Here is a 57,671-nt window from a genome sequence, read left to right on the forward strand (position 1 = left end):
GTTCAGAATACACCAATTTCAGGCTTTTGAGACAGCCCTTTCTTATTCTAGACATGCAAACCGCACTCACTCTTTTCCTGACCTTGCCAGCGTCCCTCTCTTCCTTTTCCCTTTTTGGTGCAATGCACACATCCTATGGACCCATAGCCTTCGTACTGAAGTGGATGAGTTGGCAACTCATAAATGGTGCGGTACAAGTTGAGATCTTCGGGTCCCATGTCGATGATTGGATGAAATTTCAATAGCTCATTTGATCGCTCAAAAAGCTTCTTGTCGGCTCTATTGGCATTCTGAAATCGGAGTAAGCCCGAGATCCAAATATCCTTTCCTTTCTTCAGCTCATTCATCGGCTCCACCTTGTTGATAAAGCAGCAGAAATCTGAATGACCTTCCCAAACTCGATACTTATTGGTAAACTCATGTGAGCTTCTTCTAGGCTTCACATCCACAATGTTTAGGTCGAATTGGCTAATGAGTTGTTCTTTGTAGCGATGCGTTTCTTTGAACAAATACCCAGTGTCTATCAAATGGATAGGGTGTCTGGGTGCTACCTTGTTGATCAGGTGCAACAGTACGACCGAGCTGCCACCAAAAGATGTGGTGACGAGAATCTTCTCCGGATCAAACTCTTCGAAAAGTGCTTTGAGACGGTCCAGATAAGTGAGGTTTTCGTACTTATCGTTTAGTTCACTTAACTGTGGTTTCATTATCCTCATTCTTTTCTACAAGTACGGAAGTGATTTCATTGAGCTTTTGCACCTTGGATTCAAAGTCTCCTTTCAAGCGATCTCTGATGGATTTGAGCTGATCCAGGAGCTCCTGGGTATTCTCAGGCAATACTTCTTCGAGTATTTGTCGGAACCGCTTGGCAAAAGTGGGCGACTTACCATTGGTGCTAATACCAATTTTTAAATCACCTTTTTTGACGGTAGATCCTAAATAAAAATCGCAAAGATCCGGAGTATCCGCCACGTTGGTGAGCAGCCTTAGTTTTTCTGCCTTCTTTTTCAAGCGAACATGCAAAGCATAATTATCAGTAGCCAGTATCAAGATATCAGCTGTTCTAAGGTCTCTACCCCGCACCTTGCGATTAATCAATTGAATATTTTCAGCCTGATTGGATAAATCCACCAATTCGGACTTGATCTCTGGAGCAATCACAGTAATCCTGGCATTGGGATCATTTTTCAGCAATGCTTCCACTTTTTCCAAGCCCACGTTACCTCCTCCCACCACCAGCGTTTGTACCTGGTGTAGTTTGATGAAAACAGGGAAAAGTACATTACCGTCTGATTGTATCATATTCAAGCAACTTCTGTTTTGGCAGCTTCCCACCACTGGTTGAGCTGCTGTTCGTTGGTGGCTAATGCTGCACCTTCACCAAATACCAAGAGCGCTGGAGCAGCAGGTTTCTTTTCTTTAGCTATTGCCACTATGTCTGAGACTTTTCCTTTGATCACATCACCGTCAGCATGAGAGCCCTTACTAATGATAGCTACAGGTAAGTCACCGCGTCCATTGGCTGTATAAGCATCTGCAATAAGTTCAAGCTTACCCAAACCCATGAAATAAAGCGTAGTAGGTGACCAGGCAGCGGCATTCAAGACCTCTTCACTCAAGCTACCTTCTTTGGTAGTAGCTGTCACCACGCTAAAACTCTGATTGATCCCCCGACACGTCAATGGAACTCCAAAATAGCCCGGCAGCATGATACTGCTGATCCCCAGTACCACATCTACCTGTAGTCCGTGCTTCTCCGCATAGGTCTTCTCTTCAAAACCCCGACCAAATACAAAAGAATCTCCACCTTTCAACCGAACCACGTGTCCCATTTCCTTAGCATACTGCACGATCAAGTGATTGATAGTGTCTTGCGATACGGATGACTTGCCGGCACGCTTGCCTACCGGGATGTGCAGCGCTTCTGGAGCATATTTCAACAACTCTGGATCCACCAGTGCATCGTAGAGCACCACATCTGCACTTTCAAGTGCCTTTACTCCCTTGAGCGTGATTAGCTCTGGATCCCCAGGGCCTGCACCAACTAATGTAACTTTTGAAAAACCAGACATCCTTAAGCTTTGTAAAATTCGTTGATCACTAATTTATCTGCCTCACCATTTCGTAGGGAGTTGATAGCCGCAAAGAAGGCCTCTGCCTGACCCAAGTAGGACTTGGCAAAATCTTCTGTCGGTTCATATTTGTTAATCTGAAGGACTAGTTCGGCAAAATCACCAATCGCTGACAATTCTCCTTTGTTGATCACTTCATTTTGAAAATCCTCGATAATACCTGCATGGGTATTGCACTGAATGTCTTTGTGTAGCAAGATCGCCTTGGCACCAATCACTAACGTATTGTAGGCATAGTAGATGGCATTGGCCCATTTTTGCTCTTCCAGAGCTTTTTGTCCACTGGTCAGTCGATCATTAGCATCGTTGATGATGGTCCCTACCAGATCCAGCATCACTCCTGCACACTCACCAACGCCGATTTCCGGCACAAAATCATCTACCTTTCCCCAATCCTGATAGTCTTTATCTGCGAGGGTTTTCACATCTCCAAGATGCTTGAGCACATCATAGAAGTATCGCTTGCCCTGACGTCTGAAGTAGGCATTGAAGTACTCCCCATCAAAGCTGTTTTCTTCATAGTTATTCAGGATCTCTCGCACCGTTTCTGGAATCCGTTTGGTCGGGATTTTGATCACCTTCTCTGCAATATTGCCTTGCCCGTCCGGGTCTACACCACCGCCAAGCACCACTTGCATAGCCGGAGCTACTTTGTCTCCATTTTTGATACTGGAACCATGAAAACCGATATTGGCCACCATATGCTGCCCACAGGAGTTCATGCAACCACTGATTTTGATCTTAATCAATTCCTCATCAATCAAATGCGGAAACTCATCACGAACCAGGTTTTCCAACTCCAATGCAAGAGCCGTACTATTCGTCACACCCAAATTACAGGTATCAGTACCTGGGCAAGCAGTTACATCAGCCAGCGTATCAAATCCAGCTGCAGCAAAGCCTAATTCCTTCAATCCTGCGTAAATCGCCGGGATATTTTCCAGACGCACATACTTCAGCAACAGCCCCTGATTCAAAGTAAACCGGATGTCATCAGCTGCATACGAGCGGACAAGGTCTGCCAGTTTTCTAGCCTCTGGTGACTTGATGTCTCCAAGAGGAATGCGCACCTTCACAGCAAAAAACCCTTCTTGTTTTTGTTCAAATACGTTGGTTTTAAACCAGGTATCATAGTTCTCATCAGTAGCTATGTCTTCTACCGTAAGAATAGAATTGTCCTCCGGCACCCGGGTGATTACTTTCTTCGTGTTGATTTTATAGGTATGATATGGCAGGGACTTGCGCTCCTCTTCGATCAGCTTCATGAACCCATCCAAACCAATACCTTTTTTGGGATCAATCAAGAACTTTAGTCGAGCTTTGTGTCTGCGCTCTCTTTCACCATAGCGATCAAACACCCGGAGACCAGCTTCAATGAACGGAATCAACTCATCCTGTGGCAGGAATTCATAGGCTAATTGACCCATGAAAGCTTGAGCACCCAAGCCTCCTCCAACGATAACTTCAAACCCAAATGCTCCATCCTTGATCTTAGGAATAAACCCAAAATCATGAATGTAAGTAAATGCCGAATCACTTGGAGATGATGAGAATGCAATTTTGATCTTGCGACCCATCTCCTGGCAAACCGGATTTCTTAAAAAGTATTCAAATACACCCTGAGCATAAGGCGAAACATCAAAAGGCTCCTCAGGATCTATTCCTGCAAATGGCGAGGCAGTTACGTTTCTCACGGTATTGCCACAAGCCTCCTTAGAGGTGACCCCTACCGTCTCTAACGCCTCCCATATGGCCGGTGAGTCATCTAGTTTCACATAGTGTAGCTGTATGTTTTGCCTGGTGGTGAGGTGCAGGTTACCATTGGTGTACTGCTCCGAGAGGTTGGCCACTGTTTCCAGTTGGTCTGCAGTAATCTTTCCAAATGGCAGTTTCAAGCGAAACATTTGTACACCCTGCTGACGCTGACCGTAAACTCCTCTAGCCAATCGAAAGGCTTTGAAGCGCTCTTCAGGAATTTGTCCCAGCTTAAAACTTTGGATCTTATCCTTCAGCTCCTCAATGTCTGATTTGGCTTCTTTAGAAATGGTTTTAGTGCTCATTATTGTTGTTGGTTTGGCATAAAAAAACCCCAGAAATAATCTCCCGGGGTTTGTTATAGTTCTTTGATATTTTATTACTTATAACTGTATCCGGGATTGAATGGTACAAATACAACATGCACAGCACATACAGCATGCGCAGCAGATGGTTGTAATAAGAATTTGGAAATTTGGTCTAGTAGACATTGAGTAATTGTTTATTGCTTAAAAATGAAATAGATAAAGTGTCAGACTTATCTACAACAGCAACAACAACATACTGCACCTATCAGGTGGTGTTTGTCTTCTAGCTTTAAAATGTTTTGTTTTTTCATCTTTATTAATTCATATTCTCCAGGCAATATCACCCGAATCAGGACTTAGCACCTTGAATGTTGCTTTTAGGTTGCTAGCGCTTCTCAGAGCCTGTCTCTCCACGCTTCTTTATAAATCAATTACTCTGAATTGATGAGACAAAGGTGTGATGGATTTTTGAACTTTCAAAACCCATCACCCATGTTTAACTAAAATAATTCTGAAAATTATGATTTAACCAAATTAAAGGCAGTAAAATCAAATATTACCAAAATAATAAGAGGCAAATCGCTTATCCTTAAAGCGAGGCTAAAAATTCAGTGAGTGCCCCGGACTGTACGTGAATTGCCACCGATCGATTCTTCCTTCTGTTTTGCTCGGAGGTATTAGGAACGAGCGGCTGCTCCTCTCCAAGACTCTCTACTTCCAGATAATCAATATTCAAACCCTTATTCATCATCATTTCCATAACCTCGTAGGCACGCTGAGTCGCGAGCTGGTGATTGTAAGCTTTGGGTCCAAGGTCACATGTACGCCCGACTATTTTAATATTCAGTGGCTGATCGGCGAACTGTACCTTTAGTTCATCAATAAACTCCTTTACCTGTGTAGGTGCATCGGGAGCTTTTGCGTCCACCTCGAATTGAATGATTCGGGTGCTGATGTTATTGGTTTTTGGTGTGACTTTAGCTGGGTCTGTCCCTCCGTGTGAATACGCTGGAAACAGACTAACACAGCAAAGGATGAAAAAGCTAAATAATAGCTGTTTCATCGAGTGATTTGAGTAGTTCATAGTAGTTGTGGTGTGTTTCGTCTAATATAAAGATAACATCAATTTCTTTATATTGTTATATATTAATCTTCTAATATTACCATTTAACAAACAGGTAATATTGCAATCCAGTCACACCGTACTGATTGTCATGCACTTAGCAAAAACGACTTAAAGTACCGGTAAAATCAATTTAATTGGTGAGTAATTTGCGAAGTGGAGTCACTAAAACGTAGATAAGCAAAATACCTGCAACAATAAAGGCGGTAAGAGAAACCCCTTGTGCCTCACCCAGTTGCTTTACTCCAATAGCTGATATTCCCCAGACGCCCACCAATGTAGAGACCACTTGATTGAGTTGGTTGGTTTGGAACACGTACACAGCCATAGCAATGACCAAAACCAAAATAGCCCATAGCTCTGGAGTGAGCAGAAAATTAAAGCCGGTGCTTTTAAAAAAAGCGGAGAAGTTGGCCACCAGCGCTACAATAATCCAGCCCTGATAAAGTGATATTGGAAAGTGCACTAAAAATAAGTCGGATTTGACTTGTGTATCCCAATGGGCTAGTCGAGTATTTAATCGTGTGAGGGTCACTAACAGCCCTATCATCACCAGCACGCTGACTGCCAGGTAATCATAAAGCCAAACAACTACCCATATGCTATTTAAGAAGTTAGCGATTATGAGTAAAGCCCCTACTTTCTGCACGGGCACTGGACGTTTACGAGCCACTATCCACTGATAGATAACAAGAGCAATGAGTGAGAGGTAGATAATACCCCAGATGGAAAAAGCATATCCAGCGGGAGTAAGCAAATTATTGTACTTGCTACTCACATCGGCAATCGTCCGGTCATTAAAGAAGCCGGTATTGGACCAGTAGTTAACCACCAGCGTAATCGCTAAAACAACCGAATTGAATATCGGGTATTGATATTGTCTCATACCCCCTTCAACCAGTTAATTATGAGAATGTTGGGCTAGTATGCTCTGACAGTGACTCCTTTCATGAAGTTCACAAACGCCTTGTTGACCACACGATTTCCTCCAGGAGTAGGATAATCACCTGTAAAGTACCAGTCACCCAGGTGATTAGGACAAGCTTTGTGCAAATTCTCTACAGTCTGATAAACTACTTCCAGCTCAGCCTTCATGTTTTTAGGCCGTACGATCTCCGTGATCTTTTGTGACACCTGTTCATACGTGAAAGGCTCATAAAGCTCTTTCACATAGTTGGGCTGGTTCTTATCGCCGCTAGCAGCCAGACACTTTTCAAATACTTCATCCAGCAGATATTCCTTATTGTGGTCCTTGAGCAAAGCAAGTACAGCCCTGAAGGCTACAAACTCCTTCATTTTGCTCATGTCTATTCCATAACAATCCGGGAATCTAATCTGTGGTGCAGAAGAAACGATGACTATTTTCTTAGGCTCCAATCGATCCAGAAGTGTAAGAATACTCTTCTCCAGGGTAGTTCCACGCACGATCGAATCATCAATGATTACCAGAGTATCAGTTTTCTTTTTGATCACTTCAAACGTGGTGTCATAAACGTGAGCCACCAGATCATCGCGATGCTGATCGTCAGTAATGAAGGTGCGGAGTTTAGCGTCTTTGAGCACTAGCTTCTCCACTCTAGGCCTAAAAGATAGGAGCTCCTCCATGGACTCTACACTTGGTTTATTGTCCAGAATGATATCCTTCCGCTTATCGATGAGGTAATTATCTACCCCTCTGAGCAATCCAAGAAACGAGGTTTCTGCTGTATTGGGGATGTAGCTAAATACCGTGTTTTTTAAGTCAAAGTTGACAGCCTTTAGCACATTTGGTATCAGCAACTCACCGAGCTTTCGGCGTTCGTTGTAGATATCCGGATCTGTTCCTCTAGAAAAATAGATCCGCTCAAACGAACATGATTTCTTTTCTTTTGGCTGGATGTATTGTTCTTCTCTGTAGCTGCCGTCCTTATCGATAATTAGAGCATGACCAGGCTTAACTTCCTGTATATCATCGTAGTTGCAATCAAAAGCCGTCTTGATGGCAGGCTTTTCTGATGCCACTACCACTACATCATCATCTGCATAGAAGTACGCCGGACGGATGCCATTAGGATCACGGGCCACGAACGAAGCTCCGTACCCGACCATTCCGGTCATGGTGTAGCCACCATCAAAATCCCGGCAGGACTTTTCTAATACCCGCCTGAGATCGATCTCATCCTCAATGATATCTGTGATCTCCTGGTTGGTTTTCATCCCTCGATACTGATCGAAAATTGCCTGATTGGCCTCATCCAAAAAGTGACCGATCTTTTCCATCACGGTCACTGTATCTACTTTTTCCTTAGGATGCTGACCCAATGTTACCAACTTATCAAATAGCTCATCCACATTGGTCATGTTGAAGTTGCCGGCCATTACCAGGTTACGACTCCTCCAGTTATTTTGTCTCAGGAAAGGATGACAGCTCTCAATATTGTTTTTACCATGCGTACCGTACCTGAGGTGCCCCATCCACACCTCACCAGTGAACGCATAGTTTTCTTTCATCCACTGCGCGTTGTAGAAGTTTTCCTTGCCTTCTTTCTGAGCCTTATTGTATTTCTTACTGACCTTCCCAAAAATCTCCTCTATTGGTTGCTGTGCGGTAGTCCGGTAGCGGCTAATGTACCGTGTACCCGGAGGCATGTTGAGCTTGATATTGGCCAATCCAACGCCATCCTGCCCTCGATTGTGTTGCTTTTGCATGAGAATGTACATCCTCTTAGCTGCATAAGCTGGCGTGCCGTACTTATCAATATAATATTGGAGAGGTTTTCTCAGTCGAAGTAAGGCTACTCCACATTCATGTTTAATAGGATCGCTCATGAGTCAGTTTACCAGTCAAGGAATTTAATATTATTTGCAATGTTATTCAATATTTCCGGGCTAAAGAATAACCATAACACCAAGAGTGTGAAAATAGTTGCTATGATCCGCTGACTGAGTGATGACCGGGAATAATTTAGATTTTTGCCTTCCTTAAAGAAGATGAAGTACGGCAACTTGAGATAGAAAAAGAGAGAAAATACGACACTACTTACAGCCACTATTAAGTAAGAGAGCACCCATGGATCGCCCACTGACTGGCACCACTCCCACATGATCGTGAACAGGTAGAATTTGATCGTAAAACCAGAGGTTGGTGGTAAACCGACCAGTGCGATCATGGCAACCACCACAATACCTCCCAAATAGCTTTCCTTGCTGCTCAATCCAGCAAATTGCTCGATGGTGGTTAACCCTTTGGATTCGAATAACGCCACGAGATAAAACACTGTGATATTCATCAGTGCATACACCACTGAATACCACACAAAAGCGCTCATTCCATTCTCGAAAGGAATGAGCAATGTAGCCAGTAGAAATCCCGAATGAGCAATGGCACCATAAGCAATCATTCGTTTCACATTGGTTTGCTGAAGTGCACCAAAAGTGCCTATGACAATGGTGGCCATACCCAAAATAGCAACCATGACCACCATCCAGGGCTGATCCATCATATGCAAACTATCCAACACATTATTGAGAAGTACCAAGCCAGCCACCTTCGGCACTATGGATAGTACCGCCACAGCCCCTGTTGGAGCAGCCTCGTAAGTAGTTGGCACCCAGATATGGAAAGGAACAATGCTGATCTTGAAAAGCAAACCACCAACAAATAAGGTGATCCCGAGATTTAGAAAGTGGTCATTCTCTACCACCCCGAAATCCATCAACGAAAGGTCAAGGGTTCCAGAATAGCCGAATAAAATAGACGCTCCATAAAGTGCCAAGGCGGAGCTCACTCCTCCAAAAAGTAGGTATTTAATACTTGCTTCGAACGACTTTTTTTCAAAATTAAAATTGGTCAGGAGGTAGCTGGCAAAAGAAGTCAGCTCTACAACCAGATAAATAACTAGCAGGTTATTTGCTGAAAGCATAAAGGTGCTGCCCACCACTACAGACAGTAGTAAAAAATAAAATTCACTACGATGCTTTCCTGCCGTGGGGTAAAACACGATCCAGATACCTGAAAAAACAAATAGGGCTTTCAGAAATGCATGTAGGTCGTTGATAGCCAAATTTTGATTAACAATCAGCTCTGACTCTATTCCAAAATCAACCAGGAATAATCCTACCAATAGGACCAAAACGTAAACCACTTTGTAAGCGACTCTGGATGAAGTGACCATTCCTACTATGAGTAATAGGAAAGAGCCAATGACAAGTCCAAGTTCGAAGGACAAAGCACTCAGGCTACTCAGGATCTGCTGTAATTGATCTCCTAGCATATCAGAGACTCAAGTAAGATTGTCCCTGACTCATCAGGCTTTGCACAAAGAATTGCATGGTGTTTTCGATTGGGTCCAGTAATAGTGACGGAAAGACACCAAAAAGAACTGTAAGCAGAGCCAGTGGTAACAACATCAACCACTCTCTGGTGGTGAGATCCAGCATTTTGGCATCCCAGTCAGCTTGCTTGGTCCAGTACTTACCAAAGAACATTCGCTGGAGTGTCCAGAGATAATAACCCGCAGATATGATGATCCCCAACACAGAAACCATCCCAATCCAACGAGGAAACAAACCATTGGCGTGCTGTGCGCCAATTGCTCCAATCAGGACCAACACCTCCCCTACAAAACCAGACAACCCCGGCAACCCAAGAGAGGCAAAGAAAAACAACACCACAAAAAAGGTGTATTTAGGCATCTTAGAAGCCAACCCGCTCAGCCCCTCTATTTGTCTGTCATGCGTACGGTCATAAACAACTCCTACCACCAGGAATAACGCTCCGGAAATGAATCCGTGTGACACCATCTGGAATAGCGAGCCAGTAACTCCTTCGCTCGTCAGCGCTGCAAGACCGAGAAGTACAAATCCCATGTGTGATACAGAGGAGTAAGCAATCAGCTTTTTGACGTCATTCTGTGCCATGGCTACCATTCCTCCATAGACGATTGATAACATCCCGACAATTGCAACTGGCTGAGCCAACTGGATGGCTATATCTGGGAAAATAGTATAGCAAATCCTGAACAGACCATATCCTCCTACCTTCAGCAATACTCCTGCAAGTAGAACCGAAATAGCTGTGGGTGCTTCTACATGTGCGTCTGGCAGCCAGGTATGAAAAGGCACTGCCGGCAGCTTAATCAAAAAGCCAATCAACAAGAATAAAAATGCCCAATACCTCAAAGAAGAACCCCAGAGTAAAAAGCCACTCCCTGGTGCGAGTAATGAATTTTCAAGAAAATTTCCGTCCATCATCTGGATGAGACTGAAGGTATTTATCTGATTGCCTGAAGCATCAATTGAGCCAGTGGAAAGATATAAACCAATCATGACCACCAATATCAAAAGAGAACCCAATAGCGTATACAGAAAGAATTTGATGGAAGCATAAGATCTTCTTGGCCCGCCCCAGATTCCAATGAGGAAAAACATAGGAAGCAGCATGAATTCAAAAAACACATAGAACAAGAAAAAATCCAGCGCCACAAAACAGCCAATCAAACTTCCGCTAAGAATGAGATACAGCATGAAATATCCTTTGACCTTTTTGGTGAGGTTCCATGAGGAAATGACACCAATAACCAGAAGCAATGCACTCAACACTACCAGTGGCATGCTTATACCATCTACACCAACGAAATAGTCTACTTGCAGTGTGCCTATAGTCCCAACCTTGAGCTGTATCCAGGGTAAAAGCTCAGTGAATTGAAATGCTTCATTCCAGCTAGCTGGAGCTACGCTACCATCGAACTGGAAAAACAGAACCAATCCAAGAACCAACTGGATACAAGTGACTACCAGCGCCACCAATTTCATCAGGTACGTTTTACCTCCAGGAAGCACTCCAATGATGAACGCTCCCAAAAAGGGTAAGAATATAAGCCAACTAAGCAGGTTATTCATTCTTTAATTTTCTACTTAAAACTGAAACCAGAGCACAATACTCAACAGTAAAACCAGCAGCCAAACCAGTTGATTTTGGATTTTCCCCGATTGGATACCCGTGAGCATTCCACCAATTGTTTTGGAAAACCAGGCCATAAAATTAACAATACCATCGATGATTTCTCGATCGATAATCGCCAGCACCTTACTAGATACGACCGTCCATACGCCTATACCATTGACAATTCCATCAAGTACCTTTTTATCTATTCTGCCAAAGGTTCTAGCCAATCTCAGATAAACTCTGGATACCAAGTCATAAAAAGGCTCTATGTACCAACTCTTAAATGATAGCTGACCTAGGAAAGACTGTGGCTGCTGAGCTGATTGGAATGTAAGTGTTCGATTCGATCTTGGACCGAAAAACACCAGGCTTATCGCCAAACCGGCAACAGCCAGAGCTATGGACAAGATCATGGTAAACAAAGGAATACTCGAATCAATGGATTCATGGGCGCCGAATAGTGGATTGCTGAAATACCAACCATGTGCATTAAGTGGGTTGAAGGCATGTCCAATCCACAAAGCTCCCACTGCCAATAGCATCAAAGGAATTTTGAACTGAAGAACGGGCTCAGCAAGTGAAACAGGTTTCAACTCGCTTCTGGCCTGCCCAAAAAACACCAACCATATTTGCCGGCCAACATAAATGGGAGTAAGTAAAGCGGTAATAAATCCGAGATCTGAGACTAGGTACACCCACCAACCATAGGACTCTGAAGTAGCGGCAGCCCACAGCCAGGCTCCTGTTAAAATGCCTTCTTTGGATAAGAATCCAGAAAAAAGCGGTAACCCGGATAAAGCTAAACCACAAATCAAAAAGGAAATGAAAGTGACAGGAAGGTGTTTTTTGAGCCCGCCCATCAACCGCATGTCTTGCGCATCAAATCCATGATCGTCATGATGGACCGCATGCAGATAATGAATCACCGCTCCGGCACCTAAAAATAATCCAGCCTTAAAGAATGCATGTGTCCACAAATGAAAGAGAGAGGCTTCTCCAGCTCCTACGCCTATGCCCATGACCATATAGCCGAGCTGCGAGATGGTAGAAAAAGCCAACACCTTTTTAATATCAAACTGAGTCAGTGCTGCCACAGCTGCCATAAACGCGGTAAAAGCACCCAGTACCGCTGTGGTGGTCAGTACCACCGGAGTAAGTACTGGCTGCACTCGAATCAATAAATACACTCCGGCTGCCACCATGGTAGCCGCGTGGATGAGTGCTGATACCGGTGTGGGACCGGCCATCGCTTTCGGCAACCAGCCAAAGAACGGAAACTGCGCAGACTTACCCAGTGCACCCAGTAAAAGACCAAATCCAGCAAGCGTCAATAACGACGAATTTTCCAAAGGGGAGAATTCTGAAATAAATGGCTGATCAAATACACTGATCATTAAAATCACTCCAACTAACAAGCCGGCATCTGCCACTCGATTGATCATGAATGCTTCTCTTGCCGCTTTAGCTTTCTGCTGATCCTGAAACCAAAAACCGATTAGCAGGAAGGAAGAGAAGCCAACCAACTCCCAGAAAACGAACAACAACAACAAATGATCAGCTGCCAGGAGGCATAGCATGGAGGTGGTGAAAAAGCCTAGCTTGGCATAATACCTTTTGATACCCGGATCACCTTTTAAATAGGCTGCTGAAAATAAGTGTACCAATAGCGAAATGAAACAGACCAGGGCAATCAATAAAGCTGGCATACCATCAACGTACCATCCCAGCCGATATCCTGGCATCCACTCCCACCGATATAGGATTGGCTCGTTGAAGGCTTCAAATACTAAGACACTACTCAGTAAGAATGCCGGCACTATACCTACCAATACCACCTTAGGAGCCATTCGATTGCCAGAAGCATAAGCTCCAATACCCCCAATGAGGGGTAGCAGTAGAACCAGTGTCATATAGAATAAGTGTGCTGGCATCTAGTATTCCATGGTGTTGAGGTCATCCAAATCTGACGAACTGAAGTTCCGATAAATATTTAATAAAATAGCCAATGCGATGGCCGCTTCTGCTGCTGCCACCACCACAGAGAATATAGCAAAGAGTTGCCCATCCAGATTCGGATTGAACTTCGAGAAAGCCACCAAATTCAGGTTGGCAGCATTGAGCATCAGCTCAATACCGAGCAAAACGAACAGGGCGTTCTTCTTTATCAAGACCATAAGTAATCCTGCACAGAGTAGGAATGCAGCCAGTAGCAAATAATATGTCAAAGGAATGGCCATCATATGTTTCCAGATCGTTTGGCAAGGTAAGAAGCACCTACCAGCGCCACCAGTAAGACAAAGGCAATCAGTTCAAAGCTCAATATATAATCAGTCATGAAGCTAACCCCAATTTTTCTTACCTGATTGGTCATGACTGGTTCTCCCTGCCAGGATAAGCCTGAATTCAGAATAAACCAACTTAGTAGTCCCATCATCAGAACGACCAAAGCACCACTGATAAAAACATTGCGATGCTCCGTAAGCACCCCTTCATCGGATATTCTCCTAGTGAGCATGATCCCAAAGAGCAATAGCACAACGATACCACCGGCGTAAATCAAGATCTGCACCACAGCCATCAGCTCGGCATGAAGCAATACGTAAATGGCTGCCACACCCAGTAGGGCTATCACCAATGCAAATGCCGCGCGAATGATGTTTTTGGTTACTAACATGTAGATCACCGGGACAACCACCATCACTGCAAAGAAGGCAAACAAAGTATTAGCTATTGTCATCTCCATCTTTAGGTTTCTTACGAATCACTGGTCTTGGGCGATATTTGGGTTTTGGCTTATCCTCTTTATTTTCATCCGCCTTTTGCTCACTCTTGGGCTTGATTTTTGGCTTCATCACGGGCCTTGGTTTGGCAGCCTTCTTTTCTTCCTCGCTCTCACTCTTCGGCTTGACTTTAGGCTTCATCACAGGCTTCGGCTTACTGGCTTTCTGCTCAGAGCTTTCAGCTTCTGTTTTTGGCTTCATTACCGGTTTTGGGCGTGCCGCTGATTTGCTTTCGTTTGCTTCGGACGCATCGGTCTTCGGTTTCATCACAGGCTTGCTCACTTTAGGCTTCATCGCAGGTTTTGCACCTGATGCAGGTTTTACCGGTTTTGGCCTCACCGCAGGTTTGGGTTTAGCTGAAGTCACCTCACCTTGAGCACTCGCTTTGGCTTCTTTTTCTGCCGCTTTTTTCGCTTCAAACGCTTCTAATTCCTTACGCTTCTGCGCAATGTCGGCCAATGACATATCTGCAAACGAGTACACATGATCGTTGATGTCAAATTCACTGAAATCATACACCTTGGTCATGGTCAGGCATTCCGTTGGGCATACGGTAGTACACAGTCCACAAAAGCAGCACTTACCCATATCTATATCAAACTTAGCTGCATGGATTCTTTTAGGTGTACCGTCAGATGTGACCCCAAACGTCTCCGGTGATCGGATGGCCTCTATATCAATACAATCAACCGGACAAACCTTGGCACATTTGTCACAAACGATGCAATCATCAATCTCATTGTGCAATCGGTAGCGAGCATTATCGGGCACTGGTAGCGACTCATAGGGATACTCCAAAGTCACAATTCCTTTATCAACCTCAAAATAGCTCTCATCTTCTATTCCGATTGGTTTTCTGGAAAAACGAGCTTCGGTCAAATACCGAAGGGTCAACTTCAATCCAGAACTCAATGTGCTTACTGCTTCTTTTATGTTTTTGAAATAGCTGCTCATATCACCCACAATTTCCAAATCCCAACGATGAACAACAAAAGAATGGCTGCTGGTGTGAGGTATTTCCATGAAAGAGCCATCAATTGATCCACTCTCAGTCGCGGATAAGTCCAACGAATCACCATCTGCAGAAAAATAAAAAACGTTGCTTTGCTAAACAACCAAATCACGCCCCAGATAGGTCCAGTAGTCCATTCAGCCAGAGCTAACCCACCGATATTCGGAAAGGGCGTGTTCCAACCCCCAAAGAACAAAATGGCTGCCAGGAAAGAAACTAAGAGCATCATGGCATATTCGGCAAGCATAAATAGCCCCCAACGAAAACCACTATACTCCGTGAAGTATCCCCCAATCAATTCGGACTCCGACTCTGGTAAATCAAATGGTACTCTATTAGACTCTGCCAAACTAGAAATAAAGAAAATGATAAAAACTACCCACAAAAAAGGCATGGTAAACACACTCCAACTTAAAAACCCACCATTTTGGCTTACTTCCAAAGCTTGAATACCTAAAAAATACTGCGGCGTATCTGAAAGAATTCCCTGATCGTTGCTAATGATCTGGAGGTCAAGTGACTGGTAATACATCACTACCGCCAATACAGAAAGTCCGAGAGGAATCTCATAGGAAACGATCTGAGCTGCAGCCCGCATAGCACCATACAACGAATACTTGTTGTTAGAGCCCCAACCGGCCATTAGTATTCCCAACACGTCGATGGATACGATCGCCAATAAAAAGAACACCCCAACGGTAAATCCAGCACCCTCTACCTCTGTAGTGAGTGGCAGTGCTGCATATCCAGCAAAAATGGATGCAAACACAATAATTGGAGCCACCAAAAAAAGTGCTTTATCAACTGCTTTTGGACGTATGTCTTCCTTCTGAAGCATTTTTAGCAAATCCGCAATGGTCTGAAACAAGCCAATGGGACCCACCTCCATCGGCCCGAGCCGATTTTGGATGAAGCCAGCAATCTTCCGCTCGCCGTATACGCCGATAACCACGAATCCTAATAAGAAAGGAAGAAAGACTAAAAATGTGATCATTCTATGGACAACCTGCTGGTGTAAAAAAAGTTGACGCTAAGTTAAATGAAGGAGGCTACAACGGAAAAGAATATCTGGAAGTAATCAAAAGAATCATAGGCACAAACCAGAAAAGACCAAATGGATACATTACTTTTCCCATTCTAATTGATAAATAGTTTGAATATCTTTTGCTCATGAGTAAGCCAATAATTGTGATGGGAGTCTCGGGATGTGGTAAATCAACCATCGGTGAGATGCTCGCGAGCCAACTGGATTACACATTCTTTGATGCAGACGATTTTCACCCGGATAGTAACAAGAAAAAGATGGCTGCCGGCACCCCACTGAATGACGATGACCGTAAACCCTGGCTACTTCGGCTAGCCACTGTGCTACAGTCCAATCAAAATTCTGTATTGGCTTGCTCCGCATTAAAAGAATCGTATCGCAGGCTCATGGACCCCAATAAGCAGTATTATTGGGTGTATCTCAATGGAAGTCGGGAGCTGATTTTTGATCGAATGCAACAGCGAAAAGGACACTTCATGAAGCCTGAGATGCTGGACAGCCAATTGGCTACCCTGGAAGAGCCCGAAGATGCCATTACGGTATCAATAGAACTCCATCCACAAGAAATGATCGATCAAATCTTGAGCCGTCTTACCAATGACTAAATGATTTTTTAGGAATCCTCCACAATGGTTATTTTGCATCCAAACAGCAAGACCATGAAGCAATATTCCTTTATTACTCTATTTTGTCTGACACTGATTGCATCCGCACAACCAGACACCCAAGTACTAGACGAATACCTCTCAAAAGCCCGAAAAGACTGGGAAGTACCAGGGATGGCTGTAGCCATTGTCAAGGACGGAGAGATCGTTTTGGCCAAAGGCTATGGCACAAAAGCACTCACCTCTAAAGAACCTGTAAATGGAGAGACCTTGTTTGCCATTGCGTCCAACACCAAAGCGTTCATCGCTTCTTCTCTTGCCAAACTGGTGGCTGAAGGAAAAATCAAATGGACTGATCGTGTGATTGACTATCTACCCTATTTCGAGCTCTACGACTCTTATACCACCACTCATACGACCATCGAAGACCTCCTAAGCCATCGTGTGGGTTTAGGGACTTTTAGTGGTGACCTCATGTGGTACAAAAGTGAACTCACAGCCGAGGAAGTAATCAAAAAAGTTAGATATGTACCTCAAGCCTATGACTTCAGGGCTGGATATGGATACTCTAACCTGATGTTCATCACCGCTGGTGAAGTGATTAAAAAAGTGACCGGTAAAGAGTGGAGTGACTATGTAAAGGAGTCTTTTTTTAAACCTCTCGGAATGTCTCGTACGATTACCTCTACTGATGACCTATCAGACAACTATGCTATGCCACATAAGCCAATGCAGGAAAAGCAAGAGGTGATCGACTGGGTGAACTGGGACAACATGGGAGCAGCCGGGGGCATCATCAGCAGTGCCAATGACATGGCTCAGTGGATGATTCTAAACCTCAACCGGGGAGTGATCAATGAAGATACCCTGATCGACCCTTCAGCACACAATATCTTATGGACACCTCACAATAACCATGTAGTGTCACTCAGTGCGCAGGACAATCTGATCGGGCGGCACTTCTCAGGCTACGGACTGGGGTGGGGACTCAGCGACTATGATGGCAACCTGATGGTCACGCATGGTGGTGGATATGATGGCATGTACTCCTATCAAATGCTCATTCCTGACCAAAAACTCGGGGTAATGGTACTTACCAACACTATGAAAGGATTGAGTAGCGCGGTTGCTCTTTGGGTTGTTGATCGGTTCCTGGAAAATCCTGATAGAGACTATTCCAGTGAGCGACTGAAGGCGTCCAAGGAGAATGCAAGTCAGGCAGATGCTATTGATGAGCGACTCGCCGAGCGCAATAAGAAAGTGGGTCCAACTCTTGGTAAAAGGGAATATGTCGGCACCTATGAGTCTGGAATGCATGGCCAAGTAACCATCACATTGCGAGATGACGGCACCTACAACATGAACTTTGCTGACGCCCCCAAGCTCTCCGCTACACTCACTCACTGGCACTACAACATCTGGCAGATCAACTGGGATGAGACTCATGCATGGTTTGATTTTGGGACGGTACAGTTCCTGCTAGATAATAACCTAAAAGTCTCAGGCCTGCAATTTGATGTGCCGAATCATGACATTTTCTTTGATGAAGTAAATCTGAGGAAAATAGACTGAGCTAAGGAGTAACTACCTGCTCGGCAATGTGATCAAAAAGTGGAAGGTAAACGGTAAAAGTGGTCCCGATTCCTTCTTTGCTTTCCACTTCCACTCGTCCATTGTTCATCTCCACAAATTCATATACGAGCTGCAATCCCAAACCTAAACCTCTCTCACCAGCTGTACCATACGAGCTTTTCACATCCCGCATGTGTCCAAGCAGTTTCAACTTATCTTTCGGCATGCCCAGTCCCGTATCGTAGATTTTGATAGCTGCATAGTCACCGTCTGGCGCAGCTGTGATACCCACTTTGCCTCCTGACATGGTAAACTTGAGTCCATTATTTACCAGATTTCTGAGGATCGTCATCGTAGTATTTCTATCTGCCCACAGATAGATTTCCTCGTCTATACGATAGTCCAGCTCAATGTGCTTGCCTCGTGCCATGTTTTCCAATGTATCTACCAGCTCACAAGCCATTTCATTCAGGTGAATTTTTTCGGGCACATTCGGGAAATGCCCCTGCTGCTGCATAGCCCAGTTGAGTAGATTGTCCAATAAATTGGTGAGCCGATCTACTGACTGATCTACATCATCAGCCACCTCCAAAAGCTGATCCATGTCTTTGGCATCTACAAAAAACTTGATCAGGTTGCTAACACCGTGAAATGAATTGATCGGTCCGCGCAGGTCATGAGAGATAATGGAAAAAAACTTATCCTTGGTTTTGTTCAGGGCTTCCAGTTTCCGCTTTTGCTCCTCCAATACTGCATTGGTCCGAGCCTTGGATCGATAGTACATCAGCACCACAATAGCCAAAATGGTAAGAATCACAGCTATGATGATGGTGGTGATGATAATCGTCTGCTGATTTTTTTGACGGGCCGTGAGCAGATCTACTTCTGATTGTTTTTTAGCCAATTCGAAAGCACTCTCCAGATTTTCTATCTGATTGAGTATCTCGTCGTTGGAGATACTGTCCTTAATCTCTACATACTGCTGGTGGTATTTATAGGCTCGTTCATAATCAGAACTCATAGCATATATATCTGCAAGCCGCAGTGAGTTGTCACGAATTTCAGCTTTCAGCCCATAACGTTTTGAAATGCTCATACTAGAGTCAGCCAACACCTTGGCATTCTTGAGCAAGCCTTTCTGCTTGTAGATCTCTGCCATATAGCTTAAGAAAATGGCACTACCATAGTGATCTCCGAGCTGCTCTAGTGAGCTAATAGCTTCTGTCACTTTACGCTCGGCCTCCTGCAGATTACCAAGTTCAGCCTGCACCAGTCCAATATTTCCCAGGTTATAAGCCAGTCCTGATGGATCACTGCCCAGGGTCTGATATATGGCCATAGACTTCTCAAAACTAACCAGAGCGGAATCATACATGGCTGATAAGTAGTATTCATCACCCATATTCAGCAGGATGACTGCCAATAAGCTACTATCTTCCTCCGACAGCCATTTCATAGCTTCCTGATAGTAGATGATCGAGTTGTTGTGGTTGCCTAATATGCTGTGCACATCAGCAAGCGCAGTATTGGCCGAAGCAATGCCCTGAGGGTTCCGGTCTTCTTCAGCAATCGCCAGTGCTTTGAACAGACTATAAATCGCAATGTCAAAATCACCTACCAACCGATAGGCCTGTCCCTCATTGAGATAACCATGATGTAAATAATACAGGCTTTTTATACGCTTAGCTTCTTCTATTAGCTTGCTGGCGTATTCTAGTTTTAGTCTGGGGTCGTTCTGATTATTGGCTATGAGCCGTAGCAACTCAAATCTAGAGGTATCTGGCTCTTCCAGATTTTCATAAACAGCAATAAGACTATCCGCCACCAACTGATCCTGAGAAGAACCAGAATAGAACGCACCTAATAAAGAGGTGAAGATTAATAATTTTAAGCAGCTGGATGTCATGTGACTTATTTAATCACGCAAACCTGATAGTCAGGCATTTACACCAAAGTTAATAAAGCTAAAATAATTGAGTGGTGGAATAGCCTAAATACCCAAAAAGCTTCTTAGCGCACAATCAGGAATGTCACAAATCAGGGTTCTGTAGGAATATTTTCCTCTGACAACTCATACAGAGGTAACCGAACCACGAAAGTGGTGCCTTTCCCTTCTTCACTCTCCACATCAATTTCACCCGAATTCAGTTCGATAAACTCATAAACCAATTGTAGACCAAGACCAAGGCCTTTCTCTCCCAAAGTACCATAAGTGCTCTTTTTGTCCTCCAACTGGAAAAGTTTATCTAGTTTTTCCTGTGGAATACCCACACCAGTATCAGACACGCGGATTTCAGCCATTCCCCGACTTTCTTTGGCGGAGATCAACACCTTGCCACCTTCAGGGGTAAACTTCAGGGCATTATTGACCAGGTTTCTCAAAATAGTCATGGTGGTGTTGCGATCTACCCACAGGTGGATAGTTGCCGACATTTCATGGTAAAGATTGATTTGCTTGCCCTTGGCCATGGTATGAAGGGTTCGTACCAGATCTTCCGAGAGTTCTTCCAGGTTGACCTTTTCTGGAACGTTGGGGAAATGACCCTGCTGCTGCATGGCCCAATTGAGTAGGTTATCCAGTAAGGCTGACAACCGATCTACCGACTCGTCAATGTCATCGGCTATCTCAAGTAACTGATCAGTTTGTTTGGCTTGCACCATGTATTTGATCATCCGACTAATGCCCATAAATGAGCTTACCGGTCCGCGCAGGTCATGCGAGATAATAGAAAAGAACTTGTCCTTGGTCTGATTGAGGCGCTCCAGCTCGGCATTGATCCGAGCCTTTGACTGATAAAAGCGGTAGATGATAAATGCCAGCACCACAAACACCAAAGCAAATAATGAAACGCCCAATAAAACGAGGCGCTGGTTACGTTTTTCGGCAGTAAGCAGGTCTACCTCTGCTTGTTTTTGCCCCACTTCATACTCCTTGCGCATGTTAGCCATGGTTTTGACTGTTTCCAGATTTTCAATGCTGTCTTTGAAGGTCTGATACCGTTTATAGTAATTCAAGGAAGACTGAAAATTTCCCTTTTCCTCATAAAGTAGACTCATCGATTCGCTGGCGTCTCGTAGTTGCTCCTTGAGACCGTTTTCTTCACTGAGCTGATAGCACTCTATGAGGTGTGTCTCAGCTTCAGGCAACCGACCTTGCTTCAGGTAGAGATCAGCCAATTCTTGTTTGTAAGTAATATATGGGATGGTCTGTGCAGTACCTTTTACTGCCTCTATTGCAGACAACAGACGCGATTCGGCTAGTTCATCCTGACCTAGTGTGGCATAAACTATTCCTTCACTGCCCTCGATCATTTTGTAAAAAACATCATATCCTAAAGGCTCACAGAGAGCCTTGGCCAGGGAATAGTAATGAAGTGCAGAATCGTATCTCCCGAATTTATATAAACCATCGGCCAGATTATTGTAATTAATAGCAACACCAGTTGAGTCTCCAATGACAAAATACATTTGTGCAGACTGCAAATAGTATTTGCTCATATTTTGCACCTCTTCAATTCGACCATATAACTTTCCAATAATCGAATAAATGAAAGCCTGATTGGATTCGGGTAAATGATCGGAAATTTCCAGGGCCTCTAACATATATTGCAGAGCAACCTGGTACTCGCCTTGATCCAAGTGAGTCTGACCTAAATAGGTAAGTGCTTTAGCGTAATCATTCAGATGCTGCTCTTTGGCCAATTCCATCATCAAAGTAGCATACTTGATAGTGGAATCTTCATCATTGATGGACATCCGAATAATCTGATTGTAAGTCTCCAGCTGATCGGCGACTTCCATGCGCTGTAGATCAAGGGATTTCAGACTGTCCAAATCATAGACCTGCCCAAAGAGGACCTGCCCATGGCAGAGGACTGCAAGGAGGAATAAAAAATACTTCTGCATAAAAAAAGCGACCGGTTAAGTGTCGCTAATTTAATGAAATATTTATGGGCTTATCCCCCAACTCCCGGAGGACATGGTGGATTACAAACTTTCACTTCTGGATCTATCTTAAATTTCCCTCCATTGACAGAGATGGTGTATTTGGACACGTCTTTGTCTTTGCACTTCTGGTTTACTTTGCAGGTTATTTCCTTACGGCTACCAGATGGAGGCTCCAGCACATCACCACTGTCCAGGATGATCTCGATATCATCGATGGTGCTATCATCGCAGATCCATTGTACTTCAAAATCCTTCTTGACGACAGTAACAGGTGACTTAGGGCCTACTACTGCCCAGTTAACTCCTCCGTCTGCACTCCACCAGAGATCTCCTCCAGATACAGTCAGGTTCAATTTTACTTTTCTTGCCATTGGTTAAGTTGGTTTGGCGGTTAAAAAAAACTATTTAGTAATCAGACCCTAATATATCAAATGATATAGTTTGGTCAAATCACTTTCGGTCAAACCATCAACTAACCGGACCAACCACAAAAAAAGACCTGCCGAAGATCGACAGGCCTTTTCACATTGGTTGCTAATGTTTTGTACAGTCTATTAATAAGATTGGTTGATATAGTATCTCATGCTAAGTAGTCTGGAAATTTCCTGCGGGTCGTTGGATCCCTCAATGTTCCGATCTACATGTCCTTTGATCTTTGACAGGGTAGCATCTAGCATCGCCAGTTCTTCTGCGTCAAATCCATCAAATTCTTCTCTTGTTTCAGTCTGGTTGGTAGCTGTCATAATCATATGCTTTTTCTTTGTTGGGCAATACAAATATTGTCAATAAGATCATTTAGAAAAACAAATCCACAGCCAACAGGAATAATTTGGAATGATTGGGAATATTCAGGATTGGAGGGGTAAAATCAGCCAAATAATTACTTATTTTTTGCACTATACAAGCAATTGATAGTACTATTAATGGAAAATAGCCCAATAAACAGCTGGAAGGGAGTCAATTAGTCAAATGCTTGTTTCGGGAATTAATAGCGAAAAGGTGGTACCCGATTTAGTCCCACTTGAGGCTGTCAAAGACCAACCTTCTTGCTGAGCCACTTCAAAGCACATTTGCAATCCCAACCCCGTACCACTCTCTCCGTCAGTGCCTATCTCAGACTCCACAGCACTGCCTTCCTGTATTCTTTGCAGCAGTTGCTCGTCAATGCCACACCCTTTGTCTGTCACTCGGATCTCCAGGCCCTCTTGAATGGACTCCACCTCTATTTTCACATCTGATTTGATCTCACTGAACTTAAACGCATTGACAATGAGATTTCTAACGATCAGCTCCAGATGTCCCTTATCTGCGGTTACATCACACTCAGTACCTGAATCAAACAACACCTGCAGTTGCTTGCGTGATGAATGATCCTTGTATAGATGAAGGATGTTCTGAATCAGTGGCACCAGACTAACCTCCTCCGGCTCGCTCTTCCATCCATGAAACTGGGTCTTACCCCACCTTAACAAGTTCTCCATCATATGGCTGAGCACAAGTAAATGTCCTTTGGCTCGTTTTAGAAAAGACCGAATATCCCCCTCATCGATGGATTGCTCATGTTCACTCAGATGCAGCGTACTCTTCAGTAGATTAATCGGACTAATAATATCGTGTGCCAGCACTGAGAATAGTTTGTCCTTGGCTTTGTTGAGCTCTTTGAGCTGATGCTCGGCTTTTTTTAACTGAGTGATGTCCGTTACAAACACAGTAATGAATTGCACATTCCCCTTATCATCAAATACTGGAAAGTATTTGCCATATGAATGACTATAGAGGTTTGTTTTTTCTGGTAATTCCTGGTAAAAGTCCAAATACTCTCCCCCCAGGCAGCGATCAATCAATGGTTCATGAAACTGCGCCATCTCAGGACTTAAGATCTCAGCGTAGTGTTTCCCTACAAAACCCTGCTTACTCAAACCAAAAGCGTCCTCATACTTTTTGTTTACCGTAACGTAGCAACCTCGCGCGTCCAGCATTGCTAGAAACAAAGGCGTGTTGTCTATTAGTGAGGAAAGTATTAACCGAGAGCGCTCCAGCTCTTCATTGAGTCTATTAGCTTTATTTGCCGCTCTGCTTAGCTCTTCTTTGAAGATCTGCGAGAAGTAAAAGACAGCAATTAGCGCTACCGAGTAGTTGATCAATGAAAAAATAAAGTTATCGGTAGAGAGTCCACCAAGAAGGTAAACACCCTTCAGGTACTCGATCTGGAATAAACACAATGAAGTGAAGAGGTAAAGACTGACCTTCGTCCGACCGTCAAAAACAATGATAATAAAAGAAGAAACGGCAAATATGATAATCTCCGTATTGACCTGACGTCCATTGAGGACATTGAAAATCGATATACCTGTTACACTTATCGTAAGGCCTATGACAAATAGTACCCTGGCAATCCACTGACGATTCCTGTAATTGAGAATATACACAGGAATGAAAATCAATAGAATGCAAAGAAGATTACTCAACGATTGTACCCAAAGACCAGACGAAACATTAATAACTGCCAACACTACTGACAATCCAATAGTGAGTAGGTTGATCTTATTTACCACTCTGGTTAGTCTCGCTTCTCCTTTGGGTGCATCATTGGTTCCCAGGTTGATGATTTGGTTGATGGCACCCATTCAGATCACATTTAATGTGAGTATGCTATTTCCCTAGCTATTCGTGATCTTACTGTAAACTAACAATTTTTATTAAAAAAAATGCTGCCTACCTAATACCAAATAGAGGCAACACCCAATACAAGTAACAGGTAATCACCAAAATAGAAATCAAGTTGAGAACGAAACCGGTGCGAATCATATCTCGCATGCTCAGGTATCCAGAGCCAAAGACCACCGCATTGGGTGGGGTAGCTACTGGCAGCATAAAAGCACAGCTAGCCGCCAGGGTAGCTCCTGTCATCAGCAGCAGTGGATTCACACCAATGGCCTCTGCCAGTGGAGCAATGACCGGCAATATCATGGATGTGGTAGCTACATTAGAAGTAATCTCCGTCATGAAATTGACACTGGTGACAATTCCGCCGAGAATAACGAAAGTGCTACTTCCTTCTAAAACAGCCAGCTGACTGCCCAGCCAGTCTGCAAGCCCTGAGGTTTTAAACCCCTCTGCTATGGCCAGTCCGCCTCCAAAGAGCAAAACAATCCCCCAGGGTATCTTCACGGCCACATCCCAGGTCATCAGGTGCTTCTCTTTCTTACTTCGGACCAGAAACAAACTGATGGCTGCCAATATGGCTATGACCGTGTCATCCAGACCTGGCAAGATGTCCGTGAAAAGCAATGACCTGAATATCCACAAAAACGCAGTAATACCGAAGATGATCAAAACTCTCTTTTCTTCTGAAGTGATCTCACCCAACTCCTTCAATTGACGATCGATCTCTTCCCTATTGGATTCCTTCAATGAGGAAATCTTGTAAGCAACATTGGTCAAATACACCCAGGTGAGCAACAGCAATGTGAGCGATATTGGGAATACCAACACAAACCACTCAGAAAAGATCAACTCCTGACCAAAGTACTGCTCCACCACACCAGCCAGTACCAAATTGGGTGGTGTACCTATTAGTGTAGAAATGCCTCCAATCGAAGCTGAATACGCTACACCTAGCATGAGGGCCTTTCCAAAACTCTGTCCAAGATTGCTGAACGTTGATTTCAACTGAACCACTATGGCCATACCAATGGGCAACATCATCACGCTGGTGGCTGTATTGCTAATCCACATACTCAAAAAACCTGTAGCCAACATGAAACCCAACACAATACCACGCTGGCTCACTCCTACCCACTTAATCACATTAAGTGCTATACGCCGATGTAAGTCCCATTTTTCGATAGCTGTGGCTAGTATGAATCCACCTACATATAGAAAGACCATTTTGTGCCCATAGGCGGAAGTAGTCTGAGCAATAGACAGTGCTCCAGTGACTGGGAAAAGTACGATGGGCAATAACGAGGTGATGGGAATCGGAACTGCTTCGGTTACCCACCATACGGCCACCCAAACCGTACTGGCCAGAACCATAAATGCCTCATCTGATAGTGTCGGGAATGGCCGCCAGATCAAAAGCAATAGGAATGCAACTGGCCCCAGCCAGAGACTCAGAGCAGAAGTGCGATTTGATGAACTCATGACCTTAAATCTAACAATTACGCATTATCAAAATGAGAACGGTAGTTTCAAAATGAATTGAATTTTACACCCAATAATCAAAAAAACAGCTTTCTGGGGGTTTGGAACGCTATTAGCATCTTCTGAGACAAATCCTAAAATCATGAAAAAGCTATTACTACTTTTACTACCCATCTTGTTTACAGCTTGTCAATCCAAGAGCTATTACAATGCCATGAACACGAACGAACAGCGTTTCGATGGATGGCAGGAAGAAAATGCAGTTTTCCTGGTTGAGACCAATGACAAAATCCAATTGTTAATTGATTTATCGGAGTTGGCGCAAAAAGATGCCACACTGAAATCCACCTTTCAGATCGCTGAGCAAATGGAAACGAGCATGGATGATCTGCAGACTTTCTATGGTATAGAAGCGACCATTCATCGTATAAAGCTCGCATCAGCACTGAGCGAGGAAAGCGACAAAATCTTGCAAAAACTCGAGAGCGTCTCTGACGATAATTTTGATGACGTGTACTTGCGCTACATCAACTCCGAGATAAAAGAACTGGATCTGCGGGTAAAAAAATATCAGGATGAAGGTCACAACGAGCGCATTCGAAATCTAGCCGATCGAGTGAAAGAAGCTCTTGAAGACTTGAAAGAAAAGAATCAATCGATAAGCTAGACCGTTAAAACATCCTATGAAGTTGATCGTTAACTTTGTGTCACAAATCAGAGCACACTTGAAACGTAGACACATTGCCAACTTCATTGGGTTTTTACTCATCCTGCTCACCCTGTCGGTGACAGGCATTGGATACATCACTTACAAGAACCTCAATGAGATTGTTTCAGGCCTGGAGAATGATTCCAGTCCCAACGACAATCTCATTTTGTATAAAGAGGTGATGATTTCCATCAGTGCAATGGAAAATAAGGTAGAGTCTTACCAGCTTACTGGCAATTCATATTACCTCCAGGAATATGACCTGAGTGTAGAAAAAGTACGATCCACTCTTGACTCACTCAATCGACGAAACCCCAAAGACCGGGAATTGATAGCACTAAACGATTCACTTGCCCGGTTAGTCAACAGAAAAACAGAGCTGCTCAACGACATATTGCAACTATCTCAGAAGGATCAAGAACCCAACCTAAACCCTTTGGTAAGCCAGATAGATGAGATCGCAGCAATCAAGATTCCTGATAGTCTCAAAGACAAAAAGGACACCATCACCAAGACAGAAACGGCACCTGAAGAAAAAGGCTTTTTCAAAAAGCTATTCAAGAAAAAACCGATCACCGAGCAAACTACCATTATTACAGACAAAGCGGTCAATACCGACAGCATCTACCTGGCTCAAACCGAGCAATATCAAAACCGACTCAAAGAAGCCCTATCGGAGATTCAGCAAACGAATGCCCAGCAATCTGCCGCCCGCAAAGCACAAGAACTCATCTTACAAAACGAGCACGATGATGTACAACAAACCATCATGGACCTGATAGGAAGGTTAGAGTCCAGAGAAACCATGAAGATGGAAATTAACTCGCTGGAGGCTAAAGAACTGGCCAGCCGTACCAATCAGCAAATAGTCATTTTTTCTTCTCTGACGTTTCTCTTGCTCTTGACGACCATTATCATCATTTTCAGTTACGTTCAGAAAAACAAAAAATACCAGCAACTACTCAAGCGGTCTAAAGACGCGGCAGAAACACTGGCAAAAGCCAAAGAGCGATTTTTTGCCAACATGAGTCATGAAATTCGCACACCAATGAATGCTATCTCGGGATTTAGCAAAGTGCTGATGAAGTCTGATCTCGACACCAACCAGCGCGAGCAAATGGAGATCATCAACAAATCATCCGACCATCTGCTTAAACTACTCAACGACATTCTAGACTTCTCAAAACTTCAGGCTCTCAAACTACAGCTGGAAAAGAAACCTTTTAATCTAAAGGAGCTGTTGGAGGACACCTGCAAATTGCTAAATGAGCCCGCTAAAGAGAAAGGACTGGAATTGCGACAGACTTATTATCAGCTCCCAGAATATATAAATGGTGACCCCTATCGGCTCAAGCAAATCTTAATCAACCTGCTCAATAACAGCATCAAATACACCGATACTGGCCATGTAGAGCTGAAAGTTGTCTGTAAAGCAAAAAAAGATAAAGCCCAGGTGACCATTCAAGTGATCGATACGGGAAAGGGTATCCCAAAAGACAACCAGCATCGTCTGTTTCAGGAGTTTGAACAATCAGACCAGAGCTCTTTCTCCAAAGGAACAGGTCTCGGACTAGCCATCACCAAGCGACTGGTACAGCTACATCACGGCCGCATCAAACTGGAAAGTACAGAAGGTAAGGGGACTACTGTTACAGTCAATCTGCCCTACGAGATTTCCAACAATCCACCAATTGAGAAAAAGTCCTACGAATACACTGAAGACTTATCAGGGAAACACATTTTGATTGCTGATGACGAACCATTTAACGTCAAGCTGCTCACTACCCTGCTGGACAAACACCGCGCCACATATGACACAGCCAGTGACGGAGCAGCAGCGATGAGTCTGCTACAGCAGAATCCCTACGACATCATCCTGATGGACCTGAAAATGCCAAAAATGTCTGGCTGGGAGGTAGTTAAAAGTGTGAGGGAATCTGACGGACCCAATAAAGAACAACCGTTCATTGCACTCACTGCCACCGTAGCACAAATTGATAAAAAGAGAACCGAGCAAAGTGGATTCAACCATATCTTGAGAAAACCATTTGATGAAGGAGAGCTATTCACATTGATTTCCAAATCCACACCATCAGCCGCCACTGATACCTCGTCTACACAAGGCCCAACATCAGACATTAATCTCTCCTCTTTGGAGCGAATGGGTGATAGAAGCTTTGTCATAGACATGGTGCAAACATTCATAGACAGTGCAACCAAGGAGTGGTCCATCCTCGAGCAATCACTTGCAGCTAATGATCTGGCTACCGTGGCTAATAGCGCGCATAAAATAGTGGCTCCTGCTCGTCATTTGAAAGCTGAAGCCCTGGTCAAACTGCTGAAAGCAATGGAGAAGATGGCTGATGCAAACGTTGTCCCTGATCAGTCTATCATTACCAATACTGAGAAAGAATTAGACAAAGTTATTACACAACTCACCTCCTACCTCGAAAATGAAGAGACTGTGAAGTAATTCGGAACAGAATGACGACTTTAGTGTTTATAACATAATATTTTTTTAAGCTAAGCTATTCTATGAGTGACAATCCTTTCACTATCTACGTCGTAGAAGACGATGATTGGTACCGAAAACTACTCCAGCACAACCTGACTCTAAATCCGGATTACCGTGTGGAAATATTTAATTCAGGTGAGAGTTTTCTCAAAGCATTAAAAAACAAGCCGGATGTGGTCACGCTCGACTACAAACTACCAGACAAGAATGGAGAAGAGCTACTGAAGGAGATCAAATCCTATGACCCTGCTATCGAGGTGCTGATCATTTCAGAGCAAAACGAAATAGAGACAGCTGTCAAGCTATTAAAGGCTGGTGCATATGACTATATCACCAAAACAGAAGACATCCGGGATCGGCTCCTCAATGTAGTGCAGCACATCCGAAAAAACAGATCGCTAAAAACGCAAATACAGAACCTGCAGTCTGAGGTAGAAAAAAAATATGACTTTCAGTCGTCCATCATTGGGCATAGTGCTCCTATGAAAAAGGTATTTCAAATGATGGAAAAAGCTACCAACAATAACATCTCAGTGATAGTAACTGGCGAAACGGGCACAGGTAAAGAAATGGTGGCCAAATCCATTCATTACAACTCCAGCCGCTCCAAAAAACCATTCGTAGCGGTAAACATGAGCGCCATCCCGAAAGAGCTTGCCGAAAGCGAACTCTTTGGCCATGAAAAAGGTGCATTTACTGGTGCTGCCAATAGACATGCGGGGAAATTTGAGCAGGCACATGGAGGCACGCTGTTTCTGGACGAGATAGGAGAGATGGCACCTGAGCTCCAAGCCAAACTATTGAGAGCACTTCAAGAACGCGAGATTATCAGAGTGGGAGGTACTGAATCCGTAAAAGTAGACTGTCGCATCATTGCTGCTACCCACCGGAACCTACTGGATGAAATGAAAAACGGTAAGTTCCGGGAAGACCTCTATTATCGCTTGTTTGGATTGCCTATTGAGCTGCCTCCTCTTAGAGAACGAGACAAAGACATAGTGATCCTTGCCAAACACTTCGCAGAGAACTTCTGTGCGGACAATAATATGTCACCAAAGACATTCTCTAAGGAAGCACTGAAGAAACTCATGTCGTATCAGTTTCCAGGCAATATCCGCGAGTTAAAATCCATAGTAGAACTCGCCGCAGTGATGGCGGACAAGGAAGAGATAGCTGCCGAGGATGTTTCATTTACACAATCAGATCCGGTTACTGACTTGTTTGATGAGCAAATGACCATGAGAGACTATGAGCTGCGCATTGTGAAGACGTACCTAAAAAACCATGACGATGACATCAAGAAGGTAGCCCAATTGCTGGATATCGGGCAGTCCACGATTTATCGCATGCTCAAGCGCGAAGAAGAACAGGCTTCCTGATATCAAAAAAACCTCACTCGCTCCTCCTTTTTTGAGAATCACTTTCTCAAAATGGGAGGATCTTCAATAAATCCTCATTTCCTAATAACTGATTATCAGGTAGTTACATATTTTTATTGATCTGGTATGAGTTTGGCAACATGTCTTAGCAAAAAGAAACTAAGTCATGAATCATAAAACACTATTATCGCTTACAGCTGCCCTGATTATCAGTACGAGCAGTGTTTTGGCCTCAGGAAATGGGGATGAAAAAGATACCCAACATGGGAAACTTGCTCACAATCCATTCAACGGACTGTCAGTGAACTCATACAAATACAATACCGCAGTGGGTATTAGAGGTTTGGGTACCTCAGGACTTACCATCAAACATTTCACCCGTTCGGACAGAGCCATAGAAGGGATCATCGGATTGTATCCGGATGCACTGTCATTCACCCTTCTATTAGAAAACTACGTGAATGCTTTCGACCAGCCAGGTCTCAACTGGTACTATGGTTTCGGTGGTCACCTGGCTACTACCACTAACTGGGACTATGAAGAAAATTATCGCCCATACAATAGAACTGAAGGAGATTTTGGAATCGGGGTGGACGGTATCTTCGGAATTGAGTACAAAATTAACGAGGTGCCTATCGCGGTGAGTTTGGATGTAAAGCCATTTCTGGAAGTAACCACCAGAGGTGATGCCTATCTGGCTGTAGACCCTGGTCTGGGTGTAAAAGTGGCATTTTAAACGAGCCAATATCAACCAGCTTGAGCTAATCAAAACTTCACAAAAAAGAAAAACTCATGGAAGCTCTAGCAATTAGTTACATCATCATAGGATTGGTTTTTATCCTGACTTTCTCACTTAAAAAATACCGAGCGAGTAGTCGCAAGAACCTACCAAAACGATTGACATCAACATTTATCCCTCATGTGAAAATTCACAACATGGTGGATAGAAAGCAAATCAAACGAGTATTTGAACTATAAATCAGCACAGTTATGAAAACGAACAATAAATCACTGTTGAGTGCGGCAGCCATCGGGATGGTAGCAGTGCTCGGATTGTCCTCATGTGACAAACAAGAAAGAGAAAGACTTCAGGCTCAAGCAGACAGCCTAGAATATAAGCTTCAGGAAAGAGATTCTGCATTTAACAACATCATGAATGTGATGGCGGATGTGGAAGCGCAAATTGATGACATCAAGAAACAAGAAAACCTGGTAGTCAATAATAGTAGCGGAGACTTTTCATCAAATGAAAAGGATCAAATGGTGGATGATCTAAAGCGTATCAATTCACTGATCAATGATGCCAACAGCAAAGTAGCATCTCTTTCCAGTCAACTGGAAAACTCAAATTTTGAATTGAATGCATTCAAAAAACGCGTTCAGAATATGAAAGCGGACCTTGCTACTCGTGAGACGGCCATCGCTAGGCTACAAGAAGAGCTGGAGCTGAAGGATACGCAGATTGCAGAGCTAAACACAGAGGTAAATTCTCTGGTGACAAGAGTACAGCTCCAAACTGAGACCATCGAGGTTCAGAATCAGGAGTTGATCAAGAGAGAAGATCATCTCAATACGGCCTACTTTGCTGTAGACACAGAGAAAAAACTGCGAGATGAAGGCCTCATCACCAAAGAAGGTGGATTCTTGTGGATCGGTAGAACCACAGAATTGCAAGAGGACGCAGCTCAAACGAAATTCACAGAAGTGGACATTCAGAATACGAAGAAATTTTACGTGGATAGCGACAAAATGGAAATCGTCACTGAACACCCTTCTGACAGCTACAAGCTGGTCAATGAAGAAGGAAAAGTAAAATACCTGGAGGTTACTAATCCAGCTAAATTCTGGAAAATCTCCAAGTACCTAGTGATTTCTGTTAAAAGCTAGGACCATAACCAGCAGAGAGCGGTAAGCTCCTTTGAGAGCTCCGCTTTCTATTTTTTTTCACTTTTAAACTATTACCATATGAAACTCAAAATCGTAATACTTACAGTACTTTGTACCTTAGGATCAATGGCAATAGCCCAAAAAGCGGGTATCAAAGGCGGTGCAAATTTCACGAATCTATATGTGGATGATGTGGATGACGAAAACATGAAAATCGGATTCAATGCTGGTTTTTACTATCGCAATGACATCACTGACAACTTTGCCATACAGCCGGAGTTCCTTTTCACACAGAAGGGTTCTGAAATTCAATATGACAATTTCCTGGGTGAGGGTAAATATCGTTTTAACCTGAACTATCTGGAAGTACCCGTACTAGCTGTAGTCAAACTCGGTCCGATCAACCTCCATGCAGGTCCATACTTGGGCTTCCTGGTGGGTGCGAATGTGAAGGACGTGGATGATGACGGAAACATCAACGACGTGGAAGAACTGGACAGAGATGACTTCAATACGCTAGACACAGGTGTAGCAGCCGGAGTTGGCTTTGACTTCCCTTCAGGGATCCTTGGTCTCCGATACAACTATGGTTTTCAGGAGATCGGTCAAGAAGGTGTAGCAGGAGAAGCAACTGAAAACTCCAAAAACTCAGCTCTACAACTTTATGTAGGATTTGATTTCTGATTTAGAATCTAATTCAAAATCAATCATAGATCTGCCGCAAGGCCAGAAGGCTCTGATAAATTTTTATCAGGGCTTTTTTTTGTTTTAGTCAGAAATCTTCTTTTTCACTATCATCGTATCTATGTAAATTTCGATATGCTCACTGACGCTCTCAAAGGGTTTGGCAGGCTGACAATCATTGGGATAATGATGATGATCTGCCTGCAGCTGGTTTTTAGCCTGCTGTACTTCACAGTCAATACTACTGAAATACTCACAGGGGTATACAGTTCTAGCCTGTTCTTTCTAAGATCTTGCTGTTGGTTTTTACTCATTTCCGCCACTGTTATTACCCTCAGTAAAAAGGCAGCACAATGGGTATTTCTGGCATTTATACTGCTGATGGGTTTGATTCACTTTATGCTGCTCTCCTACCTGACCACAACGGGTATTCCTCTGGGTGCGGATTTATTTGGGTATTCGCTATCAGATATTCTCAGCACCGCTGGCTCGTCATCTGATCTGAAAATTGGCGGACTCTTGGCATTAGTTATGAGTGCTACATTAGCCATATGGTTAGGCCATCGGGGCATGACCGTCTCTACCAGTCCTAAGTGGAGCTTCACTCTCATCTTCATTCCCTTAGCTTATTTACTTCCTCAGCCCAAAGCAACCAATTATTCCGAATCACAGTATTACAAGGTCTATTCACCATCAGCCTTTTTTTGGACAAAAAGTTTCGATTACTTTTTTGACAAAACCACGCCAGTAAGAGATTATGGAAACTATCCTTTCTTACATCCCCGAGACACGAGCAACCCTTTAGCTGATCTTCTCAGCCCCAAAAAGGATCTGCCGAACATTGTATTTGTAGCTGTTGAAGGATTAGGTGCCGATTTTGTTGGGCCTGATGCCGCTTATGGTGGCGCAACTCCGTTTCTGGACTCTTTGATCACTCAGTCGCTATATTGGCCCAACTGCCTTAGCAATACCGGTAGAACCTTTGGTGTGTTGCCTACTCTCACAGGTTCATTACCTTATGGACAGACTGGTTTTATGGATTACGGACCAGACTACCCCACTCATATTTCACTCTGGAGTTGGCTCAAGGCCAATAGCTATTCCACTTCCTACTTTTATGGTGGCAATCCAAATTTCGACAAACAGGATGTATTCTTAGAGGCCCAGTCGATTGATAACCTGTTTGGTGAAAGTTCCTTTCCAGAGGGTCTTAACAAAATGCCCGGTAATACCGAAGGTTTTTCCTGGGGATATGGAGACGCAGATCTCTTCGAAAATGGGCTTAAGAAATTAAGCGCGATTCCATCACCTTCCTTTTCATTTTTCATGACGCTAACTACTCATGAGCCTTTCGTCCCCGTAGATGATCGGTTTTCGGCTGCTATTGATGAGTTAGCAAAATCCAAATCGCCTACTATTTATGAGGAGTATCACCAGGTATTTGAATGTCTGGCATACACGGATGATGCCTTACGCCAGTTCATCAAGTCCATGTCTAAAAAACCTCAGTTTCAGAACACGCTCTTTATTATTACCGGAGATCACCGGCTCATTCCAATACCTGCTGAGAGGCGCCTGGATCGCTTTCGGGTACCGTTGTTGATCTATTCGCCATTAACGAAAAAACCACTTCAGTTCAATAATCTGGTTACGCACTCACAAGTCACCCCCACACTTATCAACTGGCTATCGGCTACTTACCAGTTGCCAGTAAGCGATTACGTCAGCTTTATCTCTACTCCCCTTATGACTAAACCATCATTCGACAGTAATCTGGACCTTGCGCTCATGCGTAGTAAAAATGAAACAGCAGAGTACATTATGGGAATCAATTTATTGAGTGATGGCTCCTTATATACCATCAGAGAGGATATGTCCTTAGATAAAAACGAGGATTCTGAGCTGAAAAAAAAGTTACAACAAAAGCTTAGAAATTTCGTCTCTATGTCGCACGATGTACTTAGCACAAACCAACTTCTGCCTGACAGCCTAGCCATCATGAAACGGCAGACTACTTTATCTCCAGGAGAGCTAGCCACACTAACTGGCATGAATCTCCTAAACACCACACCGGACTCACTTTACAACAAAGCTCGTGCGTTGGCAATAGATCATCAGTTTGCTATCAGCCGCCTCATATGCCGGTATGGCCTACGCAACAGCCCGAATTTTCATGACCTTCGAGTGCTACTTGGTCGTACCTATGGCTGGAACAATCAATACGATAGTGCTAAATTGGTACTGGATGAAGTGTTGAGAAGGGCGGAAAACTATGAAGATGCCTACATTGCTTACTCAGATGTGGCCTATTGGAATCAAAACTCCGATCTGGCCTTAAACAAAGCCATGGAAGGTTTGAAAAGAAACCCGAATAGCTTCGAATTAAAAGTACGTGTAGCTCGTAGCTATCTGGAGCGCGGCAGTCTTCAGGAGGCAACGGAGCTACTAGATGAAGTCATCAAGAATCAGCCTGATCATGAAATGGCCCATCAACTAAAACGACGAATCGAAAACCTGTAAGTATTTCAAATGAAAAGGATTCATTTAATTCTTGTTCTAGTCTACACCTTCTGTCACTCTGCGGTATATGCGCAGGACTGGAAGCGTCTCGGGTCTGATGAGCTCTTTGCTCTGGCTAGAGAAGAAGCTTTTGATGGTAAGCGTGAAGCAGCTCGGGAGAAACTATTTTTCATATTAGAAAAAAGCCCAGATTATGCTGATGTACGTATTCTTCTGGGAAGAACCTACGCCTGGGATGGCAAACGGAAGGAAGCCAAGCAGGAATTTCAAAAGGTATTGGAAAAAGAACCAGAGTATAAGGATGCACTCAATGCGCTGATTGACGTACTGATGTGGGATGAGAACTATGCGGAAGCCCTGATAGTTGCAGACCGTTCACTGAAAATACATCCCAATTTTGATGACTTTCTTTACAAAAAGGCAGTAATCCAAAAAAACCTGGAGGCATATGCTGATGCCATACATACGACCAATCATCTTTTAGAACTCAACCCAGCCAGTCAAAGAGCCAAAGATCTGTTGGAAAGCATCAAAGTGGCCAAGCAACTATATGCTATCAACTATCGCATTGGTGGGGATTATTTCGATCGTTCCAGTAATCAATACACCTTCTACTCCTCCTTGCAACTCAGCAGAAGAAATAGCTGGGGCACCTCCATTGCACGCGTCAATTTTGCCCGTAGATTTGAAACCAATGGTCTGCAAGGTGAAATCGACTTGTACCCCACAATAGCCAATGGCCTTTATGCCTACTTGAATTATGGCTATTCCAAAAGCGCACTATTCCCGGAACACCGAATTGGAGCTGAACTGTTCAAGTCACTGCCCAAAAGCTTTGAAACATCTTTAGGACTCAGGCATCTCATCTTTTCATCAGACTCCAAAGTGACTATCTATACGGGTTCGGTGGGGTGGTATTACAAGAGCATGTGGTTTTCCTTACGACCATTCATAACACCTGATAAGCGTGCTGGCACTTCATTTTCGTTGGTGGGAAATGTTCGCAAATACTTTGAATCTGCCGACACCTACATTGGATTACTTGGTGGATTTGGTTTTTCACCAGATATCCGTACTATACAATCTGCCAGTGGGTTTGCCAATGATCAGCTCTTCACATTAAGGTCGCAACGGGGAGGAATCACCTTTCAAAAACTAATCAGATACAACCTGGTAGCTTCAGCGGACTTTGATGTGGTTCATCAGGAGCTCTCATATGATTTAGGCAACTATATGTGGATATACAGCCTGGTGGGTAATCTGACTTATCGCTTTTAACGCAAAGGTCTATAATGAATCGCTTCCGTATAGCAGAACACCTTCCATCCAACGATCCGCAGGTTAGGATATTTGGACTGGTTCAGTTCGGCGAGCAATTGCTGATGGATCTGATCATATGAATGCTTTGATGACAAAGGCCCCGAAAACTCAGCCTCCATACTGTATATAAATGCAATGTCCACTGATGTATCCAGATGCTCTGCTGCCCGCTGAAGACCTTTCAACCGATCACGCACGTAGGCGGCAGCTGGCTCCTTCTGGTAAGCATGAATGGTAATCAAATCACTCAGCTCTATTAATCGCTCCGCCTGTGCGAGACGCTTTTTACGACCCTTACTCAACCAACCGATGTATGTTTCCAATGGCACATCAACCCTTGAAAGTGGGCCTACCTCCAATTCAAACTTTTCAAAATGATCACGACCTACCCACCATTCGTACTCCATGTTGACCGCATCCAACCCGTCCTCACCAGCTTGCAGTTGGAAGGCATCAAAATAAGTTTCAAACGTCTCTCTACCTCCGAAAACACCAACCACTTTGATTTGATGTTGGTGGAAGCGACTGATCACCTCTTGAAGCCGTCGGGTAGCGACTGGGCTAGGCAATATTTGATGGAGATCATAGAGGCTTACATGCGAAAACTCTTCCTTATCGACCCATTGAATCATCGACTGTAGTGCATGCTCATCATTGAGTATTCGACTGAAATCATTGATATAAACACCGCGATATTGCCCCATAACTAAGCCTCCAGAGGTCATAAGAAAAACATAAAGAACACTTCTTATAAGCATAAGTCATCTAACTGATTCTTTTGAAACGTATATCTCGAAGATTAGTCGATTATTATTACTCAAACACTACAATAATTTTTATTATTAATGCAGAATATTCCATTAAAACAGATGAAGCTCCTATTGGCCGAACCAAACAAGCTAATGCAAAAAGTCCTGACTGAACGACTCAGGCAGGAGGATGTGGAATTAACTGTGGTGGACAATGGTCTGGAGGCGCTAACCCTGATACAGAATAAATCAGTCGACTTTGTGGTATCCGAAGAGCTGTTGCCTTACAAAAATGGGTTCGAACTCATACGGCATTCGGTAGAAAACAACATTCCAATCATTATCATCAGCGATGCAGACCTGGAGAATAAAATCCTGGAAGCTTTCGAGCTAGGAGCTATAGACTTCATAGACAAACCATTCAGCCCTCATGAACTGGTAGTTCGCGTCAAAAATGCTTCGAAGAAAATAGTACAGTCATGATTTTTGATGATGCATTTATCCTCAACGTGATTAGCCTGATAGCCATTCTGGCAGTCATATTCTTGCTCATCATCCTGTATACCCGTGCTAATCATGTGATCGACAAGCGGTGGAAAAACAACTTACGAGGTTTGTTTCAGACGTTGCTAGCCAGCTATGTCAATACCAACCGGGAATCGGAGACTGAAAAGATCAAAAAACGAATCATCAAACTGACTAAAACCAGAGAGCGAAAGCAAATCCTGCTGGAAGAAGTGGCAGACTTATATGACAACTTTAGCGGCGTATGTTCTCACCGAGCTATTGAACTCTACAATGACCTGTCGCTGTATAACCTGAGCCTCGCCAAACTGAGAAGCAGCAGGTGGCACAAAAAAATGGAGGGAATAGTGGAGCTATCTACCATGGGGTATAAGAAAGCCTCTGACCTCATAGTACCACTGCTATATCATCAAAATCAGGATGTACGCAGAACTGCTAAGGTAGCCCTAGTAGAATTGAAGAAATCGAAAGCACTAGATGATATAGCCAAATTACCCACTGAAATGTCAGATTGGACCTCATTAAGTATTATCGCCATTTTAAACCGAAACCCAGTGAAGCTGAGCAAAGCAGAACTCGAACGTCTTAAACTTTCTCCAAGTGATTCGATGCGTTCTCTTGCATCGCACCTGGAAAAACACTCACTGATCCACTGATGCAACAGGCGATTTACCAGGAAATAACCAGCTTCTTGAACTATGGGATCTATATCTATACCCTGTCCATCATGCTGGCTTATGTGTTCTTAGCATTTAACTCGGTACTCATCATCCGCAAATACCTTCGTAAAAACAAGACGGTATACTACGATGATATCCTCAGGTCTCCTCTAGCTCCGAAAATCTCGATTTTGGCGCCGGCGTTTAATGAAGGAATGTCCATAGTAGAAAATATCCGATCGTTACTATCCCTCCACTACAACAACTATGAGATCATCATCATCAATGATGGCAGTAAAGATGATAGTATAGAGCAAATGATCACTGCCTATGATCTAGTACCATCACAAGAGCGGATTTGCAGTGATCTACCTCATCAGCCTATCAAAAATATTTATCGCTCCAAAGATCCGGCATTCAAAAAACTGATCGTATTGGATAAAGAAAACGGAGGAAAATCTGACGCCTTAAATGCTGGAATCAACATTTCTTCATCCCCGCTAATTGCCTGTGTAGATGTGGACTGTGTCATTGAAGATGATGCACTACTAAAGATGGTGAAGCCATTCCTGGAAAGTGTAGATGAGAAAATGATTGCTACAGGTGGTGTGGTAAGAATTGCTAATGACTGCATAGTAGCTCATGGACGGATACTAAAAGTCCGATTGCCCCATAAAATGTTGCCCCTATTCCAAACGGTAGAGTATATACGAGCCTTTTTGCTAGGCAGGATGGCCTGGAGCAGACTAAATGGACTCCTCATCATCTCAGGAGCTTTTGGACTGTTTGATCGCGAACTGGTGGTGGAGGCTGGTGGGTACGACACCAAAACGGTGGGAGAAGATATGGAGCTGGTGGTGCGTATGCGAAAGATCATGCATCAGCGCAAACAAAAGTACCGAGTAGAATACATCCCTGACCCCCTCTGCTGGACGGAGGCACCCGAGTCCCGGAAAATCCTGATCAAGCAACGAAACCGATGGACCCGAGGCACCATTGAAACCCTCCGTGCTCACAAGGACATGTTTTTCAATCCAAAATATGGAGTACTGGGCATGCTGTCTTACCCATTTTGGTTCTTCTATGAGTGGCTTGCCCCCATTATTGAATTTACCGGACTTATCTATTTTGGTATACTGGCCTATGTAGGCTGGGTCAATTGGGATCATTTCTGGCTGCTACTTATTCTGGTATACAGTTTCTCCGTGATGTATAGCTGGATGGCCATCCTGATGGAGGAAACCACCTTTAGAGAGTATGACCGAACCCGCTACTTACTCAGACTGCTTTTCGTGGCGCTGTTAGAGCCAATCGTCTATCACCCCATTACTGTATGGGCTGCCATTCAGGGCAACATCGATAAGTTTATCAGAAAAAAGAAAACCTGGGGCACACAGGAGCGTGTAGGTTTCAATAAAGCAAAGATCAATGGAAACAAGTAGACCTGAAGATATCGCCAACCAATTCGCTGCTTACTGGAACCAAAAAGATGCTTCGGGTATCTCCAATTTATTCGTAGAGGATGCCGAATTTGTCAATGTGGTAGGCCTTTGGTGGCATAATCGACAGGACATCTACAAAGCACATGAATATGGTCTGAGAGTGATTTTCCCAGAATCCACACTCAAGGTAACCAGAACCACAACCAGAATGCTATCAGACCACATAGCACTCGTGCATGCTAGAATGCACCTGATGGGTCAGACAAGTCAGGAAGGAAGGCATGCCGAAGATAGGAGGACGCTCTTCTCCTTTGTGATCATGAAGCAACCTGATGGAGGCTGGAAAGCGGTCTCTGCTCACAACACGGATATTGTACCGGGAGCTGAAACTCATTTGACTCAAGACGGTCACATGAAGCCTACCTCCTACAGATAGTGTGGCTGTTAAAATTTCTAAAAACTTCCACCACAGCATTCCATTTTTCGTAGTAAAAACAAGCAAGATAGTTTGATGATTAGGATTTACTATTTATGACAAGAGTCACTTTCACTGAAATAGCTTATGATGAATTTTAAGAAACCGGTTAAAGCAAAAGACATAAAAAAAGTCCTGCCAGAACTGACATGACTCGGAGTGATTCGCCCGAACCGCGTAGGTTGATCCGCATAGGACGGGGCTCGAACAGGGGACTCTCTCTTGTATTTCCTTTATTGCAACATAGTTTACAATCAAGTTTGATCATAATCGTTTAAAACCCATATTCCAATGATAAAAAATGAGAATCCTCTTACAGAAATGAACATAAAAAAACCCCGACTGAATGGTCGAGGTTTTGGAGTGATTCGCCCGGGGCTCGAACCCGGGACCCTCTCCTTAAAAGGGAGATGCTCTACCAACTGAGCTAGCGAATCAGGATTTCAAAATTGCATTTTCTAAGGCCGTTTCCTTAAATTGCGGTTGCAAAAATAGAACGCTTGTTTTCAAAATACAACCCATGAATCACTTTTTTAGTAGAATTATTTTTTCACTCATTTTCACCGGCTTATTTACCTTCGGCGCCCACGCTCAAACCGCCGAATTATCGACTGCTGATTCGCTATTCAGCAATCAAAAATATACCGAAGCTTTTGAGATCTATGAGAATATTTTTCAGCAAAAAATGGCTTCCTCTGCCATGCTTACGCGCATGGCATTCATACAGGAGGGATTGGGCAACTATGGAGAGGCGTTGTACTATCTCAATCTCTATTATCTGAGGTCTTCTGACAAAGGGGCGTTGGTGAAAATGCGAGAGATTGCTGAGGAGCATGGACTGAGTGGCTATGAGTACTCCGACTTCAAGTTTTTTGAAAACTTCATCCGTAAATATCAGCACCTGATTACACTCTGCCTGATCGCTTTCTCCATATTCCTGTTGGGCTATTCTTTTAGAAAGACTAAAAAAGACGAACGACCGATGATTTCTGTGGCACTGCAGGCGCTCACGCTCATTCTGATACTGGTGGTCAATAACGAAATGTTCTTAAAACAGTCTGGTATTATTCAAAAAGACCAATCTCTGCTAATGTCTGGCCCATCTGCTGGAGCGGAACCCCTTAGAACCATTGGCCTTGGAAACAAAGTAGTCATATTGGAATCTGATGAACTATGGACCAAGATAGAATGGGATGGTGAAATGGCCTATATCCGCAATAAGAACCTAAGAAGATTATGAATCCCGCGTCACTGGATTTGGCACGAAATATCCGTAAACTAAAAAACCCTGACAATCCAATAGATGTCAGGGTTTTTTTATGCTATTAGGTAGCTATTACTTTACTGTCTTCACCGTTTTGATGATTCTAGCAGCTACTTTGTATGGATCTGCGTTAGAAGCTGGTCTTCTATCTTCCAGGTAGCCACTCCATCCGTGATTGGCAGTGTAAACCGGGATACGGATAGAAGCTCCTCTATCAGATACTCCGTAAGAGAAGTCAGTGATAGCAGCAGTCTCGTGCTTACCAGTCAAACGCTGATCGTTGTAAGCGCCGTATACATCAATGTGCTCTTTTACCACACCTCTGAAGGCCTCACATACTTCTTCGATTTTCGCTCTAGAACCAGCAGTTCTGATCAACGTATTAGAGAAGTTGGCGTGCATACCAGATCCGTTCCAGTCTAGCTGACCCAATGGTTTTGGGTGGTAGTTGATAGACAAGCCATACTTTTCAGAAAGTCTTTCCAAAAGATATCTTCCGATCCAGATTTCGTCACCAGCTTGCTGTGCACCTTTAGCGAAGATCTGGAACTCCCACTGTCCCATTGCTACTTCACCGTTCGTACCTTCTACATTAAGACCAGCAGCAAGACATAGATCCAGGTGCTCATCTTTAAAGTCTCTACCAAAGATGAATTGTCCACCTACTCCGCAGTAGTATGGACCTTGTGGTCCAGGATAACCACCAGCTGGGAATCCATATGGTTTGTTGGTTTCCGGATCCCAAAGGAAGTATTCCTGCTCAAATCCGAACCAGAAATCATCGTCTTTATCGTCAATAGTTGCTCTACCGTTAGTCTCGTGTGGAGTACCATCTGCATTCAACACCTCGGTCATGACCAGGTAGCCATTTTCAATGGCCGGATCAGGGCAGATAAATACCGGTTTCAACAAACAGTCAGAAGAGCCACCCTCAGCTTGCTCTGTAGAGCTACCGTCGAAAGACCACTCCGGGCAATCTTCCAGCTTACCACTGAAGTTGTTCACTACTTTTGTTTTACTTCTTAGAGATTGGGTTGGCTTATAACCATCAAGCCAGATGTACTCCAATTTTGACTTAGCCATGTTATTCTGGTTTATATTTTAATTAAGTAAACGATTAAAAATTGATAAAAAAACCAGCGATTATTGAATATTTTCAATGTTAACCGCCTATTACAAATTTTAAAAAAAATAATGAATTATTAAACATTTTTCATCATTATTTATAAATGATTGTCAATAAATCAAAAAAACAATAATACTACAATAAAAAATCCCATTTCCACTCAGCAGAGCCAAATTGGAAATGGGATAATTGATAATATGTGATGATTCTTTTAAATCATATAGTCATTTAGAACGAGTAAACAGCTGCTAAAGTGAATGCTGCAAGCGAGCTTCCAACTTCAAAATCTGTAGGACTTGTAAAGTCAGTAATTACATAATCATCACTGTAGGCATCAAGTCTTACCTCAGGAATAAAAGTTAAAGATCCTACAGAGTAATTTGCAGAAAGAGTGAAATCAATTACAGAATCATCTGTAGCCAATAAACCTAAACCAGCATCCTGAAAATATTCACCCCTGATACCCATGCTGAAATCATCTGTAAATGACTGCTGCAGGTATAATGCGGCTCCATAAAATAAATCGTTGTTGTACGTAGCATTGATACCTAAGAAAGTAGCATCTGAAACATCAAATCCTCCAGTAAAGTCCACTTGAAAGTAATCATCACTGAACAATAAGTTTAAGTACTGGCCTCCGATTCCTAATTGAGCACCACCATAATAGTGATTGTTCGGGTTGAAATCAGTAACATCTGTATCATTGAAAACACCCAACATCAAACTAGCATCACCCAATGCAATATCCGCTTTCAATCCCGAGTGAGAAAACGGACCGTAAGAGAACATGTATGAAGTAGAGTAGTTATAATTTGCAGTAGGTGAGATCACCTCATAACCAAGGAACGTATTGAAATTACCAAGAGTCAATGTAAACCCATCTGACACATTCCAGTAGGTATACAACTGATTAACGAACTGGGAACTAGAACTAAAAGGGTTGCCTTTGTACTGAGCATAAAGGTCAGAACCAAAAACTGCATCCGAGCCTCTTGGACCAACAACAACATCAGCAACGAAACCAACTTTCTCCCCCTCATAGCTAGCAATCAAGTTGATCATACCTAAAGAGAATCCTGGCAAATTGGCAAATGAAGTTCCTGGATTAGCATAATAATCATCTGTTCCATCTCCATCAGTATCAAGGAATTTATTTGGCGCATTTAGATTCGCTCTATAATAAGTATCCACAGATCCACTCAAAGTGAATGATGGCTCATCTTGTGCCTGTACTGAAATAACTGCTACCATCAACATAACAGGTAGTATTAGTCTTTTTGTTAGTTTTGTAAAAGTGTTCATAAGCTTTAATTCGATTAGTTAAAGTTTGTGGAAAGTTTGGCCTCTGAAGTGTTATTGGTTGGCGCCTTAGTACTCAGAGGCCTTTTTGTTTTTGATCTATTATTCAGAGATAATGGTATATCCTCTGATTCCATGTTCGTGGCTATCCAAGCCTTCTTTTTCGTGCTCCTCAGACACTCTGATACCCATAGTCACTTTCAACACTAAGAAGATGATGAAAGCAGCAGCAAATGCAGCTACACCGCATACCGCAATACCTATCAGCTGTGTCACTGCGTTGTGATCAGGATTAGTAGAGAAGAAACCTACTGCAAGTGTGCCCCAGATACCGCAAGTAAGGTGTACTGAAACAGCACCTACCACGTCATCCAGTTTGAACTTATCAAGTGTAACAGCGGAAATCACTACCAATACTCCAGCGATAACTCCAACGATGATGGCATTACCAGGCTCGATCACATCAGCACCTGCTGTGATACCTACCAAACCTGCCAGGATACCATTTAGCACCATGCCAAGGTCCAGTCTCTTAAATGCGATGTAACCTGTAACGAAGCCTCCAAGACCACCAGCACAGGCTGCAAGAGAAGTAGTTACCAACACGAATGATACTAATCCAGGATCAGCAGAAAGTACAGAACCTCCGTTGAAACCGAACCATCCTAACCATAGAAGGAAAACACCAATCACAGCCAAAGGCACAGAAGAACCAGGCTTGTCAATTACTTTACCATCAACGTACTTACCAAGTCTTGGTCCGAGGATCATGATACCTGCGAGAGCTCCCCATCCACCTACAGAGTGAACGAGTGTAGATCCTGCAAAGTCATAGAAGCCCATATCGTCTAGAGCTCCACCACCCCATTTCCAGCTACCAATGATTGGATATACAACTCCAACATAGATTAGTGTGAAGATCAGGTAAGCACCTAGCTTGATACGCTCTGCAACAGCTCCAGACACGATCGTAGCGGCAGTAGCAGCAAACATCGCCTGGAATAAAAAGTCGGTCCAGTATGTGTAACCTGCGCTAGCATAGTCAGCTGAATTATCTGCAGTCGCAGAAGTCTCTAGCCCCCATCCGGCAAATCCGAACCATCCTGGCTCTTCAAAACCTGGATACATCAGGTTAAATCCTACTAGTGCATAAGTAAGGATTCCGATAATAGGAGTCAGTGTATTCTTAAAAAGAATGTTCACTGTGTTTTTTGACTGGCCAAAACCAGCTTCAACACCTGCAAATCCCAGGTGCATAATGAATACAAGCGCAGTGGCCAACATCATCCAGATGTTATTAGCCGTCAGCAAATTCGCTGTGATATCCGCACTGTAATCAGTAGCCGCAGCGGCCACCGTTTCTACAACCTCAGGTACTTCAGCAGCAAGTGTATCTGCCACAGCCACCGAGTCTTGTACAATCATCAATAGGTTGGTGATCATGTTCATAAGCTTTTAAAGGTTTGAAATTTTTTTACTAAACTTTTATTAGTTGTTCAGTCTTGACTTTTCTAGGCACATTGCCTAAAGCATCAATTTCAAATTAAGCCACATAATCACTAATTATCAAAACGTAACTTTCAATTAACACTGGATTTCAACAGCCTATTTTGCTTAAAAAATGAAATATTTTGAAAGATCGTTAATAATAAGGTTTTCATATTATGAATATGTTAAGAGCACTCCTCGCTGAGGCATTTCACTTATTCATATTGTAAAAATAAATTTTTTCAAAATATTTTTTAATGTATCCGGCCATATCCTGCATTTTTCATAATAATTCGGAAAATTATCGGAATTTTATTCTGTTTATTGAAAAACCATTGAAAATGAGCACAATTTATACCACCCATAAAACCACTCATTGCTGTCTTATTCTTATCCTCTAATTTTACTTCATGCATACAGACCAAATATTCTTTCATCTGGGCGAGGGTGAGCCAAATGATCACCTACCTGCCTCTCCAGCCATCTATCAGACCAGCAACTTTACCTTTCGCACAGTAAAGGACATGGCCACATCTCTTCAACACGAAGATAAAATACCCTTCTACACCAGAGGAGCCAACCCCACCACAGCGATCCTTCAACAGAAGCTGGCTGCCCTCGAAGGGACAGATGAATCTTTGGTATTTGGGAGTGGTAGTGCGGCGATCACTGCCGCTGTGGTTTCGCAAGTAAAATCAGGAGACCATGTAGTATGTGTAGAAAGCCCATACAGCTGGACAAAAAAACTATTCAACAACATCCTGTCAAGATTTGGCGTCACATGCACTTATGTCAAGGCCTCTAACAGTCAAGGTTTGATTGACGCCTGTAAAGAGAATACAGTCCTGATCTATATGGAAAGTCCCAACTCGTGGACCTATGAGATGCAAGACATAGAGCTGGTTACCCAATATGCCAAAGCCAAAAATATCAAGACTATTCTGGACAATAGCTGCGCTTCACCTCTGTATCAACAGCCTGCCAAATATGGAGTAGACATTATTGTGCACTCGGCCACCAAGTACCTCAGTGGCCACTCGGATATGGTAGCCGGTGTACTGTGTACCTCCAGCAAAATCTATCAGCAGATTTTCCAAGGTGAGTACATGACCTTTGGGGCAATACTATCCCCAATAGAAGCCTGGATGATGATTCGTTCACTACGCACCTTAGAAATGCGCATGGAGCGTGTGACTAAAAATGCTCTGGCTGTGGCCAAATATCTCGAGAACCATCCAAAGATTGAATCCCTGATTTTTACCCATAGCGAATCTTTTGAGCAACCAGAGCTTAGAAACAAATACCTCAAAGCAGCCGGTGGGTTAATGACGATTGATCTGACCACTAAAGATTTTCAGTCAATAGAAAAATTTTGCAATGCCTTGCAACGTTTCAAACTCGGATGCTCCTGGGGAGGCTATGAGTCGTTGGCGTTTCCCGCAGTTACCACCATGAGTTCCCTAAACTATGATAAGCCAGACACGTTACTTAATCGAATCAGGCTTTATGTGGGAACAGAAAACCATGAACTATTGATCGAAGACCTAAAGAATGCGCTCAACTCTATTTAGTGCCTATATTTTATTATCCCTAACCATCTACAGCCAGCAAGGCACTGTCAGCGGTCAAATTCAAGATACTAATGGACAGCCTCTATCTTTCGCTACGGTATATGAGGAAGGGACCACCAATGGCACCACCAGCAATGCAGACGGCTACTACCAGCTCACACTCACATCAGGCACGAGCAAGATCGTGGCTCAGTACGTAGGTTATCAACGGACCGTACAGACCGTAGAGGTGTTGCCCAACAACAACATCTCACTTGATTTCCAATTGATTGATGAAGCGCTGGTGCTGCAGGAAGTGATAGTCTCCGCAAATGAAAAAGACCATGCAAGACAGATCATTAGAAATGCTATCAAGAAAAGGAAATACTACCGGGATGAAGTAGCTGCATTTTCATGTGACGTATATATCAAAGGACTGCAGCGTCTGGATGAGAAACCCAAAAGTCTCCTGGGCATGACCATCGATGTAGATACGGGTATTGTCTATTTATCTGAATCAATCTCAAAACTGAAATACCTGCATCCAGACAAAGTGAGTGAGACGATGATCTCATCCAAAATGAGTGGCAACAACAATGCCTTCAGTTACAATCAGGCTTCTGAAATGCTGATCAATCTCTATGAAAATAGCTTCTTTGTGGAGGGACTTAGCGAGCGGCCATTTATTTCTCCTATAGCCAGCAATGCCTTTCTTTACTATGACTATAAAATGGCCGGCACAAAGATCGAAGACGGCCTGTATATCAACAAAATTCGCGTCATCCCAAAGAGAGATACTGATCCGGTATTTAGTGGCTATCTATATATCATTGAAGACAGCTGGCGCTTGTATAGTGTGGATGTACTCACCACCAAATCCAATGGTATTGATTTTCTCGATTCGCTTACGTTCAATCAGGTATTTGCACCGGTTGGAAATGATATCTGGATGCCAATATCGCAGCGATTTACCTTTCAGTTCAAGGCATTTGGCTTCAAAGGTAGTGGCCACTTTACTGCCATCTACCGCAATTATAAAGTGCAGCCCAACTACTACATCCCACGACCAAAAGAAGAGAAGAAGTCAGCATCGAAAAACAAGCAAGACGAAACCGATCAACAGATCAAAGAACCTACACCTGATCCAGCAAAACCAAAGCAACCGGAAAACAGCACCATTGTCAAAAGGGATGAACCTCCACTATTTACCAAAGAAGACTTTACCAATGCCATACTAACAGTAGAAAGTGAAGCCAATACACGAGACTCCGCTTATTGGGCTAAAGTAAGACCCATGCCACTCACTCCTACCGAACAGAAGGACTACCAACAAAAAGACTCTATCAGAATTATCAAAGAATCTAAACCCTACAAGGATTCGGTGGATCGGGAGAGGAACAAGTTTAAGATTGCCAACCTGTTTTTGAATGGCTATACCTATCGCAATAGTTTCGAACGACGATACTTTAACTTCCCCAACTTACTGGAAGGCTTACAATACAATAGTGTAGAAGGTCTTGCCATTAATCTGCCTTTCGCTTACCAGAAAAGAACAGAAACCACCATCGACTATAGAATTGCTCCAAGTATCCGCTATGGATTTGAAAACCAGGCATTTCAGGCCAAGATTGAAGGGCTAAAGATGATTGACCTGAAGAAAAGGGAAATGTTACAAGGTGGTTTTGGCAGGTACATAGAGCAGCTAAATGAGCAAAACCCGATCTCGTATTGGAACAACACTTACCAATCGATCGTTAATGGGCTAAACTATATTCGATTATATCAAAAAGGGTTTGGCTACCTCACCTACCAACGAGAGCTTCTTAATGGTGTATTACTCACGGGAAAAGTTGCTTATGAGGACCGCACTCCCTTGACCAGCAATGCCACCTACAATTTTCGAGACAAAGACTTCAGCCCCAACACACCGGAGAGTGCAGAGATAGGCTCCACGGCATTCCCCAATCATCAGGCATTCTACATGAGTGCGCGATTTAGAGTAAGGCTCAATCAGAAGTACATCGACCGACCCGATCGGAAGATAACCTTAAACTCCAAACTCCCAGACCTATATTTCTACGTAAAAACTGCCCTGCCAGTGATGGGAGCCGATGTGTCTTACACTCAGCTGAAAGCAGGTGTAACTCATCGCATCATGCTCGGACAGTTTGGTACGAGTGATGTTGCCTCATGGGCAGGAACATTTATAGGTAAAAATCAAATGTACTTCACAGATTTTCAGCATTTCAACGGTAACCAAACTTACTTAACCACTGAAGGGCTGGTGAATCGATTCCAGCTTTTGGATTATTACACTTATAGTACAAAAAGTGAGTTTGCCCAAATACATTACGAACATCACTTCAACGAATTCATATTCAATAAAATCCCTCTGGTAAAGCGTCTCAACTTGCAAGCTGTAGCCAGTATCAATTACCTCACCACCGCAGCAATTGGCAATTATGTGGAGTTTGGTGCCGGTATTGAGCACATCTTCCGCTTCATCCGTGTGGACTACTTCACCGCCATCAGAAACGGCGATCACTACAGCTCAGGATTTAGAGTTGGTGTGGGATTCTAGCTATTTCAGCACATGAATAAACCCCTTGTATTGCGAACGCGAAAACTTCACCAGATAGTAGTAAACCCCTGCATCCACATTCTGTCCATCCCAAACAAACTCACGACTTGCGCTTTGGTAAACAGTGGTACCATTGCGATCATGCACTGAGAAGGACTCAAAAAAGTCATCGCAATTATCCTGGGGTAAGTTTTGCGAAGATTCACGCAGGTTGGTCAGTGTGTACACATCATTTACGCCATCACCATTTGGAGTAAACACGTTAGGTGGTTCAAATCGATTGAATTGCTCACGCGTCTCTTGCACCTCAAATCGGATGGCCATTGTATCCAGCCGCGGACGAATACAATTATTGTCATATGCAATAAACGGAATCTCAAAAAAGGCTGAAGTTTCTCCAAAATCTAAGAGGGAGCATTCTGGAAGCCATCTGAAAGTGGATGTCACTTCCCCAAAACCTGTACGTGGCTCAAACTCAATCAACTCTGATCGGGGCAAACGAGCGGGATTAAAAAACTCGATGGTTACTGAATCCCCAAGATCAAAATCACTGGCAGTAATATCCAACTCAAATAGTTGATTGAGCTGCAAAACAGTATCCGCATAACTATCAAAGTTTGGTTTTTCATTTGGAGGAATCATGATGTGCACCTTGATTACCTTTTCATCCTGATTGGTCACCTGACAGTCATCATAATCTTCTGACCTGAAGACAAGCTCATAGGTAGTGTTTTCGGATATCTTCAGAGCATCACAGGAAGTGCTCCAGGCAAACCCGGACTCTGCTATGCCTAAACCGGTAGCTCCTTCGAATTGGATCCCACTAGCTACAGGGTCAAATCCAGTTCCCTGAAGAGACAGGTTAATCTCATCCATGTCCGCATCGGTAGCCCGAACGTCAAACACCAGCTGATCACCCAGATTAATGCTTACAGAATCATCTGAATCTACGGTCACAATAGGACTCGTGTTGTCAGGAAGGATCACCTCAAAGTTGAACCACTTCACGGTAGGACTGGGCACCATACAGTCATCCAGATCTTCCGCAAAAACTCCTACTTCAAAGTCTTTGTATTGAGAGAAATCAAACTGCGTGCATTCCGTACGCCAAATCAGCTGACCTTCAGTCCTGCCACTCTCCTGCTGTGTAGTGATCAACTCAAAACCGTATTGTGACGGATTAGTCAATCCCTTGATTTTTAGTTCCAGCTCAATACTGTCATTGTTTATATCTTCAGAAATGATCGCAAGCTTTAGACTGTCGCCTTCCATGACTTGATAAGCCTGAACGATGAAATCATCGATTACTGGAAACGTATTTGGGGGTGGCTCCACAAATACTCTCAGCCTGGCCGTATCTAGCTGAGGAACGGGACAGGCATCATCAGATGCGATAAGATCTATAATAAACGGTGCATTTCTCACTGGTGGACAGCCTGGCATACATACTTCTACTATTAAAGAATCCTGACCGGCAGTAATCTGTTCATTGTTGATTTGAAACACATCATCCAGGTAGCCATTAAAATTTACACCCTTTGCACGCAGACTGATTGTTTCTCCGGCAGAGACATTCGTCACAACAAACTCGAAGCACTTGTCCTCAGAAAGTGTAAAAGACAGCACATCCTCCTCTGGATTAAAATCTGGTTGACCAGGTATACTGACAGCCACCTCTGGTGGATCAGGAGGGTTGCATCCATCTACCACGAGCATCTGAAAGTCCCGCTGCATTTCGCCTAGTTTCACATCTCCTCTCCATTCTTCTACGATCACAGAAAACACATAGACTCCGGTACTAGATGGATTTACAGTCAATAGACCTTCATTGCTTATAGCCAGTGGCCTGGAACCAGGCACGATGTTGTCAACTGAGTATCCTCCAGCCCAGGTAACTGGTATGTGAGGCTTGGGAGTGATCGGAGGAAAAGCAACCAAAGCACTGCTATTGAGAGGGGTGGTGAGGTAATAAGCCAACGAATCTCCATCAGGGTCTGTACCTGTAAAATCGGTATAGTACAGCTGGTCCACGCATGCATAATCACTGAGTGGTCTTAACAAGGTAGGTGAGGAATTGATAAAAGGTGCGCCATCCTTCCAAAGTGGCGGGATTTCCAACACGTACTTCATTCCTGTTCCACCGGGGTTATTGATGTTTTTGATGACCTCATTTCTGCAGCAGCGCTCATGCACGATGTAGTACCCTTCCTCATCAGCAAAATCTTCGGGATTGAACTCAAAGTCAGCTGCGTAGAGTACTTTGGACGTTTCGAGTTCGTCAATAGCACACTCTTGATTGGTATAGGGAACCTCCGAAATAGAAACCAGGAACAGTTCATACACACCCACACGTTCATTGTCTTTATTGGAAAAAATATGAACATCGATGGAAGGCTCGTAGAAGGTGTTCTCCTGCTGCACCTCATCCCGATACTGTATTAATGAAATGCGGTACAGTCCTACATCCAGGGTCTTAAATTCAATTTCTCCACCCACAATGTGAAACCCATATCCGGCCATGGATAGCATAGCCAAAGCAAAAGTTAAGAGGTGCTTTTTCATTTTTTAGGCTTCCTGTTTGGTTGAACAGCTTTTTACTGTCAAACCCCAACTTCCCGGACAAAACAATTGTTAGTTTTGCGCCGAAATGAAGACTAGTAAAGTTATCGAAAAGCTTGAGATTACCGGTGTCTCAGCAGAAGGAAAAAGCGTCGCACGACACGACAACAGGGTCATCTTTATAAAAAACGGTGCTCCCGGTGATGTAGTGGATGTCAGAATAGTTGGGAAGCGTAAGAAGTTTTTTGAAGGTGAGATTGTTCATTTCCATGAAAAATCACCGGAAAGAGTGGAACCATTCTGCGAGCATTTTGGCATCTGCGGCGGATGTAAATGGCAGCACATCTCCTATGACTCTCAGCTGAAGCATAAAAGCGATCATGTAGCAACTAACTTGCGTAAAATCAGTAAGACTGACCTGCCGAAGATTGAGCCAATATTGGGCTCAACAGAGACTACCTACTATCGCAACAAACTGGAATTCACCTTCTCCAATATGAGATGGCTCACTCAAGAAGAAATCAGTAGTGGTGAAGATCTCAGCAGAAATGCACTGGGGTTTCATATTCCTAAGCGTTTTGACAAGATTCTGGACATCAATCACTGCTGGCTGCAGCAAGATCCGTCCAACCAGATCCGTCTCTCAGTGAAGCAATTTGCTGAGCAACATAACCTGACATTTTTTGATATCAGGGAACAGAAGGGACTATTGAGAAATCTCATTATCAGAACTGCTTCCACGGGAGAGGTGATGGTGATCGTTCAGTTTTTTGAGCCAGACCAAAAGGCGATTGAAGCAGTGATGAACCACTTGAAGACAACATTCCCTGAGACCACTTCTCTCTTGTACATCATCAATGAGAAGAAAAATGAAACCTTCTATGATCTGCCTGTCATCACTTTTAATGGAAGAGACTTTATTTACGAAGAGATGGAAGGACTTAAGTTTCGCATAGGTCCAAAATCATTCTACCAAACCAACAGCAAACAGGCCTACGAACTATACAAGGTAGCAAGAGACTTTGCAGACCTCCAGGGAGATGAACTGGTGTATGACCTATACACGGGCACCGGCACTATTGCCAACTTTGTAGCCAAAAAAGCCAAAAAAGTGGTAGGAGTTGAATCTGTAGAAGAGGCCATTGTAGATGCTCGGAAGAACAGTGAAATCAATGGCATTGAGAATACCACCTTCTTGGCTGGTGATATGAAGGATATGTTTACTGACGATTTTGTGAAGAAGTATGGTCACCCAGATGTAATCATTACTGATCCTCCACGTGCAGGAATGCATCAAAAAGTAGTGGAAATGCTCAACAGAATCAAACCTAAAAAGTTAGTCTATGTGAGCTGTAACCCAGCCACGCAGGCCAGAGACCTGGAGCTCCTGTCAGAGCAGTTTGAAGTAGTCAAAATACAGCCAGTGGATATGTTTCCACAGACACACCATGTGGAAAACGTGATGTTACTAAAATCTAAATAAGATGCAGAACGACCCTACTCTTGATCCAAAGTATCTCGGTAAGATTTCCTCAGACTTTGTGAAGGTATCTGAGCAACTGAAGGAAGCGTCCTATCAAATTCGCAAAAGAGGTTTTTCCAAGTATCCGGTGTTCCCTATTTCCAAAGAAGACATTCCGGTAGGTCAGCTACTTTACGAAGCTGGAAAGATGGAAAACGAGTGGAACTACTATGCGTCATTTCTGGAGGAATTCACACAACGTGAGCTGGTAGCTGAGGAAAGTAAATTCATAGAGGCCTATAAAGATCCTGATGAGTTCTGTTGTCTGTTCATCGTGGACCAGCAGTTTACCAACTTCGTGTTTATTCCTTTTCCCGAAGATTGAATAAATTCGAACAATTACTGTCCTAAATTATTCTTTAACACATGGAAGAAATAGAAAATCAAATTGATACCGCCAACGAATACTCTACCATAGCCATGGAGTATGTATTCGAGTATGGACCAAAAGTGGTTCTTGCTATCCTTACCCTTATCATAGGGCTTTGGGTGATCAAAGCAATCACCAAAGGGACCCGTAAAGCGATGACCAAACGTAATTTTGACCCATCTCTGACTCCATTTTTGATTACCGTCCTAAGCATGTTGCTCAAAGTGATGCTCGTCATTTCGGTGATTGGTATGGTAGGGATTGAAGTCACGAGTTTCATTGCCGTGCTTGGTGCTGCAGGTCTTGCTGTTGGTTTGGCATTGCAGGGTACACTACAAAACTTTGCCGGTGGAGTGGTAATTCTTCTTTTGAAGCCTTTCAAAGTGGGTGATGTAATCAATGCCAAAGGCTACCTGGGAAGTGTCAAGGAAATTCAAATTTTCTATACCATCATTAGCACATTTGATAAGAAAACGGTCTACGTGCCCAACGGTGGTCTGGCCAACTCTGATATGACGAATCTGTCGCAGGATGAGGTCAAAAGAAATGCCTGGACTTTCGGCATTGCCTATGGCGATGATTATGACAAGGCAAAGTCTGTTTTGCAGCGTCTGATAGATGAAGATGAACGCATTCTCAAAGATCCTGAGCCATTTATTGCACTTGAGTCATTAGGAGATAGTTCGGTCAACATAGTGGTGAGAGCATGGAGCACCGCTGATAACCTATGGCCGGTACACTTCGACATGAACGAGAAAGTTTATAAAGAATTTGCGAAAGAAGGACTCAATATTCCATTCCCACAAATGGACGTTCACCTGCACAAAAACAACTGATTCTGTCAAAGAAACAACAAAAAAGAGGCCGTCTCAAAAGCCTGAAATTGGTGTCATTCTGAATTTATTTCAGAATCTATGTAGTTGAATATCAATGCATTTTAGATCCTGAAACCAGTTCAGGATGACAAGATCACCGCTTTTGTGACAGCTCTCTTTTTTCATTTAAACATGCCCTTAAGAATCAATCCTTGTAAACGACTCCCTCCTTCATCACAAAACTCACCTTACCCATGTCATCAATTTGTTGCAATGGATTTCCATCCACAGCAATAATATCCGCATAAAGCCCTTTTTTGATTGCTCCAAACAAGTCACCTTTCTTGAGGATGCTAGCATTAACACTGGTAGCACATTTGATCGTCTCCATAGCAGGCATACCTCCATCTACCATATAGATAAACTCCTTGTAATTTTCTCCATGAGGAAAAACAGCGGCATCTGTTCCAAACCCAATCGGCACACCCATCTTATACGCCTTGGAGAAAGTGCTGCTTATCTGTGGCCCAATCACCGCTGCTTTTTTTGCAACCATCGCAGGATAGTAACCTTCTATTTTGGAAAGCTCAGCGACAGACATTCCAGCCGTAATGGTTGGGATGTAGTAAGTATCATATTCTTTCATGAGTTTCATCGTCTCATCTGACATGTAAGTACCGTGCTCGATGGTTTTTACTCCAGCACGGATGGCTCGTTGCATGCCTTCATCACCATGGGCATGCGCAGCTACATGAAAGCCTAAGTCGCTAGCTGTTTTCACGATCTGCGCCATTTCCTCCTCAGAAAAATGAGGCCCGGTACCATCTTTGGCAACACTCAGCACACCGCCAGTGGCAGTAATCTTGATCAGGTCCGCTCCATTTTTATACCGCTGACGCACCGCTTTCATAGCATCCTCCACACCATTAACCACTCCATCCTTTGGCGAAGGGTCTCCCATGAGGTCTTCACGGTATCCGTTGGTAGGATCCGCGTGTCCACCAGTGATTGCCAGGGACTTCCCCGAGGTATAAATCCTGGGACCTACCACCAGCCCTTTATTAATAGCATTTCTCAGAGAAATATTTACCCCAGATCCGCCCACATCTCTTACGGTGGTAAAGCCAGCCATCAAGGTAGTTTTAGCATGTTTCTGTGCTTCATAGGCAATATCTGCCTCATTCATCGTGAATTCTTTCAGATAGCCATCTTTGCTCGTTTCTCCTTCTAGGTGCACATGCATATCAATCAAACCGGGCATCACGGTCTTGTTTTTCAAATCAACTATCTGGTCTCCTTTCTGTGCTTTTAGATAACCAGATTCTACTGCAGTGATGGTTTTTCCCTCCACAATAATGGTTTGTTCGGATTTTGGCTTGTCACTCTCGCCATCAATCAGCCGCCCGGCGTGAATCAAAGTGCGTTGGGCACTAGCCCCAAAAGCAATTAGGAACAGTACTGGTACTATTAGGTTTTTCATGGGTTGTCTTTTTTTCATTAAAATACAACATTATTAATCTACTGATGCAAACTTCCTTATGAAAGCCAAAAAACCATCCAAGAGTGGAAGCCCAGGTTTACTGATCGCCGCGGCTTTCATTGGGCCAGGTACGGTTACAGTCTGCACGATAGCCGGGGCCACTTACGGCTTTGAATTGCTCTGGGTTATGATTGTCAGCATTGTAGCTACCATATTTTTACAAAACACTGCCTCACGGCTGGGAATAGTCAGTAGGCTTAGCCTAACAGCTCTCATACGTCAGCAACTCAGCCAGCCAATACTTAGGATGCTAATGCTCGGGTTGGTATTTAGTGCTATTGTCATTGGCAATGGTGCATACGAAGCGGGCAATATCAGTGGGGCAGTATTGGGTCTAGAGT

The 57,671-nt window shown here is 43.5% G+C and carries 48 protein-coding genes, 1 tRNA gene and 1 riboswitch (1 of these 50 running past the window's edge); of the genes, 22 read left to right on the forward strand and 27 right to left on the reverse strand.

What is annotated here, in order from left to right; genetic code table 11:
• Positions 1-47: 47 nt before the first annotated feature.
• The 14 genes from ACO067_RS06480 to nuoH form a co-directional block, all read right to left on the reverse strand.
• On the reverse strand, positions 48-707 hold the full coding sequence (locus tag ACO067_RS06480; RefSeq protein ID WP_421872114.1) for a phosphoadenylyl-sulfate reductase: 660 nt from the start codon (positions 705-707) through the stop codon (positions 48-50).
• Positions 688-1,302, reverse strand: coding sequence for a precorrin-2 dehydrogenase/sirohydrochlorin ferrochelatase family protein (locus ACO067_RS06485; protein ID WP_421872117.1), 615 nt, complete (start codon positions 1,300-1,302; stop codon positions 688-690). Before ACO067_RS06485 ends, ACO067_RS06480 begins: the two co-directional genes overlap by 20 nt.
• 2 nt (positions 1,303-1,304) lie before the next feature.
• The gene (gene cobA / locus ACO067_RS06490; RefSeq protein WP_421872120.1) at positions 1,305-2,072 is read right to left on the reverse strand and encodes a uroporphyrinogen-III C-methyltransferase; all 768 of its coding nucleotides are present in this window, start codon (positions 2,070-2,072) and stop codon (positions 1,305-1,307) included.
• A gap of 2 nt (positions 2,073-2,074) precedes the next feature.
• Positions 2,075-4,192, reverse strand: a complete 2,118-nt coding sequence (locus tag ACO067_RS06495) for a nitrite reductase (RefSeq protein WP_421872123.1) — start codon at positions 4,190-4,192, stop codon at positions 2,075-2,077.
• 321 nt (positions 4,193-4,513) lie between these two features.
• Positions 4,514-4,624: riboswitch (SAM riboswitch) on the reverse strand.
• Between the two features lie 160 nt (positions 4,625-4,784).
• The gene (locus ACO067_RS06500; protein WP_421872126.1) at positions 4,785-5,258 is read right to left on the reverse strand and encodes an OmpA family protein; all 474 of its coding nucleotides are present in this window, start codon (positions 5,256-5,258) and stop codon (positions 4,785-4,787) included.
• A gap of 193 nt (positions 5,259-5,451) precedes the next feature.
• Positions 5,452-6,204: a tryptophan-rich sensory protein gene (locus tag ACO067_RS06505; protein ID WP_421872130.1), complete on the reverse strand. Its 753-nt coding sequence runs from the start codon at positions 6,202-6,204 to the stop codon at positions 5,452-5,454.
• Positions 6,205-6,239: 35 nt separating this feature from the next.
• A complete protein-coding gene (locus tag ACO067_RS06510; protein ID WP_421872133.1) occupies positions 6,240-8,126 on the reverse strand; it encodes an amidophosphoribosyltransferase in 1,887 nt (628 codons plus the stop codon).
• An 8-nt stretch (positions 8,127-8,134) separates the two neighbouring features.
• Positions 8,135-9,571 carry an NADH-quinone oxidoreductase subunit N gene (locus ACO067_RS06515; protein ID WP_421872136.1) on the reverse strand — a complete coding sequence of 479 codons (1,437 nt, stop codon included), beginning with the start codon at positions 9,569-9,571 and terminating at the stop codon, positions 8,135-8,137.
• Position 9,572: 1 nt separating this feature from the next.
• Positions 9,573-11,198, reverse strand: a complete 1,626-nt coding sequence (locus tag ACO067_RS06520) for a complex I subunit 4 family protein (protein WP_421872139.1) — start codon at positions 11,196-11,198, stop codon at positions 9,573-9,575.
• Positions 11,199-11,213: 15 nt separating this feature from the next.
• The gene (locus ACO067_RS06525) at positions 11,214-13,154 is read right to left on the reverse strand and encodes an NADH-quinone oxidoreductase subunit L (RefSeq protein ID WP_421872142.1); all 1,941 of its coding nucleotides are present in this window, start codon (positions 13,152-13,154) and stop codon (positions 11,214-11,216) included.
• Between the two features lie 21 nt (positions 13,155-13,175).
• On the reverse strand, positions 13,176-13,484 hold the full coding sequence (gene nuoK, locus ACO067_RS06530; RefSeq protein ID WP_421872144.1) for an NADH-quinone oxidoreductase subunit NuoK: 309 nt from the start codon (positions 13,482-13,484) through the stop codon (positions 13,176-13,178).
• Positions 13,481-13,987 carry an NADH-quinone oxidoreductase subunit J gene (locus ACO067_RS06535; RefSeq protein ID WP_421872147.1) on the reverse strand — a complete coding sequence of 169 codons (507 nt, stop codon included), beginning with the start codon at positions 13,985-13,987 and terminating at the stop codon, positions 13,481-13,483. Before ACO067_RS06535 ends, nuoK begins: the two co-directional genes overlap by 4 nt.
• Positions 13,968-14,978: a 4Fe-4S binding protein gene (locus tag ACO067_RS06540; RefSeq protein ID WP_421872150.1), complete on the reverse strand. Its 1,011-nt coding sequence runs from the start codon at positions 14,976-14,978 to the stop codon at positions 13,968-13,970. The genes ACO067_RS06535 and ACO067_RS06540 overlap by 20 nt, the downstream gene beginning before the upstream one ends.
• Positions 14,975-16,030: an NADH-quinone oxidoreductase subunit NuoH gene (nuoH, locus tag ACO067_RS06545; protein WP_421872153.1), complete on the reverse strand. Its 1,056-nt coding sequence runs from the start codon at positions 16,028-16,030 to the stop codon at positions 14,975-14,977. The genes ACO067_RS06540 and nuoH overlap by 4 nt, the downstream gene beginning before the upstream one ends.
• A 176-nt stretch (positions 16,031-16,206) precedes the next feature.
• On the opposite strand from nuoH, the gene ACO067_RS06550 reads away from it, so the two are divergent.
• Together ACO067_RS06550 and ACO067_RS06555 are read left to right on the forward strand one after the other, a co-directional pair.
• Positions 16,207-16,686, forward strand: a complete 480-nt coding sequence (locus ACO067_RS06550) for a gluconokinase (protein ID WP_421872156.1) — start codon at positions 16,207-16,209, stop codon at positions 16,684-16,686.
• Positions 16,687-16,740: 54 nt separating this feature from the next.
• Positions 16,741-18,258, forward strand: a complete 1,518-nt coding sequence (locus ACO067_RS06555; protein WP_421872158.1) for a serine hydrolase — start codon at positions 16,741-16,743, stop codon at positions 18,256-18,258.
• A 1-nt stretch (position 18,259) separates the two neighbouring features.
• On the opposite strand, the gene ACO067_RS06560 is transcribed toward ACO067_RS06555, so the two are convergent.
• The 6 genes from ACO067_RS06560 to ACO067_RS06585 all read right to left on the reverse strand — a co-directional run bounded on the left by ACO067_RS06560 (position 18,260) and on the right by ACO067_RS06585 (position 26,352).
• A complete protein-coding gene (locus tag ACO067_RS06560) occupies positions 18,260-20,164 on the reverse strand; it encodes a tetratricopeptide repeat-containing sensor histidine kinase (protein ID WP_421872161.1) in 1,905 nt (634 codons plus the stop codon).
• A 131-nt stretch (positions 20,165-20,295) separates the two neighbouring features.
• Positions 20,296-22,164, reverse strand: a complete 1,869-nt coding sequence (locus ACO067_RS06565) for an ATP-binding protein (RefSeq protein WP_421872164.1) — start codon at positions 22,162-22,164, stop codon at positions 20,296-20,298.
• A 50-nt stretch (positions 22,165-22,214) separates the two neighbouring features.
• A complete protein-coding gene (locus tag ACO067_RS06570) occupies positions 22,215-22,577 on the reverse strand; it encodes a hypothetical protein (protein ID WP_421872167.1) in 363 nt (120 codons plus the stop codon).
• Positions 22,578-22,760: 183 nt separating this feature from the next.
• On the reverse strand, positions 22,761-22,949 hold the full coding sequence (locus ACO067_RS06575) for a hypothetical protein (RefSeq protein ID WP_421872169.1): 189 nt from the start codon (positions 22,947-22,949) through the stop codon (positions 22,761-22,763).
• Positions 22,950-23,171: 222 nt separating this feature from the next.
• Positions 23,172-24,833 carry a PAS domain-containing sensor histidine kinase gene (locus ACO067_RS06580; RefSeq protein ID WP_421872171.1) on the reverse strand — a complete coding sequence of 554 codons (1,662 nt, stop codon included), beginning with the start codon at positions 24,831-24,833 and terminating at the stop codon, positions 23,172-23,174.
• An 88-nt stretch (positions 24,834-24,921) separates the two neighbouring features.
• Positions 24,922-26,352 (reverse strand): SLC13 family permease, encoded by a 1,431-nt coding sequence (locus ACO067_RS06585; protein ID WP_421872173.1) that lies wholly within the window; start codon positions 26,350-26,352, stop codon positions 24,922-24,924.
• A 142-nt stretch (positions 26,353-26,494) separates the two neighbouring features.
• Here ACO067_RS06585 and ACO067_RS06590 point away from each other — a divergent pair, with 142 nt between their 5' ends.
• The 9 genes from ACO067_RS06590 (at position 26,495) to ACO067_RS06630 (ending at position 37,324) form a co-directional block, all read left to right on the forward strand.
• Entirely contained in the window at positions 26,495-27,019 is a 525-nt protein-coding gene (locus tag ACO067_RS06590) for a DUF4142 domain-containing protein (protein ID WP_421872176.1), read from the forward strand.
• Positions 27,020-27,035: 16 nt separating this feature from the next.
• Positions 27,036-29,534, forward strand: coding sequence for an ATP-binding protein (locus ACO067_RS06595; protein WP_421872179.1), 2,499 nt, complete (start codon positions 27,036-27,038; stop codon positions 29,532-29,534).
• 62 nt (positions 29,535-29,596) lie between these two features.
• The gene (locus tag ACO067_RS06600) at positions 29,597-30,955 is read left to right on the forward strand and encodes a sigma-54-dependent transcriptional regulator (protein WP_421872181.1); all 1,359 of its coding nucleotides are present in this window, start codon (positions 29,597-29,599) and stop codon (positions 30,953-30,955) included.
• Positions 30,956-31,121: 166 nt separating this feature from the next.
• On the forward strand, positions 31,122-31,691 hold the full coding sequence (locus tag ACO067_RS06605) for a hypothetical protein (RefSeq protein ID WP_421872184.1): 570 nt from the start codon (positions 31,122-31,124) through the stop codon (positions 31,689-31,691).
• 56 nt (positions 31,692-31,747) lie between these two features.
• Complete coding sequence (locus ACO067_RS06610) at positions 31,748-31,933, forward strand: hypothetical protein (RefSeq protein ID WP_421872186.1); 186 nt, start codon at positions 31,748-31,750, stop codon at positions 31,931-31,933.
• A 12-nt stretch (positions 31,934-31,945) separates the two neighbouring features.
• The gene (locus ACO067_RS06615) at positions 31,946-32,842 is read left to right on the forward strand and encodes a hypothetical protein (protein WP_421872188.1); all 897 of its coding nucleotides are present in this window, start codon (positions 31,946-31,948) and stop codon (positions 32,840-32,842) included.
• Between the two features lie 78 nt (positions 32,843-32,920).
• Positions 32,921-33,526 (forward strand): porin family protein, encoded by a 606-nt coding sequence (locus tag ACO067_RS06620; protein WP_421872191.1) that lies wholly within the window; start codon positions 32,921-32,923, stop codon positions 33,524-33,526.
• A 135-nt stretch (positions 33,527-33,661) separates the two neighbouring features.
• A complete protein-coding gene (locus ACO067_RS06625) occupies positions 33,662-36,046 on the forward strand; it encodes a sulfatase-like hydrolase/transferase (RefSeq protein WP_421872194.1) in 2,385 nt (794 codons plus the stop codon).
• A gap of 9 nt (positions 36,047-36,055) precedes the next feature.
• Entirely contained in the window at positions 36,056-37,324 is a 1,269-nt protein-coding gene (locus tag ACO067_RS06630) for a YaiO family outer membrane beta-barrel protein (protein WP_421872196.1), read from the forward strand.
• On the opposite strand, the gene ACO067_RS06635 is transcribed toward ACO067_RS06630, so the two are convergent.
• Entirely contained in the window at positions 37,321-38,070 is a 750-nt protein-coding gene (locus ACO067_RS06635; protein ID WP_421872199.1) for a hypothetical protein, read from the reverse strand. The two genes, ACO067_RS06630 and ACO067_RS06635, sit on opposite strands and share 4 nt — an antisense overlap.
• A gap of 165 nt (positions 38,071-38,235) precedes the next feature.
• Between ACO067_RS06635 and ACO067_RS06640 the strand changes: the two genes are divergently transcribed.
• From ACO067_RS06640 to ACO067_RS06655, 4 genes are read left to right on the forward strand one after another with little or no spacing between them, the layout of a single operon-like run.
• Positions 38,236-38,598, forward strand: a complete 363-nt coding sequence (locus tag ACO067_RS06640; RefSeq protein ID WP_421872202.1) for a response regulator — start codon at positions 38,236-38,238, stop codon at positions 38,596-38,598.
• A complete protein-coding gene (locus ACO067_RS06645) occupies positions 38,595-39,296 on the forward strand; it encodes a hypothetical protein (protein ID WP_421872204.1) in 702 nt (233 codons plus the stop codon). Before ACO067_RS06640 ends, ACO067_RS06645 begins: the two co-directional genes overlap by 4 nt.
• Positions 39,296-40,741 carry a glycosyltransferase family 2 protein gene (locus ACO067_RS06650; protein WP_421872206.1) on the forward strand — a complete coding sequence of 482 codons (1,446 nt, stop codon included), beginning with the start codon at positions 39,296-39,298 and terminating at the stop codon, positions 40,739-40,741. The genes ACO067_RS06645 and ACO067_RS06650 overlap by 1 nt, the downstream gene beginning before the upstream one ends.
• Positions 40,728-41,177, forward strand: coding sequence for a YybH family protein (locus ACO067_RS06655; protein ID WP_421872209.1), 450 nt, complete (start codon positions 40,728-40,730; stop codon positions 41,175-41,177). Before ACO067_RS06650 ends, ACO067_RS06655 begins: the two co-directional genes overlap by 14 nt.
• A gap of 403 nt (positions 41,178-41,580) precedes the next feature.
• Here the strand turns inward: ACO067_RS06655 and ACO067_RS06660 are convergent.
• Positions 41,581-41,653: transfer RNA gene (locus tag ACO067_RS06660), tRNA-Lys, on the reverse strand.
• Positions 41,654-41,736: 83 nt separating this feature from the next.
• Here ACO067_RS06660 and ACO067_RS06665 point away from each other — a divergent pair.
• Entirely contained in the window at positions 41,737-42,456 is a 720-nt protein-coding gene (locus ACO067_RS06665; RefSeq protein WP_421872212.1) for an SH3 domain-containing protein, read from the forward strand.
• Positions 42,457-42,552: 96 nt separating this feature from the next.
• Here ACO067_RS06665 and ACO067_RS06670 read toward each other — a convergent pair whose 3' ends face one another.
• The 3 genes from ACO067_RS06670 to ACO067_RS06680 all read right to left on the reverse strand — a co-directional run bounded on the left by ACO067_RS06670 (position 42,553) and on the right by ACO067_RS06680 (position 46,348).
• Positions 42,553-43,563, reverse strand: a complete 1,011-nt coding sequence (locus ACO067_RS06670; protein WP_421872215.1) for a glutamine synthetase beta-grasp domain-containing protein — start codon at positions 43,561-43,563, stop codon at positions 42,553-42,555.
• Positions 43,564-43,834: 271 nt separating this feature from the next.
• Positions 43,835-44,863, reverse strand: a complete 1,029-nt coding sequence (locus ACO067_RS06675; protein WP_421872217.1) for an outer membrane beta-barrel protein — start codon at positions 44,861-44,863, stop codon at positions 43,835-43,837.
• Between the two features lie 144 nt (positions 44,864-45,007).
• Positions 45,008-46,348 (reverse strand): ammonium transporter, encoded by a 1,341-nt coding sequence (locus ACO067_RS06680; RefSeq protein ID WP_421872220.1) that lies wholly within the window; start codon positions 46,346-46,348, stop codon positions 45,008-45,010.
• A 455-nt stretch (positions 46,349-46,803) separates the two neighbouring features.
• Between ACO067_RS06680 and ACO067_RS06685 the strand changes: the two genes are divergently transcribed.
• Both ACO067_RS06685 and ACO067_RS06690 read left to right on the forward strand, forming a co-directional pair.
• Positions 46,804-47,964 carry a trans-sulfuration enzyme family protein gene (locus ACO067_RS06685; protein WP_421872223.1) on the forward strand — a complete coding sequence of 387 codons (1,161 nt, stop codon included), beginning with the start codon at positions 46,804-46,806 and terminating at the stop codon, positions 47,962-47,964.
• Positions 47,945-50,524 (forward strand): DUF5686 and carboxypeptidase regulatory-like domain-containing protein, encoded by a 2,580-nt coding sequence (locus tag ACO067_RS06690; protein WP_421872225.1) that lies wholly within the window; start codon positions 47,945-47,947, stop codon positions 50,522-50,524. The genes ACO067_RS06685 and ACO067_RS06690 overlap by 20 nt, the downstream gene beginning before the upstream one ends.
• On the opposite strand, the gene ACO067_RS06695 is transcribed toward ACO067_RS06690, so the two are convergent.
• Positions 50,525-53,086, reverse strand: a complete 2,562-nt coding sequence (locus tag ACO067_RS06695; protein ID WP_421872228.1) for a gliding motility-associated C-terminal domain-containing protein — start codon at positions 53,084-53,086, stop codon at positions 50,525-50,527.
• An 85-nt stretch (positions 53,087-53,171) separates the two neighbouring features.
• Here ACO067_RS06695 and rlmD point away from each other — a divergent pair, with 85 nt between their 5' ends.
• The 3 genes from rlmD to ACO067_RS06710 are packed head-to-tail and all read left to right on the forward strand — an operon-like array spanning position 53,172 to position 55,811.
• Positions 53,172-54,566, forward strand: coding sequence for a 23S rRNA (uracil(1939)-C(5))-methyltransferase RlmD (rlmD, locus tag ACO067_RS06700; protein WP_421872231.1), 1,395 nt, complete (start codon positions 53,172-53,174; stop codon positions 54,564-54,566).
• A 1-nt stretch (position 54,567) separates the two neighbouring features.
• Entirely contained in the window at positions 54,568-54,930 is a 363-nt protein-coding gene (locus ACO067_RS06705; RefSeq protein ID WP_421872234.1) for a hypothetical protein, read from the forward strand.
• Positions 54,931-54,971: 41 nt separating this feature from the next.
• On the forward strand, positions 54,972-55,811 hold the full coding sequence (locus ACO067_RS06710; RefSeq protein WP_421872237.1) for a mechanosensitive ion channel family protein: 840 nt from the start codon (positions 54,972-54,974) through the stop codon (positions 55,809-55,811).
• A 184-nt stretch (positions 55,812-55,995) separates the two neighbouring features.
• On the opposite strand, the gene ACO067_RS06715 is transcribed toward ACO067_RS06710, so the two are convergent.
• Positions 55,996-57,270: an amidohydrolase family protein gene (locus ACO067_RS06715; protein WP_421872240.1), complete on the reverse strand. Its 1,275-nt coding sequence runs from the start codon at positions 57,268-57,270 to the stop codon at positions 55,996-55,998.
• A 58-nt stretch (positions 57,271-57,328) separates the two neighbouring features.
• On the opposite strand from ACO067_RS06715, the gene ACO067_RS06720 reads away from it, so the two are divergent.
• Positions 57,329-57,671, forward strand: partial view of an Nramp family divalent metal transporter gene (locus ACO067_RS06720; RefSeq protein WP_421872243.1) — the 5' end (the start) only. The gene runs 845 nt beyond the window's last position; 343 of the gene's 1,188 nt are visible here — the first part of the coding sequence; the start codon lies at positions 57,329-57,331; its stop codon lies beyond the right edge, outside the window.

It is taken from the genome of Marinoscillum sp. (assembly GCF_965229915.1).
Taxonomy (GTDB): domain Bacteria; phylum Bacteroidota; class Bacteroidia; order Cytophagales; family Cyclobacteriaceae; genus Marinoscillum.

What these genes read in the sequence shown, in the direction of transcription:
- ACO067_RS06480 (WP_421872114.1), bottom strand. Translation starts at nt 707, where the DNA reads ATGAAACCACAGTTAAGTGAACTAAACGATAAGTACGAAAACCTCACT.
- ACO067_RS06485 (WP_421872117.1), bottom strand. Translation starts at nt 1,302, where the DNA reads ATGATACAATCAGACGGTAATGTACTTTTCCCTGTTTTCATCAAACTA.
- cobA (WP_421872120.1), bottom strand. Translation starts at nt 2,072, where the DNA reads ATGTCTGGTTTTTCAAAAGTTACATTAGTTGGTGCAGGCCCTGGGGAT.
- ACO067_RS06495 (WP_421872123.1), bottom strand. Translation starts at nt 4,192, where the DNA reads ATGAGCACTAAAACCATTTCTAAAGAAGCCAAATCAGACATTGAGGAG.
- ACO067_RS06500 (WP_421872126.1), bottom strand. Translation starts at nt 5,258, where the DNA reads ATGAAACAGCTATTATTTAGCTTTTTCATCCTTTGCTGTGTTAGTCTG.
- ACO067_RS06505 (WP_421872130.1), bottom strand. Translation starts at nt 6,204, where the DNA reads ATGAGACAATATCAATACCCGATATTCAATTCGGTTGTTTTAGCGATT.
- ACO067_RS06510 (WP_421872133.1), bottom strand. Translation starts at nt 8,126, where the DNA reads ATGAGCGATCCTATTAAACATGAATGTGGAGTAGCCTTACTTCGACTG.
- ACO067_RS06515 (WP_421872136.1), bottom strand. Translation starts at nt 9,571, where the DNA reads ATGCTAGGAGATCAATTACAGCAGATCCTGAGTAGCCTGAGTGCTTTG.
- ACO067_RS06520 (WP_421872139.1), bottom strand. Translation starts at nt 11,198, where the DNA reads ATGAATAACCTGCTTAGTTGGCTTATATTCTTACCCTTTTTGGGAGCG.
- ACO067_RS06525 (WP_421872142.1), bottom strand. Translation starts at nt 13,154, where the DNA reads ATGACACTGGTTCTACTGCTACCCCTCATTGGGGGTATTGGAGCTTAT.
- nuoK (WP_421872144.1), bottom strand. Translation starts at nt 13,484, where the DNA reads ATGATGGCCATTCCTTTGACATATTATTTGCTACTGGCTGCATTCCTA.
- ACO067_RS06535 (WP_421872147.1), bottom strand. Translation starts at nt 13,987, where the DNA reads ATGGAGATGACAATAGCTAATACTTTGTTTGCCTTCTTTGCAGTGATG.
- ACO067_RS06540 (WP_421872150.1), bottom strand. Translation starts at nt 14,978, where the DNA reads ATGAGCAGCTATTTCAAAAACATAAAAGAAGCAGTAAGCACATTGAGT.
- nuoH (WP_421872153.1), bottom strand. Translation starts at nt 16,030, where the DNA reads ATGATCACATTTTTAGTCTTTCTTCCTTTCTTATTAGGATTCGTGGTT.
- ACO067_RS06550 (WP_421872156.1), top strand. Translation starts at nt 16,207, where the DNA reads ATGAGTAAGCCAATAATTGTGATGGGAGTCTCGGGATGTGGTAAATCA.
- ACO067_RS06555 (WP_421872158.1), top strand. Translation starts at nt 16,741, where the DNA reads ATGAAGCAATATTCCTTTATTACTCTATTTTGTCTGACACTGATTGCA.
- ACO067_RS06560 (WP_421872161.1), bottom strand. Translation starts at nt 20,164, where the DNA reads ATGACATCCAGCTGCTTAAAATTATTAATCTTCACCTCTTTATTAGGT.
- ACO067_RS06565 (WP_421872164.1), bottom strand. Translation starts at nt 22,164, where the DNA reads ATGCAGAAGTATTTTTTATTCCTCCTTGCAGTCCTCTGCCATGGGCAG.
- ACO067_RS06570 (WP_421872167.1), bottom strand. Translation starts at nt 22,577, where the DNA reads ATGGCAAGAAAAGTAAAATTGAACCTGACTGTATCTGGAGGAGATCTC.
- ACO067_RS06575 (WP_421872169.1), bottom strand. Translation starts at nt 22,949, where the DNA reads ATGACAGCTACCAACCAGACTGAAACAAGAGAAGAATTTGATGGATTT.
- ACO067_RS06580 (WP_421872171.1), bottom strand. Translation starts at nt 24,833, where the DNA reads ATGGGTGCCATCAACCAAATCATCAACCTGGGAACCAATGATGCACCC.
- ACO067_RS06585 (WP_421872173.1), bottom strand. Translation starts at nt 26,352, where the DNA reads ATGAGTTCATCAAATCGCACTTCTGCTCTGAGTCTCTGGCTGGGGCCA.
- ACO067_RS06590 (WP_421872176.1), top strand. Translation starts at nt 26,495, where the DNA reads ATGAAAAAGCTATTACTACTTTTACTACCCATCTTGTTTACAGCTTGT.
- ACO067_RS06595 (WP_421872179.1), top strand. Translation starts at nt 27,036, where the DNA reads ATGAAGTTGATCGTTAACTTTGTGTCACAAATCAGAGCACACTTGAAA.
- ACO067_RS06600 (WP_421872181.1), top strand. Translation starts at nt 29,597, where the DNA reads ATGAGTGACAATCCTTTCACTATCTACGTCGTAGAAGACGATGATTGG.
- ACO067_RS06605 (WP_421872184.1), top strand. Translation starts at nt 31,122, where the DNA reads ATGAATCATAAAACACTATTATCGCTTACAGCTGCCCTGATTATCAGT.
- ACO067_RS06610 (WP_421872186.1), top strand. Translation starts at nt 31,748, where the DNA reads ATGGAAGCTCTAGCAATTAGTTACATCATCATAGGATTGGTTTTTATC.
- ACO067_RS06615 (WP_421872188.1), top strand. Translation starts at nt 31,946, where the DNA reads ATGAAAACGAACAATAAATCACTGTTGAGTGCGGCAGCCATCGGGATG.
- ACO067_RS06620 (WP_421872191.1), top strand. Translation starts at nt 32,921, where the DNA reads ATGAAACTCAAAATCGTAATACTTACAGTACTTTGTACCTTAGGATCA.
- ACO067_RS06625 (WP_421872194.1), top strand. Translation starts at nt 33,662, where the DNA reads ATGCTCACTGACGCTCTCAAAGGGTTTGGCAGGCTGACAATCATTGGG.
- ACO067_RS06630 (WP_421872196.1), top strand. Translation starts at nt 36,056, where the DNA reads ATGAAAAGGATTCATTTAATTCTTGTTCTAGTCTACACCTTCTGTCAC.
- ACO067_RS06635 (WP_421872199.1), bottom strand. Translation starts at nt 38,070, where the DNA reads ATGGGGCAATATCGCGGTGTTTATATCAATGATTTCAGTCGAATACTC.
- ACO067_RS06640 (WP_421872202.1), top strand. Translation starts at nt 38,236, where the DNA reads ATGAAGCTCCTATTGGCCGAACCAAACAAGCTAATGCAAAAAGTCCTG.
- ACO067_RS06645 (WP_421872204.1), top strand. Translation starts at nt 38,595, where the DNA reads ATGATTTTTGATGATGCATTTATCCTCAACGTGATTAGCCTGATAGCC.
- ACO067_RS06650 (WP_421872206.1), top strand. Translation starts at nt 39,296, where the DNA reads ATGCAACAGGCGATTTACCAGGAAATAACCAGCTTCTTGAACTATGGG.
- ACO067_RS06655 (WP_421872209.1), top strand. Translation starts at nt 40,728, where the DNA reads ATGGAAACAAGTAGACCTGAAGATATCGCCAACCAATTCGCTGCTTAC.
- ACO067_RS06665 (WP_421872212.1), top strand. Translation starts at nt 41,737, where the DNA reads ATGAATCACTTTTTTAGTAGAATTATTTTTTCACTCATTTTCACCGGC.
- ACO067_RS06670 (WP_421872215.1), bottom strand. Translation starts at nt 43,563, where the DNA reads ATGGCTAAGTCAAAATTGGAGTACATCTGGCTTGATGGTTATAAGCCA.
- ACO067_RS06675 (WP_421872217.1), bottom strand. Translation starts at nt 44,863, where the DNA reads ATGTTGATGGTAGCAGTTATTTCAGTACAGGCACAAGATGAGCCATCA.
- ACO067_RS06680 (WP_421872220.1), bottom strand. Translation starts at nt 46,348, where the DNA reads ATGATCACCAACCTATTGATGATTGTACAAGACTCGGTGGCTGTGGCA.
- ACO067_RS06685 (WP_421872223.1), top strand. Translation starts at nt 46,804, where the DNA reads ATGCATACAGACCAAATATTCTTTCATCTGGGCGAGGGTGAGCCAAAT.
- ACO067_RS06690 (WP_421872225.1), top strand. Translation starts at nt 47,945, where the DNA reads ATGCGCTCAACTCTATTTAGTGCCTATATTTTATTATCCCTAACCATC.
- ACO067_RS06695 (WP_421872228.1), bottom strand. Translation starts at nt 53,086, where the DNA reads ATGAAAAAGCACCTCTTAACTTTTGCTTTGGCTATGCTATCCATGGCC.
- rlmD (WP_421872231.1), top strand. Translation starts at nt 53,172, where the DNA reads ATGAAGACTAGTAAAGTTATCGAAAAGCTTGAGATTACCGGTGTCTCA.
- ACO067_RS06705 (WP_421872234.1), top strand. Translation starts at nt 54,568, where the DNA reads ATGCAGAACGACCCTACTCTTGATCCAAAGTATCTCGGTAAGATTTCC.
- ACO067_RS06710 (WP_421872237.1), top strand. Translation starts at nt 54,972, where the DNA reads ATGGAAGAAATAGAAAATCAAATTGATACCGCCAACGAATACTCTACC.
- ACO067_RS06715 (WP_421872240.1), bottom strand. Translation starts at nt 57,270, where the DNA reads ATGAAAAACCTAATAGTACCAGTACTGTTCCTAATTGCTTTTGGGGCT.